At 65.8% G+C, this 54,814-nt stretch carries 51 protein-coding genes; 27 read left to right on the top strand and 24 right to left on the bottom strand.

The genetic code is table 11. The annotated features are described in order from the left end of the window. Positions 1 to 27 precede the first annotated feature (27 nt). The 4 genes from Q1W26_RS09735 to Q1W26_RS09720 all read right to left on the bottom strand — a co-directional run bounded on the left by Q1W26_RS09735 (position 28) and on the right by Q1W26_RS09720 (position 3,112). Positions 28 to 840: an FtsW/RodA/SpoVE family cell cycle protein gene (locus Q1W26_RS09735; RefSeq protein WP_300439124.1), complete on the bottom strand. Its 813-nt coding sequence runs from the start codon at positions 838 to 840 to the stop codon at positions 28 to 30. A 361-nt stretch (positions 841 to 1,201) separates the two neighbouring features. Further along, entirely contained in the window at positions 1,202 to 1,348 is a 147-nt protein-coding gene (locus Q1W26_RS09730) for a hypothetical protein (protein ID WP_300439121.1), read from the bottom strand. 276 nt (positions 1,349 to 1,624) lie between these two features. Continuing rightward, positions 1,625 to 2,482, bottom strand: a complete 858-nt coding sequence (locus Q1W26_RS09725; protein WP_300439118.1) for a pirin family protein — start codon at positions 2,480 to 2,482, stop codon at positions 1,625 to 1,627. Positions 2,483 to 2,509: 27 nt separating this feature from the next. Next, the gene (locus Q1W26_RS09720) at positions 2,510 to 3,112 is read right to left on the bottom strand and encodes an NAD(P)H-dependent oxidoreductase (protein WP_300439116.1); all 603 of its coding nucleotides are present in this window, start codon (positions 3,110 to 3,112) and stop codon (positions 2,510 to 2,512) included. Between the two features lie 97 nt (positions 3,113 to 3,209). On the opposite strand from Q1W26_RS09720, the gene Q1W26_RS09715 reads away from it, so the two are divergent. Beyond that, positions 3,210 to 4,115, top strand: a complete 906-nt coding sequence (locus tag Q1W26_RS09715) for a LysR family transcriptional regulator (protein ID WP_300439113.1) — start codon at positions 3,210 to 3,212, stop codon at positions 4,113 to 4,115. Positions 4,116 to 4,161: 46 nt separating this feature from the next. Further along, the gene (locus Q1W26_RS09710) at positions 4,162 to 4,557 is read left to right on the top strand and encodes a RidA family protein (protein WP_300439110.1); all 396 of its coding nucleotides are present in this window, start codon (positions 4,162 to 4,164) and stop codon (positions 4,555 to 4,557) included. Here the strand turns inward: Q1W26_RS09710 and Q1W26_RS09705 are convergent. From Q1W26_RS09705 to ompR, 11 genes are all read right to left on the bottom strand, one after another. Further along, positions 4,529 to 5,560 (bottom strand): amino acid ABC transporter permease, encoded by a 1,032-nt coding sequence (locus tag Q1W26_RS09705; RefSeq protein WP_300439107.1) that lies wholly within the window; start codon positions 5,558 to 5,560, stop codon positions 4,529 to 4,531. The two genes, Q1W26_RS09710 and Q1W26_RS09705, sit on opposite strands and share 29 nt — an antisense overlap. Then, on the bottom strand, positions 5,557 to 6,510 hold the full coding sequence (locus Q1W26_RS09700; RefSeq protein ID WP_300439104.1) for an ABC transporter permease subunit: 954 nt from the start codon (positions 6,508 to 6,510) through the stop codon (positions 5,557 to 5,559). Before Q1W26_RS09700 ends, Q1W26_RS09705 begins: the two co-directional genes overlap by 4 nt. Positions 6,511 to 6,515: 5 nt before the next feature. Then, positions 6,516 to 7,535: an amino acid ABC transporter substrate-binding protein gene (locus tag Q1W26_RS09695; protein WP_300439101.1), complete on the bottom strand. Its 1,020-nt coding sequence runs from the start codon at positions 7,533 to 7,535 to the stop codon at positions 6,516 to 6,518. A 147-nt stretch (positions 7,536 to 7,682) separates the two neighbouring features. Then, on the bottom strand, positions 7,683 to 8,462 hold the full coding sequence (locus tag Q1W26_RS09690; protein ID WP_300439098.1) for a peptidylprolyl isomerase: 780 nt from the start codon (positions 8,460 to 8,462) through the stop codon (positions 7,683 to 7,685). Between the two features lie 35 nt (positions 8,463 to 8,497). Next, positions 8,498 to 8,752, bottom strand: coding sequence for a BolA family protein (locus tag Q1W26_RS09685; protein WP_300439133.1), 255 nt, complete (start codon positions 8,750 to 8,752; stop codon positions 8,498 to 8,500). 5 nt (positions 8,753 to 8,757) lie between these two features. Then, positions 8,758 to 9,057 (bottom strand): YciI family protein, encoded by a 300-nt coding sequence (locus tag Q1W26_RS09680; protein ID WP_300439095.1) that lies wholly within the window; start codon positions 9,055 to 9,057, stop codon positions 8,758 to 8,760. Further along, positions 9,057 to 9,593 (bottom strand): septation protein A, encoded by a 537-nt coding sequence (locus Q1W26_RS09675; RefSeq protein ID WP_300439093.1) that lies wholly within the window; start codon positions 9,591 to 9,593, stop codon positions 9,057 to 9,059. Before Q1W26_RS09675 ends, Q1W26_RS09680 begins: the two co-directional genes overlap by 1 nt. Before the next feature lie 27 nt (positions 9,594 to 9,620). Continuing rightward, positions 9,621 to 10,019: a group II truncated hemoglobin gene (locus tag Q1W26_RS09670; RefSeq protein WP_300439091.1), complete on the bottom strand. Its 399-nt coding sequence runs from the start codon at positions 10,017 to 10,019 to the stop codon at positions 9,621 to 9,623. Beyond that, the gene (locus Q1W26_RS09665; protein ID WP_300439088.1) at positions 10,009 to 10,722 is read right to left on the bottom strand and encodes an MBL fold metallo-hydrolase; all 714 of its coding nucleotides are present in this window, start codon (positions 10,720 to 10,722) and stop codon (positions 10,009 to 10,011) included. The genes Q1W26_RS09670 and Q1W26_RS09665 overlap by 11 nt, the downstream gene beginning before the upstream one ends. A gap of 44 nt (positions 10,723 to 10,766) precedes the next feature. After that, the gene (locus Q1W26_RS09660; RefSeq protein WP_300439085.1) at positions 10,767 to 12,086 is read right to left on the bottom strand and encodes a sensor histidine kinase; all 1,320 of its coding nucleotides are present in this window, start codon (positions 12,084 to 12,086) and stop codon (positions 10,767 to 10,769) included. A gap of 42 nt (positions 12,087 to 12,128) precedes the next feature. Beyond that, on the bottom strand, positions 12,129 to 12,860 hold the full coding sequence (gene ompR / locus Q1W26_RS09655; protein WP_300439082.1) for a two-component system response regulator OmpR: 732 nt from the start codon (positions 12,858 to 12,860) through the stop codon (positions 12,129 to 12,131). 203 nt (positions 12,861 to 13,063) lie between these two features. Here ompR and Q1W26_RS09650 point away from each other — a divergent pair, with 203 nt between their 5' ends. The 7 genes from Q1W26_RS09650 to Q1W26_RS09620 all read left to right on the top strand — a co-directional run bounded on the left by Q1W26_RS09650 (position 13,064) and on the right by Q1W26_RS09620 (position 17,666). Then, a complete protein-coding gene (locus Q1W26_RS09650; RefSeq protein ID WP_300439079.1) occupies positions 13,064 to 13,381 on the top strand; it encodes a hypothetical protein in 318 nt (105 codons plus the stop codon). Positions 13,382 to 13,452: 71 nt separating this feature from the next. After that, on the top strand, positions 13,453 to 14,145 hold the full coding sequence (gene tsaB, locus Q1W26_RS09645) for a tRNA (adenosine(37)-N6)-threonylcarbamoyltransferase complex dimerization subunit type 1 TsaB (RefSeq protein WP_300439076.1): 693 nt from the start codon (positions 13,453 to 13,455) through the stop codon (positions 14,143 to 14,145). Further along, complete coding sequence (rimI, locus tag Q1W26_RS09640) at positions 14,142 to 14,612, top strand: ribosomal protein S18-alanine N-acetyltransferase (RefSeq protein WP_300439073.1); 471 nt, start codon at positions 14,142 to 14,144, stop codon at positions 14,610 to 14,612. The genes tsaB and rimI overlap by 4 nt, the downstream gene beginning before the upstream one ends. A gap of 70 nt (positions 14,613 to 14,682) precedes the next feature. Continuing rightward, a complete protein-coding gene (locus Q1W26_RS09635; RefSeq protein WP_300439070.1) occupies positions 14,683 to 15,531 on the top strand; it encodes a uracil-DNA glycosylase in 849 nt (282 codons plus the stop codon). 123 nt (positions 15,532 to 15,654) lie between these two features. Further along, positions 15,655 to 16,263, top strand: coding sequence for a LemA family protein (locus Q1W26_RS09630; RefSeq protein WP_300439067.1), 609 nt, complete (start codon positions 15,655 to 15,657; stop codon positions 16,261 to 16,263). Between the two features lie 45 nt (positions 16,264 to 16,308). Further along, on the top strand, positions 16,309 to 17,166 hold the full coding sequence (locus Q1W26_RS09625; RefSeq protein WP_300439064.1) for a TPM domain-containing protein: 858 nt from the start codon (positions 16,309 to 16,311) through the stop codon (positions 17,164 to 17,166). Continuing rightward, positions 17,166 to 17,666 carry a TPM domain-containing protein gene (locus tag Q1W26_RS09620; protein WP_300439061.1) on the top strand — a complete coding sequence of 167 codons (501 nt, stop codon included), beginning with the start codon at positions 17,166 to 17,168 and terminating at the stop codon, positions 17,664 to 17,666. Before Q1W26_RS09625 ends, Q1W26_RS09620 begins: the two co-directional genes overlap by 1 nt. A 66-nt stretch (positions 17,667 to 17,732) precedes the next feature. On the opposite strand, the gene Q1W26_RS09615 is transcribed toward Q1W26_RS09620, so the two are convergent. Continuing rightward, positions 17,733 to 20,690, bottom strand: coding sequence for a PAS domain S-box protein (locus Q1W26_RS09615; protein ID WP_300439058.1), 2,958 nt, complete (start codon positions 20,688 to 20,690; stop codon positions 17,733 to 17,735). A gap of 119 nt (positions 20,691 to 20,809) precedes the next feature. On the opposite strand from Q1W26_RS09615, the gene tadA reads away from it, so the two are divergent. Genes tadA through Q1W26_RS09600 form a run of 3 tightly spaced genes read left to right on the top strand, consistent with a single transcriptional unit; the run spans position 20,810 to position 22,208 of the window. Further along, on the top strand, positions 20,810 to 21,295 hold the full coding sequence (tadA, locus tag Q1W26_RS09610) for a tRNA adenosine(34) deaminase TadA (protein WP_300439130.1): 486 nt from the start codon (positions 20,810 to 20,812) through the stop codon (positions 21,293 to 21,295). Positions 21,296 to 21,300: 5 nt separating this feature from the next. Continuing rightward, a complete protein-coding gene (locus tag Q1W26_RS09605; RefSeq protein WP_300439055.1) occupies positions 21,301 to 21,780 on the top strand; it encodes a L,D-transpeptidase in 480 nt (159 codons plus the stop codon). Next, positions 21,777 to 22,208 carry a GNAT family N-acetyltransferase gene (locus tag Q1W26_RS09600; RefSeq protein ID WP_300439052.1) on the top strand — a complete coding sequence of 144 codons (432 nt, stop codon included), beginning with the start codon at positions 21,777 to 21,779 and terminating at the stop codon, positions 22,206 to 22,208. The genes Q1W26_RS09605 and Q1W26_RS09600 overlap by 4 nt, the downstream gene beginning before the upstream one ends. Here Q1W26_RS09600 and Q1W26_RS09595 read toward each other — a convergent pair whose 3' ends face one another. Genes Q1W26_RS09595 through Q1W26_RS09575 form a run of 5 tightly spaced genes read right to left on the bottom strand, consistent with a single transcriptional unit; the run spans position 22,209 to position 26,725 of the window. Continuing rightward, on the bottom strand, positions 22,209 to 22,907 hold the full coding sequence (locus tag Q1W26_RS09595; protein ID WP_300439050.1) for an alpha/beta hydrolase: 699 nt from the start codon (positions 22,905 to 22,907) through the stop codon (positions 22,209 to 22,211). A gap of 55 nt (positions 22,908 to 22,962) precedes the next feature. Next, positions 22,963 to 24,033, bottom strand: coding sequence for an AmmeMemoRadiSam system radical SAM enzyme (amrS, locus tag Q1W26_RS09590; RefSeq protein ID WP_300439048.1), 1,071 nt, complete (start codon positions 24,031 to 24,033; stop codon positions 22,963 to 22,965). Between the two features lie 5 nt (positions 24,034 to 24,038). Beyond that, complete coding sequence (gene amrA, locus Q1W26_RS09585; protein ID WP_300439045.1) at positions 24,039 to 24,605, bottom strand: AmmeMemoRadiSam system protein A; 567 nt, start codon at positions 24,603 to 24,605, stop codon at positions 24,039 to 24,041. After that, positions 24,592 to 25,410: an AmmeMemoRadiSam system protein B gene (gene amrB / locus Q1W26_RS09580; protein ID WP_300439042.1), complete on the bottom strand. Its 819-nt coding sequence runs from the start codon at positions 25,408 to 25,410 to the stop codon at positions 24,592 to 24,594. The genes amrA and amrB overlap by 14 nt, the downstream gene beginning before the upstream one ends. 43 nt (positions 25,411 to 25,453) lie before the next feature. After that, positions 25,454 to 26,725, bottom strand: a complete 1,272-nt coding sequence (locus Q1W26_RS09575) for an MgtC/SapB family protein (RefSeq protein WP_300439039.1) — start codon at positions 26,723 to 26,725, stop codon at positions 25,454 to 25,456. Between the two features lie 135 nt (positions 26,726 to 26,860). On the opposite strand from Q1W26_RS09575, the gene ispD reads away from it, so the two are divergent. From ispD to thpR, 3 genes are read left to right on the top strand one after another with little or no spacing between them, the layout of a single operon-like run. Continuing rightward, positions 26,861 to 27,568, top strand: a complete 708-nt coding sequence (ispD, locus tag Q1W26_RS09570; RefSeq protein WP_300439036.1) for a 2-C-methyl-D-erythritol 4-phosphate cytidylyltransferase — start codon at positions 26,861 to 26,863, stop codon at positions 27,566 to 27,568. Next, complete coding sequence (ispF, locus tag Q1W26_RS09565) at positions 27,565 to 28,056, top strand: 2-C-methyl-D-erythritol 2,4-cyclodiphosphate synthase (RefSeq protein WP_300439030.1); 492 nt, start codon at positions 27,565 to 27,567, stop codon at positions 28,054 to 28,056. The genes ispD and ispF overlap by 4 nt, the downstream gene beginning before the upstream one ends. Further along, complete coding sequence (gene thpR / locus Q1W26_RS09560) at positions 28,049 to 28,579, top strand: RNA 2',3'-cyclic phosphodiesterase (protein WP_300439025.1); 531 nt, start codon at positions 28,049 to 28,051, stop codon at positions 28,577 to 28,579. The genes ispF and thpR overlap by 8 nt, the downstream gene beginning before the upstream one ends. Positions 28,580 to 28,627: 48 nt before the next feature. On the opposite strand, the gene Q1W26_RS09555 is transcribed toward thpR, so the two are convergent. From Q1W26_RS09555 to Q1W26_RS09545, 3 genes are all read right to left on the bottom strand, one after another. After that, complete coding sequence (locus Q1W26_RS09555) at positions 28,628 to 29,446, bottom strand: PEP-CTERM sorting domain-containing protein (RefSeq protein WP_300439021.1); 819 nt, start codon at positions 29,444 to 29,446, stop codon at positions 28,628 to 28,630. A gap of 183 nt (positions 29,447 to 29,629) precedes the next feature. Continuing rightward, positions 29,630 to 30,070 carry a host attachment protein gene (locus Q1W26_RS09550; RefSeq protein WP_300439016.1) on the bottom strand — a complete coding sequence of 147 codons (441 nt, stop codon included), beginning with the start codon at positions 30,068 to 30,070 and terminating at the stop codon, positions 29,630 to 29,632. A 48-nt stretch (positions 30,071 to 30,118) separates the two neighbouring features. Next, complete coding sequence (locus Q1W26_RS09545) at positions 30,119 to 31,015, bottom strand: zinc-dependent peptidase (RefSeq protein ID WP_300439013.1); 897 nt, start codon at positions 31,013 to 31,015, stop codon at positions 30,119 to 30,121. Positions 31,016 to 31,117: 102 nt separating this feature from the next. Here Q1W26_RS09545 and Q1W26_RS09540 point away from each other — a divergent pair, with 102 nt between their 5' ends. The 12 genes from Q1W26_RS09540 to Q1W26_RS09485 all read left to right on the top strand — a co-directional run. Next, positions 31,118 to 33,328, top strand: coding sequence for a bifunctional (p)ppGpp synthetase/guanosine-3',5'-bis(diphosphate) 3'-pyrophosphohydrolase (locus tag Q1W26_RS09540; protein WP_300439010.1), 2,211 nt, complete (start codon positions 31,118 to 31,120; stop codon positions 33,326 to 33,328). Positions 33,329 to 33,340: 12 nt separating this feature from the next. After that, a complete protein-coding gene (locus Q1W26_RS09535) occupies positions 33,341 to 34,204 on the top strand; it encodes a cation diffusion facilitator family transporter (protein ID WP_300439127.1) in 864 nt (287 codons plus the stop codon). Positions 34,205 to 34,235: 31 nt separating this feature from the next. Further along, on the top strand, positions 34,236 to 35,021 hold the full coding sequence (gene yaaA, locus Q1W26_RS09530) for a peroxide stress protein YaaA (protein ID WP_300439007.1): 786 nt from the start codon (positions 34,236 to 34,238) through the stop codon (positions 35,019 to 35,021). 14 nt (positions 35,022 to 35,035) lie between these two features. Next, positions 35,036 to 36,304, top strand: a complete 1,269-nt coding sequence (locus Q1W26_RS09525; protein WP_300439003.1) for a DUF445 domain-containing protein — start codon at positions 35,036 to 35,038, stop codon at positions 36,302 to 36,304. A gap of 6 nt (positions 36,305 to 36,310) precedes the next feature. Beyond that, the gene (locus Q1W26_RS09520) at positions 36,311 to 37,453 is read left to right on the top strand and encodes a M14-type cytosolic carboxypeptidase (RefSeq protein ID WP_300439000.1); all 1,143 of its coding nucleotides are present in this window, start codon (positions 36,311 to 36,313) and stop codon (positions 37,451 to 37,453) included. 305 nt (positions 37,454 to 37,758) lie between these two features. After that, positions 37,759 to 39,270 carry a methyl-accepting chemotaxis protein gene (locus Q1W26_RS09515; RefSeq protein WP_300438997.1) on the top strand — a complete coding sequence of 504 codons (1,512 nt, stop codon included), beginning with the start codon at positions 37,759 to 37,761 and terminating at the stop codon, positions 39,268 to 39,270. A 119-nt stretch (positions 39,271 to 39,389) separates the two neighbouring features. After that, a complete protein-coding gene (locus Q1W26_RS09510; protein WP_300438994.1) occupies positions 39,390 to 39,674 on the top strand; it encodes a hypothetical protein in 285 nt (94 codons plus the stop codon). A gap of 249 nt (positions 39,675 to 39,923) precedes the next feature. Further along, complete coding sequence (locus tag Q1W26_RS09505; RefSeq protein WP_300438992.1) at positions 39,924 to 41,273, top strand: HlyD family efflux transporter periplasmic adaptor subunit; 1,350 nt, start codon at positions 39,924 to 39,926, stop codon at positions 41,271 to 41,273. A 1-nt stretch (position 41,274) separates the two neighbouring features. Continuing rightward, positions 41,275 to 43,434 carry a PqqD family peptide modification chaperone gene (locus Q1W26_RS09500; protein WP_300438990.1) on the top strand — a complete coding sequence of 720 codons (2,160 nt, stop codon included), beginning with the start codon at positions 41,275 to 41,277 and terminating at the stop codon, positions 43,432 to 43,434. After that, the gene (locus Q1W26_RS09495) at positions 43,431 to 45,392 is read left to right on the top strand and encodes a preprotein translocase subunit SecA (RefSeq protein WP_300438988.1); all 1,962 of its coding nucleotides are present in this window, start codon (positions 43,431 to 43,433) and stop codon (positions 45,390 to 45,392) included. The genes Q1W26_RS09500 and Q1W26_RS09495 overlap by 4 nt, the downstream gene beginning before the upstream one ends. A 5-nt stretch (positions 45,393 to 45,397) precedes the next feature. Next, positions 45,398 to 46,315: an efflux RND transporter periplasmic adaptor subunit gene (locus Q1W26_RS09490; RefSeq protein WP_300438986.1), complete on the top strand. Its 918-nt coding sequence runs from the start codon at positions 45,398 to 45,400 to the stop codon at positions 46,313 to 46,315. A 12-nt stretch (positions 46,316 to 46,327) separates the two neighbouring features. After that, on the top strand, positions 46,328 to 54,814 hold an 8,487-nt coding region (locus tag Q1W26_RS09485; RefSeq protein ID WP_300438984.1), incomplete at its 3' end, for a DUF4347 domain-containing protein.

Below are 54,814 nucleotides of genomic sequence, written 5' to 3'. Positions count from 1 at the left end.
CGTATGAAAATGCTCGGGATTCATCCGTTATGAGTTTCGAATGCGATGGCCCTGGGAGCCCAGCCCCCAACCCTTGCCCCAAAGGCCTCCCGAGCCAATCGCGATCATTGCCTGGATGATGTGAAAACCTTTGCCCAGCGGGTCCGAGGTGGGATTCAGCATCGTGCACACGCGGTGTTTTTGATAGTCGCGCAAGAGTGGCCATACCTGATCCCTTTGGCAGAGGGTGTCGCCAAAAACCAGCAGCACGCCAATGATGCCAATGGTGGCAATCACCAGCGGGGAAATCCATTTCCACGGTATTCCCGCCAGAAACAGCACGAAAAATCCGGACAGAAATACCAGGATGCCCGTCCCGAGGTCGGGCTGCTTGGCGATGAGCAGGACAGGGAGCATCAACAGGCATACGGCCACCAGGTGATCCCGGTGGCGCAGTCCTTCGTCCCGGTGAAAGTAAAACCACGCGAGCATCAATGGTGCGGCGATTTTAAGAATTTCGGAGGGTTGAATGCGCGTAAAGCCGATGTTCAGCCAGCGTTGTGCGCCTTTCGAGATATCTCCGAACAAGGCCACAGCCAGCAACAGAATGACTCCTGCGATGTAGATTGAAGGGGTCATGTTGCGCAGGCGTTGCGGGGTGATATGAGCAGCAACAAAGAGGCATGAGAGGCCGACAGCCAGATTGGCAAAGTGCGCGCTAATCCGCTGTGGCGAAGCGCTGCCAATAATAAAAGTAGCGTAAGCGAGCAAGGCGAAGGTAAGGACCATCAAGGGCCGGTCGATGGGCGCGTTAAGCTTTTGCCACACCGTTCTGGCCTTGAAAAGGATCGGGTTATTCATGCAAGAAGGGCGGCTTTCTACTTCGGGCGGGGGCGCTCGAATATACCCATCTGCCCTGCCTGAGATAATTCGGGAGTCGCTTACGCAATCAGCGTAGGGGCCTTCTGTATCGGCCGTTCGACACCCAGGCGTGCCGTTGTGTGCAGTGCCGATCACATCGGCGGCCGCGATCATGTCTGCCTCTCACACCGCCGGGTGATTGCGAGCGGTGCGCGAAGCCCGATTTCACCGTATCAGCGCAGCAAGAGCGTCGGCACCCTGGAGGCCTTCAGCAAGTCGGTGGTCTTGCTGCTCATGAACTGGCTTCTCAGGGGAGAATGGCTGTATGCCCCCAGGGCCACGAGGTCGAAACCCTGGGGGCTCAGTGCGCTGGCAATCGCATCTTGCCCAGCGGCAACCCCTTGAGCAGGGGGCTGTCGGCCAGCATCTCCACCCCTTTGCGGGTGACCCCGCTGCCGTCAAAGGCGAACAGCACCCGCGTAGGCTCACGGTAGGTTTCGGTGGTCACCAGGACCGGACGCTTGACCGCGCGGCCCCCCATTCCAGGAGTTTGCCCAGACCATTTTTTGCGGTGCCTGACTGCGCGCGCGTACGCCCCAAAACAATCAGCCGGCTTGAGGCTGGGACAAAGAATGGTCACGGATGATTTTCTTTAGGAGCGACTATTAACCCGGCGCTGGCTCCGCCTTTCTACACGGTTGGAGCTAGCGGGTAGAAGATATTCAAGGGCTGGGTTAATAGGGGGTTGGATGCCACGGATCGAACGCCATCGTGCGTGCGTGGTTCAGGCCAGCGTGCCGCTGCGGTAGTCGTCGAGTGCCTGCTCGATTTCCTCGCGGGTGTTCATCACGAAAGGGCCGTACTGGACGACCGGCTCGCCGAGGGGGCGGGCGGCCAGCAGCAGAAAGCTCGCGCCGTGCTGGCCGGCGGTGACTTCGATACGGGCGCCGGGTGACAGGACGCCCGCCTGGCGGGCGGCAAGGGGGCGGGCGGAGTCGTCAGCGCCGACCGTCAGTTCGCCGGCATGGGGGTAGAGGAAGGCCGTGTGGCCTTCCGGTACGGGGTGGCTGAAGCGCTGGCCGGCTTCGAGTCGCACGTCGAGAAACAGCGGCGCCGTGGACAAGCCCTGGATCGGGCCGGGGCGCACCTGGCCGTCGGCGGTTTCGAGTGTGCCGGCGATGATCCGCACTTCTCCGCCCGGAATGCCGATCGGCGGAATTTCTTCCGGCTGGATGTCCCGGTAGGCGGCGGGCTTCATCTTCTCGGCGGCCGGCAGGTTGATCCAGAACTGGAAGCCATGCAGACGGCCGCTCTGCTGCAGCGGCATTTCCGAATGGATGATGCCGCGCCCGGCGGTCATCCACTGGGCGCCGCCGCCGCGCAGATGGCCCTTGTTGCCGAGGTGGTCCTCATGCTGGAAGTCGCCCTCCAGCATGTAGGTCACCGTCTCGAAACCCCGGTGGGGGTGGGCCGGAAAGCCGGCGATGTAGTCGTCCGGATTGTCCGACGCGAACTCGTCGAGCATCAGGAAGGGGTCGAGGCGCAGCCACTGGCTCTGGCCCAGGCTGCGCCGCAGCTTGACACCGGCCCCGTCGGAAACGGGGATGGAGGGGATGATTTTCAGCAGGCTGCGTGTCGTCATGGTGCGCTCCGGGTTCGGGTTGCGAGCTTAGGCGGTGAGTTCGGCGACGGCCTTGTGGGCGTCGGCGAGGGCGGTGTTCTTGCTGTCGTCGCCCATGTTGAGGCCTTCCGCGTAAACAAATTCCACGTCGGTGATGCCGATGAAGCCGAGGAAGTCACGCACGTAGGTGGTCTGGCTGTCTTTCGGGGTGCCGGCGTAGCGGCCGCCGCGGGCGGCGAGGATGTAGGCCTTCTTGCCGGTGAGGAGACCCTTGGGGCCTTCGGCGTTGTACTGGAAGGTGACGCCGGCGCGGGCGATGTGGTCGAAGTAGGCCTTGAGCGTGGAGGGCACGCCGAAGTTGTACATGGGCAGGCCGATGACGACGGTGTCGGCCGCGCGTAGTTCGGCGATCAGGGCGTCGGAGAAGGCGACGACGGCTTGCTGCTCGGCGTTGCGCTCTTCGGGCTTGGCGAAGAAGGCGGTGACGCGGGCGCCATCCAGGTGGGGCACCGGATCGGCGGCGAGATCGCGACTGACGACGGCGGTGTCGGGGTGGCTGGCCTGCCAGGCCGCGACGAAGCGCTCGGTGAGCTGGCTGGACTGACCGTGGCTGGAGAACAGGCTGGCGTTGATCTTGAGAAGGGTGCTCATTTGAGTGACTCCGTGTCGGGTTGCGATGACTGTATTAAACGATTTACCGGAGAGATAAAAAAGTACAAGATTTCGTTTAAATCCATCGAATGGTTAGATGATGAAAGTGCTTCCCACCCCCCATATCGCGCTTGATCAGTGGCGTGCGCTGATTGCCGTGGTCGATTCCGGCGGCTATGCGCAGGCGGCGGATGCGCTGCACAAGAGCCAGTCTTCGGTGACTTACGCGGTGCAGAAGATCGAGTCGGTGCTGGGCGTGAGCGCCTTCGAGATCCAGGGCAGGAAGGCGGTGCTGACCTCAACCGGCCACATGCTTTACCGCCGCGCACTGGCGCTGGTGGGTGAGGCCGGTGACCTGGAGCTGGCGGCGCGCAAGCTGTCGGCGGGCTGGGAGGCGGAGATCGGCCTGGCGGTGGAGGTGCTCTATCCGCCCGATCGGCTCATCGCAGCGCTGGCCCGTTTTGGGGCCGAGGCGCCGCGCACGCGGGTCGAGGTGATCGAATCCGTGCTGGGTGGCACCGGCGAGGCGCTGCTGGGCGGGCAGGCGGAAATTGCCATCACGCCGCATATTCCGCCGGGCTTTCTGGGGGTGCCGCTGATCAACGTGCGGCTGGTGGCGGTGGCGGCACCGTCGCATCCGCTGCATCAGCTGGGGCGCGAGCTGGGCGAGAAGGATTTGCGGCCATGGCGGCATTTGCCGGTGCGGGCTACGGGCTCGACCCGCGACCGCCGCACCACGACCGTCGAGGTCGAGCAGCGCTGGACTTTCAGCAGCATGTCCATGTCGATTGCCGCGGCCTGCGCCGGGCATGGCTTTGCGTGGTATCCCGAAGCGCGCATCCAGGCCGAGCTGGCCGCAGGCTTGCTGAAGCCGCTGCCGCTGGGGGGCGCCGAGGCGCGCTTCATCGATCTTTACCTGGTGCAGGCTGACCCCGATTTCGCCGGGCCGGGTGTGCGCCGGCTGGCGGAAATTCTGGTTGCAGATTCGGCCCTGCGTTCGTAGTACGCTTTGCAGCCCCAAATGCAGCCCCAAGCACAGGAGAAACACCGTGACAGATCGCAAGGCCATCATCCCGAAGGGGATGGAAGCCGTTTACGAAAACATCCACTACGCGCCGGCCGTGCGCGTGGGCAAGACAATCTATGTGTCCGGGCAGATCGGGCGCGACGAGAACATGAAGCTGGTGGAAGGCCGTGAAGCGCAGATCGTGCAGGCCTTTGAGAACCTGAAGAAAGTGCTCGCCGCCGGCGGGGCGACGATGGACGATATCGTCGACCTGACCAGTTTTCACGACGACATGCGTGACCTGTCGCTGTTCATGCAGGTCAAGGACCGTTACCTGACCCGCGATTTTCCGGCCTGGACGGCCATTGGCGCTGCGCAGCTGTGCGGGGCGCCGGGCTACATCATCGAGATCAAGGCGGTAGCGGTTTTGCGCGACTGATGCGCGCCAGCACAACGCAGCCTGCCCAGTAGATCGCGGCGATGAAGATCCAGGCCTCGAGGTAGAAGGGCCGCCACTGGGCGTCGCCGGAAAGGGCGAGGCCCAGTGAGCCGGTGAGTTCGTAAAGGCTGACGATGGTGACGAGCGAGGTGTCCTTGAACAGCGCGATGGCGCTGTTGGCCAGCGACGGGGCGACCGCGCGCAGCACCTGGGGCAGCACGACCCAGCGCTGGGTCTGCCAGTCGCTGAAGCCCAGCGCTGCGGCCGCGTCGAGTTGCTCGGTGCGCAGGGCCTGCAAGCCGCCGCGGATGATCTCGGACAGATAGGCGGCGGCGAACAGCACGATGGCGATGAGCACGCGCCACAGCATGTCGAGGGCGACGCCGTCCGGAAAAAACAGCGGCAGCAAGAACGAAGCCACGAACAGCGCGGCGATCAGCGGAATGCCACGGGCGAGTTCCACGTAGGCGGTGAGCAGGCCGCGCAGCACCGGCAGTGACGAGCGCCGTCCGTAGGCCACGGCTATACCCAGGGGCAGCGAGCCGGCCATGCCGGCCGCGGTGAGCAGCAGGGTGAGCGGCAGGCCGCCCCAGAGTTCGGTGGGCACGCTTTCCAGTCCGCCAACGCCGCCGCCGAGGAGCGGAATGGCGACGAGCGGGGCAAGCGCGAGCGCCGGTATCACGAAGCGCCCGCGCAGCACGCCGGTCGCCACTCCCAGCCAGCTTCCGGCAATCAGCCCGGCGGCGAGTATCGACCGCCACGCGTCATTGGCCGGATAGCGGCCGAGGAGGATGAAACGGGCCTTTTCGGCGACCACGCCCCAGCAGGCGCCGCGATGGTCGAGCGCTTCGCAGGCGGCGATGTCGGGTGCGAAGCGTGCGTTGAGCAGCGCCCATCTGACCAGCGGCGGCAGCCACAGCACGAGGGCGGCCAGCACCAGCAGCGTGAGCCCGGTATTGACGATATCGCCGAAGAAGCGGCGGCGCAGTGCGTCCAGCCTCATGCGGGGCGCCCCTTCAGGTTGCGCTGTTCGAGGCGGTGGCTGATCGCCGCGGCGCCAAGCGACAGCAGCAGATAGACGGCAATCACGATGACCAGGCATTCGATGGCGCGGCCGGTCTGGTTGAGACTGGTGCCGGCCACCGAGACGAGATCGGGGTAGCCGATGGCGACCGCCAGCGAGGCATTCTTGAACAGGTTGAGGAGCTGGCTGGTGACCGGCGGCAGGGCTGCCCGCCAGGCCTGGGGCAGCAGCACGTCGATGAAGGCCCGGCGTGGCGTCATGCCCAGCGCCAGCGCGGCGAGGCGCTGGCCGGGGGGCAGTGCCAGAACGGCCGCGCGCAGGGTTTCGGCGATATAGGCCGCGGAGTAAAGCGCGAGGCCGATCAGCATGGTGAGGTATTCGGGCGTCAGGCGGGCGCCGCCGTCGATGCCGAAGCCGCCCGGCTCGGGAATCTCGAACCCGGTTTCGCCCCACCAGGGCACGCTCAGGCCCGACTTGCTGAGAAAAACGCCCGGCGCGAGGCGCATCGCCGCGTCGGCTGCGGGGAGCAGGTCGGTGAGGATGAAATACCAGGCGAGCAGCTGGAGCAGCAGCGGGATATTGCGAAAGGCGTTGACGTAGGCACTGGCGAGGCCGCGCACCAGCGGGTTGTCGGCGAGCCGCCCGAAGCCGGCGAGGATGCCGATACCCAGCGCCAGGGCAGCGCCGGGCAGGGCCGCGCGCAGGGTGTTGAGCAGCCCGGCGACAAAGGCGAGCAGGGTGGAATCTGCCGCGTCGACGGGCAGCACGCTTTCACCGAGGGTGAAGCCTGCCGGTTCGAGAAGGAAGTCGAAACCGCTGCGGATGCCGCGCTGCTCCAGGTGCCCGGCCGTGGTGACGGCGAGCAGCACGAACAGCCCGACGACGGCCGCGAGGATCAGCGCCTGCGCGACGCGGGAACTGGCACCCATGAGTTTCAGCGCAGCGGCAGGCTGTAGAGGATGCCGCCCTTGTTCCACTGGGCGTTGAGGCCGCGGGGCAGCTTGAGCGGGGAGTCGGCGCCGACGTTGCGGTTGAAGATTTCGCCATAGTTGCCAACGGCCTTCACCGCGCGGGCGGCCCATTCCCGGTCGAGGCCGAGGCTCTTGCCGAGATCTTCGCCAACACCGAGAAAACGCTGTACCGACGGATCGGCCGAGCCTTTCAATGCATCCACCTTGCCTTGGGTGATGCCGAGCTCTTCGGCTTCGATCAGCGCATTGATGGTCCATTTGACGATGGCGAACCACTCGTCGTCGCCACGGCGAACGGCCGGGCCGAGGGGTTCCTTGGAGATGATTTCCGGCAGCACGACGTAGTCGTCGGGATTGGGCGCTTCCTTGGCGCGGATGAAGGCCAGTGCCGAGGCGTCGGTGGTGTAGGCCTGGCAGCGGCCGCTGAAGAAGGCCTTGATGGAGGCTTCGAACTTGTCGAAGACCACGGGCTTGACCTTGATGCCCTGGGCGCGGAAGTAGTCCGAGAGGTTTTTCTCGGTGGTGGTGCCGGACTGGACGCAGATTTCGGCGTTCTTGAGCTGCTTTGCGCTCGTCACCCTGGTTTTTTTCGAGACCAGGAAGCCTTGGCCATCGTAGTAGGTTACCGCGGTGAAGTGCAGGCCGAGGGCGGCGTCGCGGGTCAGGCTCCAGGTGGTGTTGCGGGACAGGATGTCCACTTCGCCGGATTGCAGCGCGGTGAAGCGCTGCTGGGAGCTCAGGGGCACCCAGCGCACCTTGTTGGCGTCGCCAAGCACGGCGGCCGCGATGGCGCGGCAGACGTCCACGTCCAGACCGCGCCACTGGCCCTGGCTGTCGGCGGCGGAAAAACCGATCACGCCGGTGCTGACGCCGCAGGCGAGCTGGCCGCGCGACTTGATGCCGTCGAGGGTTTTGCCGGCGTGGGCGGGGGCTGTGAATGCGGCAAGGGCTGCGGCGATGGTCAGGACGTGGATTCGGGACATGGCAGTCGAAGCGGAAAAACCGGAGCCGCGTAGCTTAACGGGCTTCGGTGTGGTGTTGTAGCCCGGGCTGCGCCGGGGCTGCGGGGCTGGCCGAATGAAAAAAGCCGACGGAGCGTTCCGTCGGCTTTTGGATGCGGCACCTGAAGCTTACTTGACGGTGGCCTTGGTGCGCAGTTCGGCAACGTGGCGCTCGACGTGCTGCTGTTCGAGGCGCTGCTTGAGCTGGCCCTTCACTTCGTCGAAGGCCGGGGCCTTGAGGGCGCGGCTGTCTTCGAGCTTGATGACGTGATAGCCGAAATCGGTTTTTACCGGGGTGGCCGTGTATTTGCCTTTTTCGAGCTTGGTCAGGGCGTCGGCGAAGGGCTTCACGAAGCCGGCGGGGTTGGCCCAGCCGAGGTCGCCGCCCTTGTCCTTGGAGCCGGGATCCTTGGATTGCTTGGCGAGTTCGTCGAATTTTTCGCCCTTGTCCAGCTTGGCGATGATGGCCTTGGCGTCTTCTTCCTTCTCGACGAGGACGTGACGGGCCTTGTATTCCTTGTCGCCCAGTTGCGACTTGATCTTTTCGTATTCGGCCTTGACATCGGCGTCACTGACCGGATGGGACTTCATGTAGTCCTGGATGTAGGTGGTCGCGAGGACGGACTGGCGGGCCAGGTCGAGCTTGGTCTGGGTGGCGGCGCTTTTTTCGAGACCCTTCTTGCGGGCTTCCTGGGCGACGACTTCGAGGCCGATCAGGCGATCCTTGACGGCGGTGCGGAGCTGGTCGGAATCAGGAGCGCCCTGGGCCTTTTGCTCGGCGATCAGCAGGTCGGCACGGGCCTGGGGAATGGCGGTGCCATTGACGGTGGCGACGGTCTGGGCGACGGCGGGCAGCGCAATGAAGGCTGCAAAAAGGGACACAGCCAGACGGGTCGGGACGATTTTCATCAGTTTTCCTTGCTTGGTGGGGCGGGTTGGAGTTTTTACTGTTCTTCAGGCAAGTTTGCCTGAATGGCCAGGGCGTGGATCTCCCGGCGCATCATCTCGCCCAGCGCATCGTAAATCAACCGGTGGCGGGCGACAGTGTTTTTGCCGCTGAAGGCAGCGGAGGCAATGGTGAGGCGGTAATGGCCGCCACCGGAGCGGGCGCCGGCATGGCCGGCGTGGAGCGCGCTGTCGTCGATCAGTTCGAACCGGGTGGGCTCGAGGACGGCGAGGCGACGGCGGATTTCGTCCATGACGTTCACGGCAGGGTTTTCCGGAAAGGCTTGACCGTGCAGCGGGCGAAAACGCCGGTGGCGACGTAGGGGTCGGCTGCGGCCCAGGCTTCGGCTTCGGCCAGGGAGGGGAATTCGGCAATGATCACGCTGCCGGTAAAGCCGGCCGGGCCGGGGTCGGGCGAATCGATTGCCGGGCACGGGCCGGCGAGTATCAAGCGGCCATCTGCCTGCAGGGCCTGCAGGCGGGCGACGTGTTCGGGGCGGGCCGCGAGACGTTTGTCGAGGGTGCCGGGAACGTCTTCACCGATCAGAACGTAGAGCATCAGTTGGATTCCTCTTCAATGTAGCGGGACAGCAGCATTCCCTGGGCCAGCACAAATACGATCATCAGGCCCATGCCGCCGAAAAGCTTGAAGTTGACCCAGGTATCTTCGGAAAAGTTGTATGCAATGAACAGATTCAGTACGCCCATCAGGCCGAAAAAGCCGGCCCAGACCAGGTTGAGCGTGCCCCATATGGGTTCGGGCAGTTTCATCTGGGCTTCGAGCATCTTGCGGATCAGGTTTTTTTTGAGCACGACGGCGGAGAAAAGCAGCGCGCCGGCAAAAAACCAGTAGAGCACGGTGGGTTTCCACTTGATGAAGGTGGGGTTCTGGAAGAACAGGGTCGCGCCGCCGAAGACGGTGACGATGGCGAGGCTGACCCACAGCATGGTGTCGACCTTGCGGTGGCGGAACCACACCCAGCCGATCTGGCCGACGGTGGCGGCGATCGCCACGGCGGTTGCGGCGAAGATGCCGGCAAACTTGTAGGCGACGAAAAACAGGATGATCGGGAACAGGTCGAAGAGAAATTTCATTATCGGGGTGTGAGCTTGGGGCTGGGTTCAGGCGGGGTCGGCGCGGTTGCGCATGTGATCGGCAAGGCCGTCGATGGCGGTCCACAGCCGGGCGCGCAGCGGGCTTTCGGGGATGCATTCGTCGAAGGCGAGCTTCATGCACATGAGCCACTGGTCGCGCTCGCGGCTGGCGATGGTGAAGGGCAGGTGACGGGCCCTGAGGCGCGGATGGCCGTGAGCCTGCTCGTAGAGTGGCGGGCCGCCCAGCCAGCCGGTGAGGTACATGAAGAGTTTTTCTTCCGAGCCGGATAGGTCTTCAGGGTGCATCTGGCGCACATCCCAGGCTTCGGGCAGCGTATCCATCAATTCGTAGAAGCGATGGACGAGGCGGCGGATGCCGGCTTCGCCACCGAGTTCTGCATAGGGCGTGGCGGGTTCAGACACCATGAAGATCCTTCTGGGGCCGGCCGTTGCCACAGTTCATGTTGGCGGGCAGGGCTTCGTCCATCATTTCAGGGCGGGGCAGGTTGAGACTGCCCATCAAGTCGATGAAGGATTGACGGCTGCGGCCGGCGAAGCGCGGGTTGCGGTCTTTTTCCTGGCCGATGCAGGACACGCGGGCGCCGTGGTAGTCGTGGGCGGGATAGACCAGGGTTTCGTCGGGCAGGGTGAACAGGCGCTCGGTGACGCTGTCGTAGAGCTGGCCTGCGTCGCCGCCCTGGAAGTCGGTTCGTCCACAGCCGCTGATCAGGAGCGCGTCGCCGGTGAACAGGCGGTCGCGCCACTGGTAGGTGACGCAGCCGGGGGTGTGGCCGGGGGTGGGAATGACGCGGATCACGTGGTTGCCGAAGACGATGGTGTCGCCTTCGCCGAGCAGGCGGTCGGCGCATCCCGCGGCACCGTTGCGGCCCATGGCGCTGCGGGCGCCGGTGAGTTCGCGCAGGCCGGCCGCGCCAGTGATGTGATCGGCATGGATGTGGGTTTCGAGCACCCACGCCAGGCTCAGCTCCTGCTCTTGCAGAAAGCTGAGGTAGGCGCCCAGGTGCTCCTTGACCGAGTCGATGACAACGGCGTCGCCGCTGATGGGGTCGGCGAGCAGATAGGTCAGCGTGGAACTGGTCTGATCGTAGAACTGGTGGAAGAGGATCATGGTTGCGGCGCCATTAAGGAGTTCGGCCCAATTCTAGCTTTAACTCAGGTTTTTGGCGCGGCCGGGAGCAGGATGCAGGCGTCGAGTCCGCCGCCTTCGCGGGGGCTGAGGCGAAATTCGCCGTGCTGGCCGCGCACGATACGATCGACGATGGCAAGCCCGAGCCCCGAGCCCTTGGTGTTGCTGCGGGCGGATTCCAGGCGGGTAAAGGGGCGCTTCACCCTTTCGGTCTCGGATGCCGGGATGCCGGGCCCGCGGTCGAGCACACGGATGAAGGGCCGGCCGCCAGTGCTGCCGGTTTCGAGTTCGGGCGCAGCGCCGGTGTAGGTGATGGCGTTTTCGATCAGGTTGGTGATGGCCCGGCGCAGGGCTTGCGGGCGCGCCGTCACAAGGCTGGTGCCGCTGCTGCGCACCGTGAGCGGAAAGCCGCGGCGGGCGTAAAGGGCGGAAAGCTCGTCGGCGAGCGCGGCAAGATCGAGGGGGGCGAGGGTTTCGCCGCCATCCACCCGGGAGAACTCCAGGAACTGGCCAATGATGCGGTCCATGTCCTCGATGTCGGAGACCATCGCGTCCACGTCCGCGGGGTCGGCGCCGCACATTTCGACGCCCAGGCGCAGGCGGGCGAGGGGGGTGCGCAGGTCGTGGGAGACGCCGGCAAGAATCAGCGCCCGGTCGGCGTCGAGTTGCTGCAGGTCATGGGACATCTGGTTGAAGGCGTGGGCGAGGTCCGCCAGTTCTGTCGGCCCGCTCTCGGAGAGACGTGGCGGCATTTCACCGCGTCCGACGGTGCGGGCGGCGGCGGCCATGGCCTTGAGGGGGCGGTTGAGGCGGGACACGATCATGTAGGCGCCGAGCATGGCCAGGCACAGGGCGGCGGCGCCCCACCACATCCATTCGAGCGCATGGGGGCGCATGACCCGCTCGCTGGGCAGCATGACCCAGAACTCGGCGTTGTCGGCGGGGTCGTCGCCCTTGATGCGGAAGCTGACCCAGAAACCGGTCAGCCCTTCCCAGGAGGAGGCGAAGCGGGTGTCGGCACCGAGCTGGAGGCGTACGTCCTCGATAACCCGGCGCAGTACCGCGGTGTCGTCGAGGGGCGTGGTCTTGTCGTCATCCTCGGCCGGGTAGATGCGGATGCCTTCGAGGGTGGCCAGGTCGAGGAGCAGATCCTTGCGCAGTGCCGGGTCGGCGTTGAGCAGGGCCGTGCGGGTGAGGTTGATGATGCTGACTACGGTCTGGGCGGTTTGCCGGCCCCGGCTGGCCTGGTCGAAGTGGCTGAATATGGCCGACCATACTGCCACCGAGGCCAGCATGAGTACGGCCACCAGCAGGAAGATTCGCCACAGCAGGGTTCGGGGTGACAAGGGCAGGAGCGCTCGAAGGCGGGGGTGCGCCATGAAGCCGGGTCAAGGGGCCGCGTGTTTGTTGCCGTCGGGAACGAAGACGTAGCCGAAGCCCCAGACGGTCTGGATGTAGCGGGGCTTGCCGGGGTCTTCTTCGATGAGCTTCCTGAGGCGCGAAATCTGCACGTCGATGGAACGGTCGAAGACGTCGTATTCGCGCCCGCGCGCCAGTTCCATCAGGCGGTCGCGGGAGAGGGGCTGGCGGGGGTGCTGGAGCAGTACCTTGAGCAGCGCAAATTCGCCGGTGGTCAGCAGGGTTTCCTCGCCGCTGCGAACCAGGATGCGGGTGCCGAGCTGGACGACGATCTGGCCGAAGCTGACGTCCTCGTCGTCGGCGGCGGGTGCGCCAGGCGGCGTTTGCGGCTGGCGGCGCATCACGGCGTGGATGCGGGCAACCAGTTCGCGCGGGTTGAAGGGCTTGGGCAGGTAGTCGTCGGCGCCCATCTCGAGGCCGACGATACGGTCGACGTCGTCGCCCTTGGCGGTGAGCATCACGATGGGGATGGGGTTATTGGTGCCGCGCAGGCGCCGGCAGATCGACAGGCCGTCCTCGCCGGGCAGCATCAGATCGAGCACCATCAGGTCGAAATGTTCGCGCAGGAGCACGCGATCCATCTGGGCCGCGTCACTGACCGTCTTGACGTTGAAGCCCTGTTCGCCGAGATAGCGTTTGAGAAGATCCCGCAGGCGAAGGTCGTCGTCGACGACGAGAATGCGATAGCTTTCTTTTTCCATGGAGCGAATCCTAGCTTTTCGCCTGCCAGCCGGCTAGCCGGATAGCGAGGGTGCAGTAAGCAAAAGTAAGGGCTCGGGGCGGCCTAACATCCTCTTACAAAGGGGGATTTCAATCCGCGGCGGGGCTGCCAGAATCAAATCCAGCGGGGGCTGAATGTCCGAAATTCTGTCGCCGGGTTAGGATATGGGACATGGAAAGCGAGATGTCTGTGCATAACAAGTTGCTTCGTGGTGTGGGCTTCGTGGCGGCAGGCGTGCTGGCAGGGCAGTTGTGGTGTGCCGCTGCGTTTGCCAACGGGCCTGAGCGGGGGGGCGGCTGGCTGCGTTCCCATGCGGGTCCGGTCGATCGCCAGATGCGTGAGCCGCCGGCCTTCATGGCCGAGCCGGCGCGTCGTCCGGACATGGACGACAGCCGCAATCCGCGTCGCTGGTCGCCCGAGGAGCGGCGCCAGTTGCGGCGCGACGTCCATGACGCGGGGCGCGATGTTTACGGTAACCCACCGCCGCGCCGGCCTGATTGATGGGCTCTGGCGTGGCGTGCCCTTGTGCCGGCACGGCCGGCGGGCCCGCGGGGCGTTAGAATGCGCGGGCCATGAAGATCCTAGCCCTCGAAACCTCCTCCGAATCCGCCTCGGTCGCCCTTCTGGACGGCGAGCGGATGCACGAACGTTCCGTTGCCGGTAGCCCCGGCCATTCGGAAACCATCCTTCCTGAAATTGTCCAGCTCCTCAAGGATGCGGGCCTTGCACTTGGCGACGTGGATGCGATTGCCTTTGGTGCTGGCCCGGGCGCTTTCACCGGTCTGCGGCTTGCCTGCGGGGTTGCCCAGGGCCTGGCGATGGGCGCCGGCAAGCCGGTGATTCCCGTCGGTACCCTTGAAGCGCTGGCGAGCCTGTGCGGGCACGATGCGATTTTTGTCGCGGCCGATGCGCGCATGTCCGAGGTTTATTTTGCGGCCTACCGCCGCGTTGATGGCGCGCTGCAGGAATGCCTCGCGCCGGCCTGCGCAGTGCCAACGAGCGTGCAACTGCCGCCTGACGGCACGTGGTTCGGCTTCGGCTCCGCCTTCCGGGCTTACGAAAAAACCCTTGTTCCGGCGCTTGGCGATCGCTTGACCGGTTTTGACGCATCCACGCCGCAGCTGGCTGCGGCCGTTGCCCGGCTTGCCGCCGGGCGCTTCCTGCGCGGCGAAGCCATCGACCCGGCGCTCGCCGCACCGCTGTATGTGCGCGACAAGGTTGCGATGACCACTGCCGAGCGCCTCGCCCGCGGAGGCAAGGCATGAGCGTGGTGGTGCCTGCCCTCGATCCCGTTTTTGCGCCCATGAGCGAGCTCGACCTCGAATGGGTCGCTGCACAGGATCGACTGCTGTATCCGTTTCCGTGGTCGGCCATCAGTTTTGCCGATTCGATGAGTGCAGGTTACGGCTGCTGGATGATGTTCGACGGTGCCGAGCCGGTGGGCTACGCGGTCTTGATGATGGTGCTCGACGAGGCCCACATCCTCAACATCAGCGTGGTGTCGGCGCGTCAGAACTGCGGATTCGGCCGGCGTCTGCTCGATCACCTGGGCCGGGTTGCCCGTGAGGCCGGCGCGCGCCAGCTCTTTCTCGAAGTGCGGCCGTCCAACGTGCCGGCGCTGGCGCTCTATCAGCGGGCCGGCTTTGAAACGATAGGCCGGCGCAAGGGCTATTACCCGGCCGCCGAAGGGCGGGAAGACGCCCTGGTGATGAGGTTGCCGCTATGGCGATGAGGCCGCAGGGCCGCCTGAAGGGCGAATGTTTCCGCATGGCCGAAAGGCGCGCAGCGGCAAGGGTGTGCTCATGAATTCCCGGCGCGACGGCATTCTGCGTGAAATGGGGCTCGCCCCCCTGTGGCGGCTGCGCGGTGCGGAGGAGGTCGAGGAGGTTCCGGTCGTCGAATCCGCCCCGCCTGAGCCGGTTGTCCGGGCGCCCGAGATGCTTCCGTCTGGCGTGCAGGCTGTGGACGAGGCAACGGTCAAACCGCTGGCCCGCTTTGCGCCGCCGGTGGCGGGTCTGTCGTCCGGGCCCCCGATCGAAGCACCCGCAACGCACCGTGATGTGCCGGGCGATATCGCAAGCCTTGATTGGGACGAACTGGATGCCCGCATCCGTGCCTGCGATGCCTGCGAGCTGTGCCAGCGCCGCAAGCAGGCGGTGCCCGGTGTCGGCGATCGCCAGGCCGACTGGTTGTTTGTCGGCGAAGGGCCGGGCGCCGAGGAAGACGCGCGCGGTGAGCCCTTCGTCGGTCAGGCCGGACGCCTGCTCGACAACATGCTGGCGAGCATCGATCTCAAGCGGGGCGAGGACGTGTTCATCGGCAACGCGGTGAAATGCCGTCCGCCCAACAACCGCACGCCTGAAGTGTCCGAGCTGGCCGCCTGCTTCCCCTACCTGCAACGCCAGATCGGGCTGATTCAGCCGCGCCTGATTGTCGCCCTTGGCCGCCCGGCCGCCCAGGCGCTGCTGAACCAGGAGGTGAAGATTGGTGCCATGCGCGGCAAGCTGTTTGAGTACAACGGAATCCCTGTGATCATCACCTATCATCCGGCCTACCTGCTGCGTAACCAGGCCGACAAGGCCAAGGCCTGGGAAGACCTGTGCTTCGCCCGCGCCACCATGCGTCGCCTCAAGCAAGAGGTCGAGGCCTGACGGGGCGCCCGTAGAAGTGCAAGATTTGATCGCCAGACGAAGATGAACGGTGCCCGTCATCCCGCTTGGCTAGAATGTTTGTTTCGGTCGCCTCAAACGGCTGCTTTTTTTCGAGGACACACCATGCGTATCAAGCTATTCCTGTCGATGATCCTGTCCTTGCTGCTGCTCTCGGGCTGTGGCTACAACCAGATCCAGATCAACGACGAACAGATCAATGCCTCGTGGTCCGAGGTGCTCAACCAGTACAAACGCCGGGCCGACCTGATTCCCAACCTCGTGCAGGTGGTTCAGGGCTACGCGTCCCACGAGAAAGAGGTGCTGACCCGCGTGACCGAAGCCCGTGCCAACGTGGCCGGCATGAAGGTGACGCCCGAGCTCGTGAATGATCCGGACGCCATGGCCAAATTCCAGAAGGCTCAGGGCGAGCTTTCCGGCGCGCTTTCGCGCCTGCTGGTGGTCACCGAGAACTATCCCAATCTCAAGGCCGACGCCAACTTCCGCGATCTCCAGGCCCAGCTCGAAGGCACCGAGAACCGCATCACCGTGGCCCGCAACCGCTACATCAAGGCGGTGCAGGATTACAACGTGTCGGTGCGCACCTTCCCCAACAACCTTACCGCGATGGTGATCGGCGCCAAGGCCAAGGCCAACTTCACCGTCGAGAACGAAGCCACCATCAGCGAGCCGCCGAAGGTGAATTTCGGCAGCCCGGCTCCGGCAGGCCGCTAAGGCCGGCGCGGGGCTTTCGTCGTGGGGCGGGTTTTGGCGGTCTTCTTGCGGTTTCTGCTGCTGGTGCTCGGCATCGTCGGCGGGGGGGCGCATGGCCAGGAATTGCAGGCCATTCCGGCGTTGTCGGCGCATGTAACCGATACGCTTGGATTGCTGCCCGAGCCGCAGCGGCTGGCCCTTGAAAACCGCCTGATCCGGCTGGAGCAGGAAAAGGGCGCCCAGGTTGCGGTGCTGGTGGTGTCCACCACGCAGCCCGAGGCCATCGAGGCCTACGCCCTGCGCGCCGCCGAGGCTTGGCGCCTGGGGCGCAAGGGCGTGGACGACGGCGTGCTGTTTCTGGTGGCGCGCGAGGATCGCCGCATGCGCATCGAGGTGGGGCGCGGGCTGGAAGGCGCGATTCCCGACGCCATTGCCAAGCGCATCATCGCCGATGTGGTGACGCCGCATTTCAAGACCGGGGATTTTTCCGGTGGCATTGAGGCTGGCGTCGAGGCGATTGCCGCGCGGGTCAGCGGCGAGGCCTTGCCGGCGCCTGCAGAAGGTGGGGCCGGGCCCGGTGTGACTGTCGACTCGCTTTCGGATGTGCTCGTCTTTGGCTTGCTCGGGGTCGTCATCGTCGGCAGTGTGCTGCGGGTGATCCTCGGCCGGGTGCTGGGTGCGACCGTTCTTGGAGGGCTCGCCGGGGTGGGCGGATGGATGTTCTCCGGCGCCTTGCTGGTCGGCGTGGTGGCCGGCGTGGTGGCCTTCTTCTTCGCGCTTGCTCTCGGTTCAGGGGGCGGTGGCCGCGGCGGGCCGTGGGTGGGCGGCGGCGGCATGGCTGGCTTCGGGCGCGGCGGCGGTGGCGGAGGCTGGTCGGGCGGTGGTGGCGGTTTTGGCGGCGGCGGCGCGTCGGGGAGCTGGTGATGCAGATCGGACGTTTGCTTCGTCATGTCATTGCACCGTCTTGGGTGCTGGGGCGGGTGTTCACGCCACCCGTCATGAAGGCCATAGATGCCGCCGTGAAGGCTTCGGAAGCGCGCCATCGGGGCGAGATCCGTTTTGCTGTCGAGGCCGGGCTGGATGTGTCCGAATTGATGCGTGGCATCGATAGCCGCGAGCGCGCGGTAGAGGTCTTTTCGCGCTTGCGGGTGTGGGATACGGACGAGAACACCGGCGTGCTGATCTACGTCCAGTGGGTTGACCGCCGGGTCGAGATTGTTGCGGACCGGGGGATTGCCCGGCAGGTGCCGCAGGCCGAATGGGATCGCGTTTGCCGGCGGATGGAGTCTGCGTTTCGCGAAAAGCGTTTTGGCGACGGGGCGGTGGATGCCGTGCGCGCCGTGGGTGATCTGCTTGCCGGGCCTTTCCCGGCGCGGGGAAGCAACCCGAACGAATTGCCGGACCGGCCGGTTTTGCTGAAGTAGCGCAGTTGCGATCCAGACGTGATTCAAAAAAATGGGGCCGATATGTTGGCCCCGTTTTTTGGTCTGTCAGTTGCCGTTTTGCAGTGCGGCAGTTTGCCCGATGCTGAAGTAAAGCGAGGCGCCCTGGCCGACTTCGCCTTCGGCCCATACTTCGCCGCCATGCCGGCGGACGATGCGGGCGACGGTGGCGAGGCCGATGCCGGTGCCGGGAAACTCCCGGTCGGAGTGCAGGCGCTGGAAAGGGCGGAACAGGTTTTCCCGGTAGCGCATGTCGAAGCCGGCGCCGTTGTCGCGGATCACGAAGGCATCGACGCCTTCGTGGCGGGTGGCTTCGAAGCGGATTGCCGGGTGCTCGACGCGGCCGGTGAACTTCCAGGCGTTGCCGAGCAGGTTTTCCAGCACGGTGCGCATCAGGCTCGGGTCGCCCTCGACCTGCAGATGCGGGGCGATGTCCACCCGGACTTCCCGCTCCGGATCTTGCTGGCGGAGTTCTTCGCAAATCACCTGGGCGAGCAGGGTGAGATCCACCGGGCGGCGCTCCAGCTCCTTGCGGCTGACCCGTGAAAGCGTGAGCAGGTCATCGATGAGTTGCCCCATGCGGTGCACGGCAGCGCGAACCCGGCGCAGGAGCTCCTTGGCCTCGTCGTCGAGCTTGTCGCCGTAGTCCGAGCCGAGGATGGCGCTGTAGCCCTCGATGGCGCGCAGCGGTGCGCGCAGGTCATGGGATACCGAGTAGCTGAAGGATTCGAGTTCGTTGAGGGCGGCGCTGAGCTGGGAGGTGCGCTCGGCGACGCGGCGTTCGAGTTCGGTGTTGAGGCGCTTGATGGCGCGTTCTGCAAACTTGCGTTCGGTGAGATCGGTGCCCACGCCGACGATATGCGGCTTGCCGTCGAGAATGACGCGCCGGCCGACGACGAGAAAAGGCACGGGCTCCTTGTCGTTGCGGCGAAGCATGACTTCCGCCGACGCCTCGCCGGTGAGCAGGGCCGATTCGATGCGGTGGGCCATGACCGGTTCCTGCTCCGGGATCACCAGGCTTTCTGCTTCCGCGTTGAGGAGCTGCGCGTCGGGGAGGCCGGTGAGTTCGCTTACGAAGCGATTCCACAGCACCAGCCGGCCGCGCTGGTCGAACAGGAAGAAGGGCGCCGGCAGGCCTTCGATGAGGCCATGGGAAAAATCGCGCTCGGCCTTGAGCTGCTCTTCGGCGCGCTTCCTGGCGGTGATGTCGCCGATCGAGCCGACGATGCGGACGGCGCGCCCCTGCTGGTTACGGTGGGCCAGGCCGCGGGCCAGTACCCAGTGGAACTTGCCGTCCTTGTCGGCCACCCGGTATTCGGATTCGAAGTGATCGGTTTCGCCACGCAGGTGGGCGATGACATCTGCCCGGTAGTGGGCCCGGTCGTCCGGATGGATGAGCTTCAGCCACTCGTCGCCGGTGGTGCGCAGGGTGTCGCTGTCGAGGCCCAGCAGCGACAGGAGGCGCGACGACAGGTACAGGTAGCGGGTGGTCGGATCCCAGTCCCACAGGCCTTCGTTGGTGCCGCGCTGGGCCAGCACGTAGCGCTCCTTGCTGTCGCGCAGTTGGGCTTCGGCTTCGAGATAGGCGGTGCGGTCTTCGACGATGCCGATGCCGCCGCAGACCTTGCCGGCCGCGTCGTAGTCCGGGGCGACGCGGATCGAGAGTATGTGCACGTCATCCAGGCCCAGCGGCGAGACGAAGGGGCCGTCGTAGGCGCCACGCTGGCCGAGCAGGGCTTGCTGGAGAATCGACAGGATGGCCTCGTCGCCGAGGCTGTGGAGGTCCATGCCGGCCAGTTGTTCGGGCGTCGAGCGGATGATTTCGGCCAGCCGGCTATTGCAGTAGCTGATCAGCAGGTCGCTTGTGTAGTGGAAAATGCCCACTGGCGAGTTTTCCACGAGGGCGCGGTAGCGTGCCTGCTGGCTTGTGACGGCCTGGTGGTCGCGGCGCTCCTCGGTCTGGTCGCGGAAAACCATGACGGTGCCGAGGGGCTGTTCGTGGGGCGCCAGCATGATGGGCGCGCAGCTATGGGTAATCGGGCGGCGCATCCCGCCGCGATCAACCAGCAGTGTTGGCTTGCTGGCCGTGCCCTTGTGGCGCTCCCGCAGTGCCCTGGCGGCCGGGCATTCGAGCGCCTCGCCGGTTTCTTCGTCAATGATGTGGAAGTGCGCGCCGAGGTGCTGGCCGCGGGCTTCGTCCTCGTTCCAGCCGGTGAGCGCCTCTGCCACCGGGTTCATCAGCGTGATGCGGCTCTGCTCGTCGGTCGCGATGACCGCTTCGCCCATGCTGCGCAGGGTGACGCGAAGATTTTCGCGGGCGGTGCGCTCGGCAGTCTGGTCGAAGGCTGCGCCGACGACGGCCTTCAGGCTGCCGTCGGGCCGGCGCAGAAGAGTCGCTTGATCGCGAATCCAGATGGGGCCGGAGCAGTCCGAGTCGAGCTGGTATTCAAAGCTGATTTCCACCGGATCGCAGCCCGGGGTTTTGAGGGCTTCACCAATCCGGGCCCAGATACGGCCCAGTTCCTCGCTGCTGATGCGCTGGGAAAAGTGTTGCCAGCCGCCTGGGGCGCACAAGGTCTCGATGGAAGTGCCCAGCCATGCTTCGGCGCGGGGCGAGATGTAGTCGTAGCATTCGTGTTCGGGGTTGAACCGGTACTGCACGTGCTGCACCGTGTCGAGTACTTCGCGGAAGCGTGTTTCGCATTCGGCGCCGGAAACGTCACCATGGAGCGGAAGGCTGATTGCGGCAGGTGCCGGATGGGCTTTGGCGGGCTCACGGCGCAGCAGAACAAACAGGAACACGCTCGTGGCGCCAGCCAGCAGGGTGCTCAGGTGATGGCGTAGCGCTTCTGCCGCGGGCAGCAACTCTACGCCGGCGATCAGCGTGACGGCCAGCAGCGCATAGACGCAGGCGATGCGCGCGGCGCGGATCGCGGGCATCGGAAGGAGGGCTGGGCCGGCCTCGATCTGTTCCAGCGCGGGCTCGTGGTTCCGTGGGGGAGTCATCGAGCCCGCCCTGTCAGGGAGGGGGCTGTCACTGTTTGGGCCGGTGTTTGCACGATGCTGCTTTAAAATCCGTTTTTCAGGTTCCGAAACTTCATTTCAGTCATTTCTGTCATTCATCTATGACCCCTATCAGTCCCGAGCAGGACGCCGAATTCATGCGTGTCGCCATCGAACTGGCCGAGGAGGCCGGCCGCCGTGGCGAGGTGCCCGTCGGCGCGGTGATCGTCGGACCCGATGGCCGTGTCGTCGGCCGCGGCTTCAATCAGCCCATTTTGCGCCATGACCCCACTGCCCACGCCGAGGTGATGGCGCTGCGCAATGCGGCTGAAACGCTGGCCAATTACCGCATGCCCGGCTGCACGCTGTATGTGACGCTCGAACCCTGCGTGATGTGTGCCGGAGCAATTATGCATGCCCGGATTGGCCGGGTGGTGTTTGGTGCGCGTGATCCGAAAACAGGCGTCGCAGGTAGCGTAATCGATCTTTTTGCGGAGACACGCCTAAATCATCACGCCGAGGTGGAGGGAGGAGTCCTTGCCGACACATGTGGCGGAATTTTGTCCGGTTTTTTTGCCGCCCGGCGCAAACGGGGGGCCGGAGCGTGAATAGGATGCAGATTCGAATCGATATTTCCACTCAGACGCTGGCCCTGTTTGGTGACGATGGCGCCTGCATTCGTCGTTATAACGTTTCGACCGCGAGAAACGGGCCCGGCGAGGAGAGCGGGAGTCATTGCACGCCGCGCGGCCGGCATGTGATCCGGGCCAGGATTGGTGCCGGTGCGCCGCTCGGGGCGGCTTTTCGCGGGCGACGGCCGACGGGCGAGGTGTGGTCGCCGGAGCTGGCCGCCGAGCGGCCCGGGCGGGACTGGATCCTGACCCGGATCCTGTGGCTGTCGGGTAAGGAGCCGGGTTTCAACCGGCTCGGCACGGTGGATTCGATGCGTCGCTATATCTATATCCACGGCACGCCTGACACCGAGCCGATGGGCGTGCCGCTGTCCATCGGCTGCGTGCGCATGCGCAACCGCGACGTGGCCGAACTCTTCGATCTTGTTCCGGTTGGCACACCGGTGGATATCCAGGCATGAGCCGCGCAGCGGGCGTCAGCGTAAAGCTGGGGAGCTGGGCCGAGGTTTCAGCGCAGGCCGCGCCGATCCGCTTCCGGGTTTTTGTGGATGAACAGGGCGTACCGGCCGAGATGGAGCTGGACGAGTTCGATGGGCTGTCGTGTCACGCGCTGGCGTGGATGGGCGACGAGCCGGTGGGCACCGGGCGCCTGCTGCCGGACGGCCATATCGGGCGCATGGCCGTGCTGGCCGGCTGGCGCGGTCGTGGTGTCGGGGCGGCGTTGCTCGAGGCCTTGATGGCGGAGGCCGGGCGGCGCGGCATGTCGCGTCTGGCCCTCAGCGCGCAAAGCCATGCGCTGGGTTTTTACACCCGTTTTGGCTTTGTGCCGGAGGGGGATCAATACGACGAGGCGGGCCTGCCGCACCAGGCGATGGTGCGAATGCTTTGATCAGGTGGCCGGCTGGCTTGAGTCGCCGGCGGCCAGGGTGCGCTGGGCCGGCGTGAGGGCCAGATGGGCGTGGAACCACTCGGCGGCCAGCGTGGCAGCGTCGTCCAGGGCGCCGGGTTCGCGAAAGTAGTCGTCGGTTCCGGGGACATCCCGCCATGCCTTGGTGCAGCCGAGCAAATCGTAGGCCTGACGAATGTTGCCGAGGCCTTCGTCCCTGTCGCCGACGATCATCAGCGTGGGGCAGGAAACCTGGCGAAGCGGGCTGATTCCGGCCAGCCCCGGGCGGCCGCCGCGGCACACGAGGGCACTGACCAGCTCCGGATCCTTTGCCAGCGCACGCACCGCTGCCGCGCTGCCGGTGCTGCTGGCGAGCAGCCCGATCGGCATGCTGACCAGCGTCGGCTGGTGGCGCAGCCAGTCAAACAGCGTGTTGATGCGGTGGCCGAGCAGCGGCGTGTTGTAGCGGGTGTCCGGGTCGCGGGTTTCTTCGTAGCGGGTTTCCAGGTCGAACAGCAGCGTGGCGAAGCCGGCATTCTGGAGGCAGCGGGCGAAGTGGGCCTCGCGGGAGTTGCGGTGATTGCCGACGGAATTCTGGGCGATGAGGATCAGGCCGTCGGCGTCGGGCGAATGGGCTTGCAGCGCCTCCAGCCACACGGGGCCGGCGGCGATGCTGATCGGGGTGTGACGCAGTTTCATCATGGTTGCGACGATGGCACGCCCTGTTGTGGGTCGACAAGGTAATGCGTCACTGCGCTTACGTCCGGATGTGCACCGGAACACGGCGCGGGCCGAATGCACCGGAAAATTCGCCGAAGCGTCCGGCGATGGGGTGCCCGCAGCCCTGGCAGGCGCCGCGCGCATCGAGCCGGTAGGCGAGGATGGCGTACCAGTCGCGTTCGATGACGATCTGCCCGCAGGACGGGCAGCGGGTCGAGCCGCCTTCGGTGTCGTGCACGTTGCCGGTGTAAACATAGTGCAGGCCGGCGTCCATCGCGATCTTGCGGGCGCGGGTCAGGGTGGCCGGCGGGGTGGGGGGAAGCTGGTCGAGTTTGTAGTCGGGGTGAAAGGCAGTGAAGTGCAGCGGCACGTCGGGCCCGAGTTCGGTGGCGACCCATTTCGACAGTGCGGTGACTTCGGCTTCGGAGTCATTGAGGCCGGGAATCAGCAGGGTGGTGATTTCGACCCACACGTCGCTTTCGTGGTGCAGCCAGCTGAGGGTGTCGAGCACCGGGGCGAGGTGGGCGCCGCACTGGTGCACATAGAAATCATCGGTGAAAGCCTTGAGGTCGACGTTGGCGGCATCCATTACCGCGAAGAGGTCGCGGCGCGCCTCGGGGTGGATGTAACCGGCGGTGACCGCCACGTTGGCAATGCCGCGGGCGTGGCAGGCCTCGGCGGTGTCGATGGCGTACTCGGCGAAGATCACCGGGTCGTTGTAGGTGTAGGCGACACTCCGGCAGCCGTTTTTGGCGGCCACGTCGGCGATCTCGGCGGGGGAGGCTGTATCCATCAGCCGGTCCATGTCGCGGCTCTTGGAAATATCCCAGTTCTGGCAGAACTTGCAGGCGAGGTTGCAGCCGGCCGTGCCAAAGGAGAACACGCTGGAGCCGGGGTAAAAATGGTTGAGCGGCTTTTTCTCGATGGGGTCGATGCAGAAACCGGAGCTTCGCCCGTAGGTGGTGAGCAGCATTTTTCCGCCGACCATCTGGCGCACGAAACAGGCGCCGCGCTGGCCTTCGTGGAGTCGGCAATCCCGCGGGCAGAGGTCGCACTGGATGCGGCCGTCGTCGAGAGCGTGCCAGTAACGGCCCGGGTGCGCGTCCATGATGTTTACTCCTTGAAGTCTCCTTCTTTCCATTTGCGAACCTGGTAGCGCGCCAGCATGACGCCGGGGCCCCAGAAGTCGACCGGCAGCCGGGCCTTTTGCTTGAGGGCGGCCATGAACATGTGAGGCTCGGGAAGTTGCTCCCAGACTTGCGGAAGGAAGGTGGATTTCTGGCAGCCGTTGAAGAAGATCACCCCGTCACGGCCCGGCACGAGTTGGGCGAGGGCGTCGGCTTCGTCGCGGAATTCCATGAACTCGGGTTCGGTCAGGAGCGACACCTCGACCTGCACCTTGCCGAATTCGGCTGCCGAAAGCGGCGCAAAGCGCGGGTCGGAGAGGGCCGCTGAAACCGCGTTGCTGCGCACGTCGTCGCCGAGGGCGCGGTGGGCGTTGAGGCTGCCGATGCAGCCGCGCAACTCGCCGTCGATGGTGAGGGTGACGAAGCTGGCGCCCCGCTTGGCGAAGTCGGGGTGATCGAGGCCGGCGGTGGCGTCCAGGCCAAGGGCGTCGGCGATGGCCTTGCGGGCCTGGCTGAGGAGGCCCCGGCCGAGGAGGGCGTCAGTGGTGGGCATGGTTGTGTTCTTCGGAAAAGGCCAGGGCTGCGTAGCCGACAACCCGGTCGCGGTCGCCGGCGGTGTCGCCCGAGTTGCGCAGATCGAGCAGGTGGGGCGAAAGGTGGTGGCGCTGGGCGGCGAGCAGCAGGCCGTTGATGGCGCCGGCTCCGCAGGCCTGTTCGCCATCGAGCGTCGCGTCGAGCTGGGCGATCTTGCCGATGGTGGCCTTGTCGCGCCACTGGGCCTGGCGGTAGGGGTGGTAGTGGGAGAGGTCGGAGCTGATGACGATCAGGGTTTCCGGCCCGCCCCACAGGGCTTCGAGCAGCCCGGCGACGAGATGGGCATCCACCTGGCCGACGGCAACCGGAAGAATCTCGAAGTGGTCGAGGGTGGATTGCAGGAAAGGCAGCTGGACTTCGATGGCGTGCTCTTCGGCGTGGGGGCGGTCGTCGACGATCACGCCGGGCAGCGCCCGTGCGGCAAGCCAGGCCTGCCGGTCGATGGACACCGCACCGAGGGGCGTGAGGAAGCTTTGCGATGCCGGCACCGCCATGCCGCGCACGGCCACGCGGTGGGTCGGACAGAGGATCAGCACCCGGCGGATGATGTCGCGGCGCTGCACAAGCTCGGCGTAGGCGCTGGCGGCAACGGCGCCGGAGTAGATGTAGCCCGCGTGGGGCACGACCAGCGCCTTGGGCGCATGCACGACTTCGGTGGGTATCGCTCCGGCCAGAAAGCCCGAGATCTGGGCATGCAGACTGTGCGGGTCGGCCGGGTAAAAAAGCCCGGCTACGGCCGGAGGACGTTGTGATGCTTGAGCCATGATTTCCTCTTGCCTTGAACGCGGTGGGCAACCTCTCCTTTCATTATAGGGAGTTGTACAGCAACCATGCGATGCCTCCGCCGAGCCCCGCGCCAACGGCGAGCATGCCGCCGAGCACCCGCCGGCCGAGGTCTGCGCCGCCGAGCCCGAAGGCCAGGGAGGACTTGAAGGTCAGGTTGGCGATCATCGCCAGCAGGATGGCGATGGCCGTAGGCATGACCTCCAGCTTGCCCAGGTTGAGCAGGCGCAGCGTGGACAGCGCAATGGCGTCCACGTCGGTGAGCCCGGAAACAAAGGCCAGCAGATACAGCCCGCCACTGCCGGCAATGTCCGACAGCCAGGCGGCGCACAGCAGCACGCCGGCGTAGAGCAGGCCGAAGCCGATGGCGGCGCGCAGTTCGGTCGGGTTGCGGGTTTGCGGAATGGGCAACTCGCCCTGGCTGGCGAGTTTGTGCCAGTTGAGTGCGATGACCATGAAGCCGACCAGGATGGCCAGCAGGCAGCCGGTAACGAGCGGCTCCACCACGCTCGGCGCAAGGGCCCACGCGATGAAAAGGATGCGCACCACCATGATGAGGTTGGCCAGCAGGATGACCAGCGTGGCGGTGGGGGCCATGGCCGGATTTTCGCGGGCGTGGCGGGAGAACACCATCGTGGTGGCGGTGCTCGACACCACTCCGCCCAGCAGGCCGAGGAGCGGGGCGCCATAGCGGGCACCGACCAGGCGCAGGGCCGCGTAGCCAGCAAGGCTGACGCCGGAAATCAGCACCACCATCAGCCACACCTGGTGGGGGTTGATCGCCTCGTAGGGGCCGAAGCCCCGGTTGGGCAGAATCGGCAGCACGATGAGTGAAAGCACCGAAAACTGCAGGATCGAGCGCCAGTCCTGGCTGGTGAGTCGGGCGGCGACGCCGCGCAGTTCGGACTTGAAGTAGAGCAGCATCGTGGCCCCCACCGCAGCCATCACCGCCAGCCGGCCGTGGCCCAGCCAGACCATCGCGCCGAGGCTGTAGCACACCAGCAGCGCGACGACCGAAGTGGTGCCGGGGTCGTCGTCCGGTTCGGGGTGGCGGATGAAGGCGGCGATGATCATCACCGCCACCACCGCGAAGCCCATCGCGATGAAGGCCGGCGTCGCCAGCAGTTCAGCGAGCAGTGCCGCCAGCGCCCCGAGCAGCCCGGTGAGGCCGAAGGTGCGCACGCCGGCGCGGGCTGCCGGGCGGCGTTCCCGCTCAAGGCCCATCAAGAGCCCGATGGCGGTGGCAAGGGCAAGCGCTTCGAGCTGACGCGCTTCAAAGGGCAGGGAAAACAGCATGGTGGGCGTTCCCGGAGATGGATGCTGCATTCTGCGGCACAAAAGGACGCCAACTGAAGCGCCACCGCGGGATATGCCGCGGTACGCGGGGTTCGCAGGGGCGGCCGGGCGTTTCCTTGATAGTAGAATTGCGCGATGCGAATTTCGACCCGACGTTGTTACGCCATCGTGCCGGCCGCTGGTAGCGGCAGCCGGATGCGCAGCGAACAGCCCAAGCAGTATCTTCCGCTTCTCGGCCAGCCCCTGATCCGTCACACCCTGGCCGCGCTGTGCGCCTCGCCGGTGATCGACCGGGTTTATGTGGTGCTTTCGGTGGGTGACCAGGAATGGGACCGCCACGACTGGAGCCCCTTCGGCGAGCGCCTGGTGCCGCTTTTTTGCGGCGGCGCCTCGCGGGCCGACAGCGTGCTCAACGGGCTCCGGGCCATTGCCGACGAGGCCTCCGAATCCGACTGGGTGCTGGTGCACGACGCGGCGCGTCCGTGCCTCGCGCCCTGGCACATCGAAACCCTGGTGCGTGAGCTGTCCAGTGACGAGGTGGGCGGCATTCTCGCTGTGCCGGTGGCCGACACCCTCAAGCGCGAGGACAGCACCCACCGCATTGCCGACACGGTGCCCCGCGAGGGCCTGTGGCAGGCGCAGACGCCGCAGATGTTCCGCTACGTGATGTTGAAGCGCGCACTCGAGAGCGCCCGCAACGTGAACGACGAGGCCAGCGCCATCGAGGCGATGGGCCTGCGTCCGCGGCTGGTGCGTGGCGATCCGACCAACCTGAAAGTAACCTACCCGCTCGATCTGCACCTGGCCGAGTGGATTCTCCAGCATCGCGAGGGCGACGAATGAGTGTTCCGTTTCGCATCGGGCAGGGCTTTGATGTCCATGCCCTGGTTCCCGGCCGTCCGCTGATCATCGGCGGCGTGACGATTCCCTTTTCCCGTGGGCTGCTCGGCCATTCCGACGCGGATGTGCTGCTGCACACCATCACCGACGCAATCCTTGGTGCGGCGGGCCTGGGCGACATCGGCCGGCATTTCCCCGACACCGATCCCCGCTTCGAGGGCGCCGATTCACGCGTGCTGCTGCGCGAGGCGGCTGCGGCTGCGCGGGCGAGCGGCTGGCAAACAGTCAACGTGGATGCCACCGTGATCGCCCGCGCGCCGAAGATCTTGCCCTTTGTGCCGGCCATGATCGCCAACATTGCGGCCGATCTCGGCGTTGATGCGGCGGCCGTCAACGTGAAGGGCAAGACGACCGAGAAGCTCGGTTTCACCGGCCGCGGCGAGGGCATCGCGGCGCAGGCCGTGGCGCTGCTGTGCCGCGTGGATGGCTGAAGCCAGCCAGCGGGTCTTTCTGGCCCTGTGGCCGGGCCCCGAGGTGGCCGCGCGCCTGCATCAGATTTCGCTTGAAGCCGAAGAACGCTGCGGCGGCCGCTGCATGCGCCGCGACACCCTGCACATCACGCTGGCTTTTCTGGGTGAGGTGGCCGAATCCCGCCTGCCGCTGATTGGCGAGGCAATGGCCGCGCTGCAGGTCGGGCGTTTCCGGTTGCGCATCGACACGTCGGGCTACTGGGCGCACAACCGGATTGTCTGGGCGGGGGGCCGGGCCTGGCCGGAGCAACTTGATGCGCTGGTGGGCGACATGCGTCGCGCCTTGGCCGATGCCGGCTTGCCCGTTGCGGCTGAAAACGCGTTTTTTCCCCACGTCACGCTGCTGCGCAAGGCCCATGCGGTTGAGGCGCTACCGGACTTCGAGCCCATCGACTGGCCGGTGGACGAGTGGGTGCTGGTGGTGTCCTGCCCCTCGAGCGACGGGGTGGGCTACCGGCGCCTGGCGGGCTGGCCGCTGACGTAAAAGGGCCGGCTTGCGCCGGCCCGAATCGACAGCTTTACGGCTTTTTTCTTATTGTTTGCGGCGCCGGGCCAGGCCAAGCAGGCCGAGGCTGCTGAGCACAAGGGCCAGGCTCGCCGGTTCCGGAATTGCTGCGGCCGGCGGGTCGAGGATGACGATGTCGTTGGCGCACAACATCGTCCATTGGATGTCGAAGGTTTCGGACGGGCTGGCCCCTTGCCAGTGGGTGCCGAAGACGCTGACCGGGATTTCCATTTCGTAGAACCAGTGCGTGCCGCCGAGGGTGCCCATGTTCGTGAAGCCCGAGGAGATGGCGAGGGTGGCGTTGCCCACGTCGGTGCCGCTGGTGACCTTGGTGACGTCCTTGGAGTTGGCCGGGTCGTAAACGCCGGGTGTGCTCCACAGGCCGGTGCTCCAGTTTGCATTGGTCGTGGCCACCACGTCGCCCTGGCGCAGGGTGGTGGTGCGGTTGGCGGTCAGGATTCCGAAATCCCAGCTTCCGTCGCGTCCGAAATCGATTGCGAAGTCGCCGCGCCCGTAGCTGTTGCCAACGGTGGCGGTATCGGGGTTGTGGCCGGTGATGAGGCCGACGTTCAGGTAGGTCTGGCCGTCGGCCTTGGTCTGCCAGCTCAGGTAGAGGGCTTCGGCGTCATAAGCCTGGCCGCCCCAGCCGGGGTCGAGGTAGGCGCCGCTCTGGTCTTCGACGGTGAAGAGAACGCCGGCGTTCGGCGTCCAGCCGGCCGCGGTGCCGTTGTTCCTGATGCCCCAGTCGGCGAAGTTGCCATCAACGTTGATCGAGGCCGAGTGGGCCGTTATGGGCGCTGCCGCGGCACAGGCAAGGGCAAGGCCGGCAAGAATGTTTTTGTTCATGACGCACACCAATCTGGTTCGAGTGATGGCGAGAATAGGGCGGCGCGGGGCGCGGCCTGAGGCACTTCCGCACGAAATGCCGGTGGGTTGGAGGCAAAGAACAGGCGGATGCGACACGGGTCACAGCCGCCTGAAAGCGCAGCGTAGCCCTGGCCCATGACGCCAGGGCTACGCGGGGGAAGGTCAAACGATGATGCAGGTCTCGAGACGGCCGCAGAGATCGGGTTCGGACGATTTGGTGTAGTCCTTCTCCAGGCGGTCGGTCACCATCTGGGCGGTGGGGCGGTCGAGCGTGGCGTTGAGCATGCCCATGAACGCAGGCGGGGCGACGAGAATGGCGCGGCCGAAGGCGTTGCGGCTTCGACCCAGGTAGAGTTCCTTGGCGAGCATCTGGGCGAAATTCTTTGCGGCGTTGAGCTTGGGCGGAGTTTGCTGCTCCCGCGCGCCGTGGCCGCTGCCGTTGGACTGGATCTGTCCGGCGCGGTCGGAGGAAAGCTCTGAATTTTTCATTCGGCTTTCGGGATGAACAAGTTCCTTCACCAACTGGAGACCCTGTTTGGGGCCGAAGTTGGCGTACAGACGGGCGAGGCTTGCGTTGGCGACCAGAATCCAGGTTATAGCCATGAATCTCTCTCCACTTTCAGTAAGGAATGCCGGTGTGGCTTAGTTACTTTAGACAGCGTTTCGGCCACTAGCAAAAGAATGTTTCAGGGATGTGACTCCGGAGGCCGGCAGGGCTGCCTCGCGAGGGGCAGGGTCTTGCCGGTAGTAGAGGGAAAGTTGTTCGTAAACAGCGGGGTATTCCCCTTTGAGGAGGCCGGGCGTTTCGAAGAAGGCCTCGCTCATGACGGCAAAAAATTCGGCCGGATGCTCGGCGCCGTAGGGGTCGAGCCGGGTTTCGTCGCCACGGTCGACGCGTCCGCAAAAATCTTCGTAGGCGGGTCGAAAGGCGCTGGCCCAGGCGGCAGCGCTCATTTCGGCCGGTAGTCGCGGGTAGCCGTCCACTTCGCCGTTGCCCATGTCCAGTTTGTGGGCAAATTCGTGGATGACGACGTTGATGCCTTCCGCTGCGCCGGCCGCGACGTCATCGCCCTCGAACCACGAGAGCAGCACGGGGCCGCCTTCCCAGGCTTCGCCGAGCACCTCGTCCTCGTATTCATGGACGACGCCGTCCTCGTCGGCCACGCTGCGCGGAATCACGAAATCGCCCGGGTACACGATGATGCCGACCCAGTCGGCGTAGGCGTCGAGCCCGATGTTGAGCACCGGCAGGCAGGCCTGCAGGGCGATGGAGAGCAGCATGGCGTCGCTGGTGACGAGGCCGTCAGCGCCGTGCACCCTCTTGTCTGCAAGAAATTCCAGCGCCATCTGGCGCAGCCGGGGAAGATCGTCCGCCGGCAGGAAGGCGAGGAAGGGCAGGGTCTGTTCGACCTGTGTCCAGGTTTCGGGGGCAACCTGCATGCGGCTGGCGGCGCGTTTGCGACGCCATTTTCGAAAGGCGGAGAACATGAAGCGTGGGTCGGTGTCGAAGGGGCGGAATATTCCGGCGCCGGGCGTGTTGCCCGTCACCGCCGGAACGATGAAACATCTGTAGAAAATTGTCGTTCGGCAAATTGATTTACAGACTCGAAGTTCAGGCGCTGCGCTGGCAGCCTATAGGATAATGTTTGCATGGTAGCCGTCACTCATTCGATTTCCCCGTCCGCGTCCCCTTCCTCGGCACTCGAGCTGTTGTGCGCAGGCCTCATTCCCGAAGACGCCCGGAGGGTGGCCCTGGCCCATGAATGGGTGCAGACGCTTTACGCCGATCGCACTCTCGGTACCGGCGAGGCGGTGTTGCAGCACGCGCTGGGCACCGCGCTGATCGCGGCCTCGCTGCGCCTTGATGCCGACACGCGCCTGGCGGCGCTGTGCTTCGCGGTGGGCGACGCGCTGCCTCACCCGATCGAAGAAGTCGCATCCCGCTATGGCGAGGGGGTTGCGCAGCTGGTCGACGGGCTGCGCCGCCTCAACGGCCTGCGCGTCATCACCCGCACCACCACCACCGCCACGGCCCCCGAGATCCGCGCCCAGAGCGAGGTGCTGCGCAAGATGTTGCTGGCGATGGTCGAGGATATCCGCGTGGTGTTGCTGCGCGTGGCCTCGCGTACGCAAACGCTGCGTTACTTCACCGATCACCCCGGCAAGACCCGCGACGCCGTTGCCCGCGAAAGCCTCGACATCTATGCGCCGCTGGCCAACCGGCTTGGCATCTGGCAGCTCAAGTGGGAAGTCGAGGATCTGTCCTTCCGCTTTCTCGAGCCGGACACCTACAAACGCATCGCCCGCATGCTCGACGAGCGGCGGGTCGAGCGCGAGCAGTTCATCGTCGATGCGGTCGAGCGCCTCAAAAGCGAGGTGGCGGCGATCGGCGTCAAAGCCGACGTGTATGGCCGGCCCAAGCACATCTACAGCATCTACAACAAGATGCGCGCCAAGCGCCTGGATTTCTCGCAGATCTTCGACGTGCGGGCGCTGCGCGTGCTTGTCGATGAAGTGAAGGATTGCTACGCCGTGCTGGGGATCGTGCACCAGATCTGGACGCCGATTCCCAACGAGTTCGACGACTACATCTCGATGCCCAAGGGCAACAACTACCAGTCGCTGCACACCGCCGTGTATGCCGCGGACGGGCGCGCTCTCGAAGTTCAGATCCGTACCCACGGCATGCACAACCATGCCGAACTCGGCGTGGCTGCCCACTGGCGCTACAAGGAAGGCAGCGGCGGCGGGGTGGCCAGCGACTACGACGAGAAGATCGCCCTTTTGCGCAGCCTGCTGTCGTGGCGCGACGAGGTGACCGACTCGGCCCAGTGGCTGGAGCAGTTCAAGCGCGCCTCGCTGGACGACACGATCTACGTGCTGACGCCCCAGGGCCGCGTCATCGACATGCCCCGGGGCGCCACGCCCATCGATTTCGCCTACCGGGTGCACACCGATCTGGGCCACCGCTGCCGTGGCGCCAAGGTCAATGGCCAGCTGGTCACGCTCAACACGCCCCTTGAAAACGGCCAGACGGTGGAACTCATGTCCACCAAGGAAGGCGGCCCCTCCCGTGACTGGCTCAACCCGCAGCAGGGCTACCTTGGCACGCCGCGGGCGCGGCAGAAGATCAAGCAGTATTTCAGCGCCCTCGAGGAAGAGGAAATGCTGGCGCGCGGGCGCGGTGTGCTGGTCAAGGAAATCCAGCGCGAAGGACACGGCCAGGCCAACATCGACGAGCTGGCGGTGCGCCTGGGCTTCAAGAACGCCGAAGCGCTGTTCATTGCGGCCGGCCGTGGCGAAGTCGGGCCGCGCTCGATCCAGATCGCCCTGCGTGGCGCCGAATCCGAGGCCGCTGCGCCGGCTGCACCCGAAGTGCTCATCGGCCGCAGCCACACCGGGGACGCGGGCGACACCATCCTGATCGTCGGTGTCGGCAAGCTGATGACCTCCCTCGGCCGCTGCTGCAAGCCGGCGCCGCCCGATGCCATCCAGGGCTACGTCACCCGCGGCCGCGGGGTGTCGATCCACCGTGTCGAATGCCGGGATTTTCAGGCCCTCGTCAAACGCCACCCGGAGCGCCTCGTCAGCGCCGAGTGGGGTGGCGGGGCCGGTGCGCCGAAGGATGCCGTCTTCGCGGTCGACCTGCTGGTGCACGCGATGGACCGCCAGGGCCTGCTGCGTGACATCTCCGAAGTGCTGTCCCGCGAAAAACTCAACGTGATCGCGGTCAATACCCTGAGCCGCAAGGGCGCCGCGCGGATGCGCTTCACCCTCGAAGTGCAGGGCGTGCAGCAGATCCAGCGGGCGGTCGCCCTCGTGCATGAGGTAAAGGGCGTAACCGACGTGGAGCGGGGCTGAGCCTTGATCGACATGTCCCGCCTCGAGCGGCATCACTTTGCCTGGCTGTCCATCGCTGCGGCCTTGGCGACGATTGCCCTCAAGACCCTGGCCTGGTGGATCACCGGGTCGGTCGGGCTGCTCTCGGACGCGCTGGAATCCTTCGTCAACCTGGCGGGCGCGTCCTTTGCCCTGTGGATGATCCTCGTCACCCGCGAGCCGGCCGATCGCGGCCACCCCTTCGGGCATGGCAAGGCCGAGTATTTTTCCAGCGGCTTCGAGGGCATCCTCATCCTTGGCGCCGCATTCGCCATCATCTGGGCGGCGGCCGAACGGCTTGCCGCACCGCAGCCGATCGAATCGCCCGGCTGGGGCCTAGCGTGGTCGGCAGCGGCCACCGCCATCAACTTCGTTGTCGCGCGGGTGCTTGGTCAGGCCGGCGAGCGCTTCAACTCCATCGCCCTCACCGCCGATTCCCGCCACCTGATGACCGACGTCTGGACATCGTTCGGCGTCATCGCCGGCGTGGCGCTGGTTGCGCTGACCGGCTGGCTGCCCCTCGACCCGATCATCGCCATCGCCGTCGGCCTCAACATCACCCGCGAAGCCTGGCACCTGCTGCGCGAATCGGTGGATGGCCTGATGGACCGCAGCCTTGACGGCCAGCAGCAGATTCGCGCGCGCGCGGTGCTCGAATCCTTCCATGCCCGGGGCGTTGCCTTTACGGGTCTGCGTACCCGTCGCGCGGGTGCATCATCCTTTTTGCAGGTGGTCGTGCTGGTGCCCGGCGACTGGAGCGTAAGCGCCAGTCACGCGCTGCTCGACGAGATCGAGTCCGCCCTTGCCACTGCCTTGCCCGGTATCGAAGTCACGACCCATCTCGAACCGCTGCCCTGATTTTTCCCCTTCATCACATTTCGCTTGCCTCATGATTTTCGTGCTGTCACCCGCCAAGGCCCTCGATTACGAGACGCCGCTCGCCACTACCCGTTTCACCCAGCCCGAATACCTCGACGACGCAGCCGAACTCATCGCCGGCCTGCGCGATCTGTCGCACGCCGAAGTGGCCGGGCTGATGGATCTTTCCGACCCGCTCGCCGCCCTCAACGTGGCCCGCTACACCGAATGGTCGCGGCCCTTTTCGCCCGCTAACGCCCGGCCGGCGGTGCTGGCCTTCAATGGCGATGTTTACGACGGGCTCGACGCCAGGACCCTCACCGAAGCCCAGCTCGATTTTGCCCAGGCCCGCCTGCGCATCCTGTCGGGTCTGTACGGCCTGCTGCGCCCGCTGGACCTGATGCAGGCCTATCGTCTGGAGATGGGTACCCGCTTCAAAAACAGCCGGGGCAAGGATCTCTACGCTTTCTGGGGCATGACCCAGACCGATGCCCTCAACCGCCTGCTGCTGGCCGAGCAGGATGCCGGCCGCGAGGCCGTGCTGGTGAATCTCGCTTCCGAGGAATATTTCAAGTCGGTCAAGGCGGCCAGACTCAAGGGCCGGCTGCTCAATGTCGGTTTCGAGGACTGGAAGGCGGGCCGCTACAAGATCATCAGCTTCTACGCCAAGCGCGCCCGCGGCCTGATGGCCCGCTACGCCATCACCCGCGGCATTGAAGACATCGAGCAACTCAAGGGTTTCGACGCGGACGGCTACGCCTTCGCGCCGGAAGCCTCCGACGATGCGCGCTGGGTTTTCCGGCGCCGGCAGGATTAAAGGGGGCTGGAAAGATGGCAACACCTGAAAAAATGGCCGCACTGGCCCGCATGAAACTCATCGCCACGGTCTTGTTCGTGGCCGTGACCGTTCTCTTCGTCATTGCCCGGCGTGAAGGCTGGCCCTGGGTGGCGGCTTTTGCCGAGGCGGCGATGATCGGCGCCCTGGCCGACTGGTTTGCGGTGGTCGCGCTGTTCCGGCGCCCCCTCGGCCTGCCGATTCCGCACACGGCGATCCTGCCGCGCAACAAGGCACGGCTGGCCGACAACCTGGCGATCTTCATCCGTGACCGCTTTCTCGACACCCAGTCCCTCGTTGCCCGCCTGCGCGCGGCGCAGCCTGCCGACCGCATCGCGGCCTGGCTGCAGGACGAGAAAAACGCCCGCCTGCTGGCCGACCGGATCGCCGTGCTGCTGGCCGAATCCCTCGATTTCATGGATGACAAGCGGGTTCGGCGGCTCGTCCTTCACGCCCTCAGGCGGCGTGCCGGCACGCTCGATCTGGCCGCTGGCGTTGGCCGCATCATGGACGTGCTCACCGAGGATGGCCGTCACCAGGCGCTGCTGGACGAAGGCCTGCGCAAGCTCGCCGCGTGGCTTGACGACCCCGCCGTGAAGGAAGGCTTTGCCGGCATGATCGTGGACGTGGCGAGCAAGGAGTACCCCAAGGTCGTTTCCATGCTGGGCCTCGTCGGCATCAATCCGGCCGAGCTGGGCGAGAAGGTTTCGGTGGGCATCGTGGCCGGCGTCAATGGCCTTCTCGACGAGGTGGCCCGCGACCCGAAACACCCGCGCCGCGCCGCCTTCAACGAACTGGTTGCCGGCTACATCGAACGCCTCAAGCACGACGAGGCCTTCCGGCTGCGCATCGAGCAGGTCAAGCGCGATTTTCTCGCCCACCCCGGCGTTGCGGCTTATCTGCAGGAATTGTGGGACGAGCTGCGCGGCTGGCTTGCCCGCGACATCGGCCGGCCGGATTCCCGCGTGCGCAGCAAGATCGCGTCGGCCGCCGCGGCCATTGGCGCCAGCATGGCCGGCAACCCGGCCCTGCGCGATTCGGTCAATGAGCACATTGAGCACACCGTCGAAAGCCTTGCCCCCGAACTGCGCGACGGACTCTCGCGCCACATCGCCAGCACCATGCGCGCCTGGAACGACGAAGACCTCGTGCGCGAGATCGAGCACAGCGTTGGCCGCGACCTGCAATTCATCCGCTTGAACGGCACCGTCGTAGGCGGCCTTATCGGCGTGGCGCTCTACGCCGTGACTCACCTCATCACCTGATTTGCCATGACCCTCCGCATCAGCAGCAACTTCGACTCCGGCGCCATCGAGGTGCTCTCCATCGACAAGCCCGACGACATCCGCCTGCGCCTTCGGGCCGACCAGGGCGTGGGTGGCGACGCGGCCTTTCGCCAGTGGTTCCACTTCCGCCTTCACGGCGCGGCGGGGCAGGCCGTGCGGCTGGTCTTCGAGAACGCCGCCGAAGCCGCCTATCCGGACGGATGGCCGGGCTACCGCTGTGTGGCTTCGTATGATCGCCGCAACTGGTTCCGCATCGGCGAAACCCGCTTTGAAAACGGCCAGCTGATCGTCGAGCACACGCCTGAGCGCAACAGCATTTATTACGCTTACTTCGAGCCGTACTCCCACGAGCGCCACCTCGATCTGCTCGGCCGTGTGGAAATGTCGCCCTACGCCAGCGTCAGCAATCTCGGTGCCACCGTGGATGGGCGTGATCTTGATCTCGTCACCATCGGCCGCCCAATGCCCGGCAAGCTGCCGATCTGGATCATCGCCCGCCAGCATCCGGGCGAGAGCATGGCCGAATGGTTCGTCGAGGGGCTGCTGGAACGCCTGCTCGACGGCGCCGATCCCGTGGCCCGCCGCATCCGCGAAAAAGCCGTGCTCTACCTCGTGCCCAACATGAATCCGGACGGCGCCATCCGCGGCAATCTGCGTACCAACGCCGCAGGCGCCAACCTCAACCGCGAATGGCGCGAGCCCACGCTGGCCCGCAGCCCCGAAGTGCTGCTGGTGAGGCAGGCCATGGAGGCGAGCGGGGTTGATCTCTTTCTCGACATCCACGGCGACGAAGCACTGCCCTACGTGTTCTTTTCCACGGCCGAGGAAGTGCCCGGTTTTTCGGATGCGCAGCGCGCCCGCCAGGCCCGTTTCGTCGAAGTCTTCCAGGCCGCCAGCCCGGATTTCCAGACCGAGCATGGTTATCTCTCCGGCCGCTTCAAGGATGAACTCCTGACCCTCGCCTCCAAATGGGTGGCGCACCGCTTCGGCTGCGTTTCGATCACGCTGGAAATGCCCTTCAAGGACAACGCCAATCTGCCCGACGGCCTCACCGGCTGGAACGGCGAGCGCAGCAAGCGCCTTGGCGCCGCCATGCTCAACCCCATCCTGGCGCACCTCGCCGACTGAAGAGAGGGCTGCCGCGGAATCGGCTGCCGCAACGCGGCGCAAAATTGATTCCGCTCAAGATAGGTTCGCGACTTCCGATATTGGACATACGTTCAAAACAAGGAGTCGCTCATGGCTGATTCAGGAAAGGCCTTGCCGCCGGCAGGGCCGCATCGAGTGCAACGTGCATGGCCTTGGCTGCTGCTTGGAAGCTGGCTTGCAATAGCGGCCGGGCAGTTATGGTCGCTGCAGGTCGAGGCGGTGCAAAAGGGTGAGCTGTGCAGCACCGCCCCCAGCCAGCCGCTGTGGTCCGAGGGTTCGCAGCGATGACCGAGACCGCAGACAAGTCCATCGACGGCCTTACCGCCTTTCGCGCGCGGGCCGACACACTCCTCGTAGGCACCCTCGGCGCCCATCTGTTGCTGTGCCTGGTTGTCGCCGCAATGACCGATAGCTGGGGCCCGGCCCTGTCGGTGGGCATTCCGGCTTTTGCCGTGCCGCTGCTGCTCAGTCGCAGCGATCCGGGCGGGCTGGTGGCGCGCATTGCCGTGGCCTGTGCCACGATGGTTTTCGCGGCGCTGCTGATTCACCAGACCCACGGCACCATTGAAGCCCACTTCGGCATTTTCGCGCTGCTGGCCTTCATCGTGCTTTACTGCGACTGGCGTCCGCTGGTTGCGGCGGCCGGATTGATCGCCGTGCATCACCTCGGCTTTGCCTGGCTGCAGGCCACCGGCGCCGGGGTCTATGTGTTTCCCCAGATGGAGGGGAGCGTCGTCCGGGTGCTGGTTCACGCGGCCTACGTGGTCGTCGAAACCGGCGTGCTGTGCTACATCGCGGCCATGCTGAAGGGCATGGTGGAAGACGGTGTGGTCGTCTCCAGCTTCTCGGCCCGTGTGGCAGCCGGCTACCTGGATTTCCCCTTCGATCCGAAGCAGATTGCATCCCGGCCCCTGCTCGGCGCCGTGGCGCGCATGCAGACTGAACTGCGCGGCACCCTTGAAGAGGCCCGCAATACGGCCGACAGTCTGCAGGCGCTGTCCGTGCGGCTTACCGCCACATCGCGCTCGATTGCGGACAGCGTGGGTGAGCAGAACAATTCCACTGCGGCGATGGCGGCGGCGGTCGAGGAAATGACTGTTTCCATCAACCAGATTTCAGGCGATGCCACCGAGGCGCGGCGCCTGTCGTCGGATTCGAGCGAGGCGGCAGGGCAGGGCAGCAAGGTCGTCAAGGCCGCCGTGGGCGAAATGTCGGGCATTGCCGGCGTGATCGGCAGCGCCGTCGAACGGGTCGAAGCCCTGGGGCGCGAGTCGGAAAGGGCCGCCGAAGTGGTCACGATCATCAAGGGCATTGCAGACCAGACCAACCTGCTGGCTCTCAATGCCGCCATCGAGGCTGCGCGGGCCGGTGAGCTGGGGCGTGGTTTTGCGGTGGTCGCCGACGAGGTGCGCAAGCTCGCCGAACGCACCACCACGGCAACCAACGAGATCGGCCACATGATGCAGGACATGCGCAGTGCCAAGGAGTCGGTGCTGGGGTGTATCGAAAGTGCCGTGACACTCGTCAATACGGGCGTGGGGCATGCCGGGGAGGCGGGCGATTCTATCGATCTGATCACCGGCCGGGTCTGCGGCGTTGGCGACATTGTCAGCAGCATCTCGGATGCACTGTCCGAGCAGACGACTGCCGCTCATGAAATTGCCCGCCACGTGGAGCGCATTTCCCAGATGTCGGACCGTTCGGCTGCGGCAACGGAGGAAATCGCCCTGGAGGCGCAAACCCTGACAGGCAACGCCGACAGCCTGCGCAGCGCGCTCGCCCGCTTCCATCTTTGAGCGTTTTTCGGCGATTCGAAAAAAATCCCGAAATTTTTGAAATTCGTGTCATCCACCGGGCGAAGCCCTGCGTTAAGGCTGTACAGGTGAGCGATCACCGGTTTTCACAGGAGAAGTCGATGGGCAGTTATTACAACGAGTCCTACGCAGAGTTTCTGGATTCCCTCAAAGCCGCAGGCGTAGTGATCCGCAACGAGAGCGAAGTGCGTGAGCGGCTGGCCGAATCCCAGCGCTGGAGAACGGCCTTCATGACCCTGGCCGCCAACGGTCGTACGCTCGGTATCGAGTTTTCGGTGGCAGGCAAGAGCAGCGATCCGCGTGCCGTGCAGCGTGTGCTTGCCGAACATGCCTTCCCCGCCGAAAAGGAAGCGGCTTTCATCGCCCAGCTTACGGCTGATCGCTGATCGCTGATCGGTCACGGGCGGCGACCCGGCCGGGCCAGACCCGGCAAGTCAAACAAAAACCCTACTTCCCGCACTGCGGTCGGTGGGGTTTTTTTTCGCTCCGGGCCATGTCGAATGGCACGGAAGTCCATCTGTTCCGCTTAAAGTTTGTGGCTGTCGCGTCGTCAATACGAGGACGATATTCTTTTTGGAACAGCCATCCTGAACTCCCGGCTCCAGACTTTTTCCGCTGAGGTTTCTGCCCTTGACGTGATTGCCTTGCAGGCCGCGGTGGTGTCCCATGAGCGGCTCGGCCCGGCTGCCACGGCGTTTGCAACCGAGCTGGCGACCCGGCTGGGCTGTGAGCGGGTTGCCGTCGGCTTTGTCGAGGACCGGTTTTCCCGCGTGGTCGCCATTTCCCACGGGGCGCTCGGCGGTGGCAACACCGAAGCCCTGCGGGCGATCGGTGCAGCCATGGACGAAGCCATCGAGCAGGCGGTGAGCGTCATCGCGCCCGCTCGCCCCGATCTGCCGCCGCGCATCATCCTGGCCCACGAAGAGTTGCTGCGTCGTGAAGGCGGGTTGGTGTGCTCCATTCCCATCGTCGTCAGGCATGAACTCGTGGGTGCGGTGCTGTTCCAGTTCCGCCAGGGGGTGGCGCTGGATGCCGGACGCGTTGCCGAGTGGGAAGACGCCATTGCGCTGGTCGGGCCGGTGCTGCATTTCATGGGGCAGCTCGAGCGTCCCTGGAACAAACGATTGCAGAAGCGCCTGCGGCAAAGTTGGGCAGGTCTGCGTGCGCCAGGCAGCGGGCGCTTGCGCCTTGCTCTGGGCGCCGTGTTTCTGGCCATGGCGGTGCTGCTGCTGGTGCCTTTTGAATACCGCGTGGGCGGGAATGCCCGCGTCGAAGGTGCGATCCAGCGGGTGCTGGTGGCGCCGGTGGATGGTTTTCTCAAGTCGAGCGAGGTTCGCCCGGGCGACCTGGTGAAAGCCGGCCAGGTGCTGGCTGAACTTGCCGAGCAGGATCTGCAGCTCGAACGGAGCAAATGGACCAGCGAACTGGCCCAGCACGAAAACGCCTACGCGGCGGCCATGGCGCGGGCGGATCGCGCACAACTGGTGATCAGCCAGTCCAGGGCCGACGAGGCCCGCGCCCAGCTGGCGCTGGTGGATGAGCAGCTTGGCCGCATCCGTATCGAGGCGCCCTTCGACGGGGTGGTGATTCGTGGCGATCTGAGCCAGTCCCTCGGGGCGCCGGTGCAGCGGGGTGATGCACTGCTGACGGTGGCGCCCCGAGAGCGCTTTCGCGTGATCGTCGAGGTCGATGAGCGGGATATCGCGCGCATCCGGCTTGGCCAGGCGGGCAGCCTGGCCCTGTCGGCGCTGCCCTGGGACACCCTGCCGTTGTCGGTGATCCGCATCACGCCCATGGCCAGTGCGGTGGAAGGGCATAACGTGTTCGAGGTGGAGGCAACGCTGGCCAGCCAGCCGGACAGCCTGCGCCCGGGCCTGCGCGGCGTGGCCAGGATTGCCGTTGGCCGCGAACCGCTGCTGTGGGCATGGACCCATCGCCTCACCGACTGGGTCCGCATCGGCTTGTGGGGCTGGTGGGGACGTTGAATTGAGTTCCAGTCAAACCAGCAGCGCCTTCAGCAGCCAGTGGTACCGGGTGGCAAAACTCCATCCGAGCCTGCGGGCGCAGGTGCGGGTTACGCGGCAGATCTACCGGGACGAGGCGTGGTACGTGCTGGCCGATCCGGTGAGCGGGCGCTTTCACCGCATGAACGCCGCGGCCTACGCGTTTGTGGGGCGCTGCGACGGCACACGCAGCGTCGATGCGCTGGCCGAGGCCTTGCTCGCCGATGACCCGGACACGGCGCTGACCCAGGATGAAATCGTGCGCCTGCTGGTACAGCTCAATCAGCGCGGCCTGATCCAGTGCGAAGTCACGCCGGACGTGGAGGCGATCTTCAAGCGACACGACAGCGAACAGCGCCAGGTGCGCCGTGCGGGCGTGAACCCGCTGGCCTTCAAGCTGCGCCTGGGCGACCCGAGCAGCCTTCTGGCCCGTTTCGATCCCTGGTTGCGCACCCTTGTTTCGATCCCTGCCTTGCTGGTGTGGCTGGCGGTGGTGGTGGCCGGCGTGGTGATTGCGGCGATGTACGCCGAGGCGCTGACTTCTGCCGCGCGCACCTGGATGTCGACGCCGCGCTTCCTGCTGATCGCCTGGCTGCTCTATCCGCCGATCAAGGCGATCCACGAACTGGCCCACGGGCTGGCGATTCGCCGTTTTGGCGGCGAAGTGCACGAGATGGGCATCAGTCTGCTGCTGCTCACGCCGGCACCTTATGTCGATGCTTCGGCCGCGTCGGCCTTGCGTAATGCCGGCAAGCGGCTGGTCGTGAGCGCGGCCGGCATCATTGCCGAACTCTTTCTGGCGGCCCTTGCGCTGATCGTCTGGGTGCTGGTCGAGCCCGGCCTGGTGCGTGACGTGGCGCTGGTGGTGGCGGTCATCGGCGGGGTGTCGACGGTGCTGTTCAACGGCAACCCGCTGTTGCGTTTCGACGGCTACTACGTGCTGTGCGACGCGTTCGACCTGCCGAATCTGGCAACCCGCAGCCAGGCCTTCTGGCGTCACCTGTTGCTCGGCAAATTGCTGCACCTTGCCGATGTGCCCTCGCCCGAGCCGGGGCGGGGCGAGCGGCCCTGGCTGTTTTTCTACGCGCCGGCGTCGTGGGTATGCCGGGTGCTGCTGTCGATTGCCATCGTCGGCTGGGTCGGAAGCTGGTCGATGGTTCTGGGCACGCTGGCCGGCGTCGGGCTGGTGATTGCGCTGTTTCTCAAGCCCGTATTCATCTTCTGGCGCAACCTGTTGCGCATGGCCCTGCCCGTGCAGCAGCGCCGGCGGGCGCTGCGTGCTGCCGGTGTGCTGAGCCTGGCGGTGTTTGTCCTCGTCGGCCTGGTGCCGTTTCCGTTTGCGACGACGGCTCTGGGGGTCGTGTGGGTTCCCGAGCAGGCCCAGGTGCGGGCGGGCACCGACGGGTTCATCCTGGCGCTGGAGGCCGGTAACGGCGAACACGTTGCGGCGGGCCAGGTGCTGGCACGGCTCGAGGACGCGCGGCTGGTGGCCGAGGCCGGCAAGCTGCGCAGTCAGCTCGAAGGCCTCGATGCCGATCTTTTTCAGGCCATGCAGCGCGATCCGGTCAAGGTCCGCGACGTCGAAGCCGAGATCGAGCGGATCAAGGCGCGGCTTGGGCGTGTCGAGGAGTTGCAGGGCTACCTGGTGTTGCGGGCCGGTGTGAGCGGCCAGCTGGCCATGCCTCGGCAGGCCGACGTGGAAGGGGCTTTCGTGCCCCGCGGTGCGCTGCTCGGGCACATCCTTACCGGCGAAGCTGCCACCGTTCGGGTGGCCGTGGAGCAGAACGTGGCCGCCCTTGTGCGCAGTGGTACGCGCGGTTTTTCGGTGCGGCTTGCCGAGGCGCCGGAACACGCGCTGCCGGCCCGCCTGCTGCGAGCGGTGCCGGCTGCCACCGAAAAGCTGCCCAGTGCTGCGCTGGGCGAATACGCCGGCGGGGCGCTGCCGGTTGACCCGGCCGACAAGGATCACCAGCGCACGCCAGCACCGGTTTTCGTCTTCGACCTCGTTCTCGACGGCCAGGTGCTCGACCGGGCCGGTGGCCGGGCCTGGGTGCGCTTCGACCATGGCTGGGCGCCGCTTGCCGTGCAGTGGGGGCGTCAGCTGAAGCAGTTGTTCCTGCGCCACTTCAACCCGGGCACATGAATTTGCCGCGCCATCTCGAACTTCGCGCCCCCTTGCCGGGGCTGGTGTGGGGAGCCTACCCGGAGCGTCGGGAGGCGCCGCGGACCCGCTGGCCGTGGCAGCGGGCCCCTTACCGGAAGCGCCTGGCAGCGGTGCGGGCCGCCGTGGTGATGTGGCGGGCGCTCGACGAGGCCGCCTTTGCGGCGCGCCTGAGGCTTGAGCAGGGGCGGCTCGGTCGCGACGGACTGACCGGCGAGCGCGTCGTCGAGGCGCTTGCTGCAGCCGTCGATGCCGCCCGCCGCAGCCTGGGTGTGGACGCCTACGACACCCAGATCCACGCTGCGCTGGTGATGCTCGACAACCGCCTCGCCGAGATGGCGACGGGGGAGGGCAAGACCCTTGCCGCTGCGCTGGCCGCGGCCGTGGGGGCGCTGGCGGGCATGCCGGTGCATGTCTTGACCTCCAATGATTATCTGGTGGAGCGTGACGCCACCCAGCTCGCGCCCTTCTTCGGCAGCCTGGGGCTGCGGGTGGACTACGTGACCGGGCCGATGGACGAGGCCCGGCGTCGTATCGCCTACGCGGCGTCGGTGAGCTACGTCACCGCCCGTGAGCTGGTTTTCGATTATTTGCGTGATGGCCAGCGCCGGGGCTTTGCGCGCAGTGATCTGCAGCGCCGGGCCGCCACCCTGAGCGGTACCGAAGCGGGCCGGCCGCTGCTGCGCGGTTTGTGCATGGCCGTGGTCGATGAAGCCGACAGCCTGCTGATCGACGAGGCGATGATGCCGCTGATCCTTTCGCGCCAGGTGCAGGACAGTGCGGCGCGGGCCTTCTTCTGGCAGGCCTGGTCACTGGCGGGCGAGCTGGAATCGGGCCGCGACTTTCATCCGGATGCCGTCGCCATGCGGGTTCAGCTTACCGGGGCCGGGCGCGCGCGCCTGCTTGAGCGCGCGCTGCCGCTGGGGGGGCGCTGGCGCTCGGCCCGCCTGCGCGACGAGGTGGTGGGCATGGCGCTGGCCGCTCGGCACCTGTATCGGCGCGATGTGCATTACCTGGTGCGCGACGGAAAGATCGAGATCGTCGACGAGATCACCGGTCGGGCCGCACCCGGCCGGGTGTGGTCGCGGGGGTTGCACGGCCTGGTCGAGCTGAAGGAGGGTTGCCGCCCTTCGCCCGGCGCCGAAACCCTGGCGCAGATCACCTTTCAGCGGTTTTTCCCCCGGTATCACCGTCTTGGTGGCATGAGCGGCACGCTTCGCGAAGCGCGTGCAGAGCTGCGCGAGGTGTATGGACTGGATGTAGTGTGCATTTCGCCACGTATGCCAAGCTCAAGAAAATCGGCGCCGGGCCGTTTATACGGGGCAGGAAACGCTTTGTGGGATGCTGTCACCCGAAGGGTGGCGGAGCTCTCCGGGCAGGGTCGGCCGGTGCTGGTGGGAACCGCCTCGGTTGCCGAGTCTGAAGCCTTGTCGGCGCGCTTGACGGCGGCCGGAGTGTGGCACGCGGTGCTCAATGCCCGCTTTGATGCCGAGGAGGCCGCAATTGTGGCGCGGGCCGGTGAGCCCGGCCAGGTTACGGTGGCGACGAACATGGCCGGGCGTGGGACGGATATTCCGCTGGCTGCCGGTGTGGCGGCGGCGGGGGGGCTGCATGTGATGTGTTGTCAGTTCAATGCGTCGCGGCGGATCGACCGGCAGCTGGAGGGGCGTTGTGCCCGCCAGGGTGATCCGGGAAGCGTCGAGACGTGGATCAGCATTGCCACGCCGCGGGTGGCCGAAGTGTCGCTGCTCGGTGCGCTGGCAAAGCGGGCCAAGCAGGATGAGGACGGTCGGGTCGTGCTGGGCCCGCGTCTGTTGCGCTGGGTGCTGGCCGGTTACCAGTGGGGGCAGGCGCAAAGGGAAAGACGTGCGCGGCGCAGTTTGCTGGCGGCGGATCGCGAGTGGGATAAGGGATTGTCCTTTTGCGGTCCCGGGGAATGATGACAATGTCGAAATGGATTGTGTGCTGTGTCTGCTGGAGCTTGTCCTGGGTGGCTGCCGCTGCTGCCCCGGCCGCCGCGCCGTCGACGCTCGGCTGCCTGATCGAGCCCGACAGGGTGGCTGATCTTGGGAGTTCCGTCATTGGCGTGCTGGAAAGCCTTCGGGTCGAACGCGGCGACGTGGTGAAGAAGGGACAGGTGCTGGCTGCGCTGCGCAGTGATGTGGAGCGGGCCACCGCCGAAGTGGCGCGCTCCCGCGCGACAACCGAGGCCGACTTGCGCGCCGCTGAGGCCAACCGGGATCTGGCCCGCCAGAAAATGCGCCGGGCAGAAGAATTGGTAGCGAAAAACTTCATCGCCCAGCAGGCGCTGGACCAGGCCCGCACCGATTTTCAGGTGGCCGAGCACAAGATGCTGCAGTCCCGCGAGCAATTGCGGGTGTGGGGCCGCGAACTCGGGGTGGCCCAGGCCCAGGTGGGCTTGCGCGTGATTCGCAGTCCTTTTGACGGCGTAGTGGTCGAGCGCTACCTGTCGCAGGGTGAGCGGGTTGAGGAAAAGCCGGTTTTCAGGGTGGCGAAGATCGATCCGCTGCGGATCGAGGTGATCGTGCCGGCCGCCCGCTTCGGCACCATCCGTGCCGGCGACGTGGCCAGCGTGAAGCCCGAGCTGCCGGGCGCGGGGCCGGTGGAGGCCACTGTCGCTCTGGTCGACAAGGTGGTCGATGCGGCCAGCAACACCTTCCGGGTTCGCCTTGCACTGCCCAATGCCGACCAGCGCCTGCCAGCCGGTCTGCGCTGCCGGATCACCTTCAGCGAGCCGGCGCCGCTTGCGGCAGCGCCCGTTGCAGGCACCGGGGCTAGGCTTGTGGGTGGCATGCACATGGACTCCAGCCTTTCTTCGTTCAAGGAAAAACCCCGGCGCTGAGGGGATGACCGAATGAACATTCGCCGGCACCCCAAGGCCCTGATCGAAACCTTCGAGTCGCGCATTCTGTATTCGGCCGATCCCGGCCCTGCAGGCCTGGCCGCGGCCGTGCTGGGTGGTTTCGAGCAGCCGGGGAACGGCACCGGCGGCGCGGTGCAGCAGGGCGGCAGCGAACTGGTTTTTGTCGACTCGCGGGTGCCGGATATCCAGCAACTGCTCGACGATCTGGCTGCCCAGCAGCGTGCCGGGCGCACCGTCGAAGTCTTCGTGGTAGGCAGCGACGACGATGGGCTTGCGCTGATCGGCGCAAGCCTTGCCGGGCGTCACGACATTGCGGCCGTGCATGTGCTTGGGCACGGCAGCGCAGGCGTGGCCGAAGTGGGCGCCACCCGCCTCGACGCGGAATCCGTGTTCCTGCGGGCCGGCGAGATCGCCGCGTGGGGCGATGCGCTGAGCGTCGATGCCGATCTGCTGCTTTATGGATGTGACGTGGCCGCCGACGCGGGTGGCCGTTCGCTCGTATCGGCCCTGGCCCAGCTGACCGGCGCCGACGTGGCGGCCAGTGACGACCTCACCGGTGCCGCGGCGCTGGGGGGCGACTGGAACCTGGAATACACCACCGGCAGCATCGAAACGGCCGTTGCGCCCAGCGTGTTTGAGCAACAGGCGTGGTCCGGCATTCTCGCGATCAGCGCCAACGGCACGGCGACGTCCACCAACACCACCAACACCAGCACGACGCCCCTGAGCTGGTCGCACACGGTTGCGGCCGGAAGCAATCGCGTGATGTTCGTGGAGCTGTCCATCAGTACGAGCGGAACATATGCCACAGGGGTGACCTATGGCGGCGTGGGGATGACGCTTGTCGGTCGTTCCAGCAGCGGCGTTGTTCCGGTCGAGATCTGGAAACTGGTCAACCCGACGGTGGGTACGGCCAGCGTCGTGGCCAGTTTTTCGGCGACGACCGCGGCGGCCGGCGGGGCGACGACCTACAACGGGGTCGATCAGACGACGCCGGTGCGTGGCAGTTTCGTGAGCGCGTTTGGCAACAGCACGACGGTTTCGGTCACGGTGGCCAGTGCGCCTGGCGATCTGGTCATCGATGCCCAGTCGTGGCAGGGCCTGCCGAGTGGCGGGGCGCCCGGTCCGGGGCAGACCATCACGTGGTCGCAGCAGAACGCGAGCATCACCGGCGGCTCGACCTCGGAAGCCGGCGCGGCGTCGGTCGAGATGAGCAGCAGTTTTGGTTCATCCACCAACTGGGTGATCGGGGCCGTGTCGCTCAAGGCGGCGGCTGGCATCACGGTTACGCCGATCAGCGGGCTGACGGTGACCGAAGGCGGTGGCACCGCGCAGTTCAGCGTTGTGCTCGATAGCGCCCCGACGGCCAACGTCACGGTCGGCCTCACCAGTTCCAACACCCGGGAAGGCACGCTGTCGGCCTCCAGCCTGACCTTCACCACCGCCAACTGGAACGTGGCCCAGACGGTGACGGTGACGGGCGTGGACGACACCTACATCGACGGCAACACCGCGTTTTCGGTGCTCACCGCGGCGGCCACCAGCACCGACCCGGCCTACAGCGGACTGAATCCCGCCGACGTGTCGCTCATCAATACCGACAACGATACGGTGAATACCCTTGTTGTCGATACGACCAGCGACACCAGCGGCGCCAACGACGGCACGACCACCAGCATCGCCGCGCTGATGGCCAACAAGGGCACGGACGGCAAGATCAGCCTGCGCGAGGCGATCACCGCGGCCAACGCCACGGCCAATGGTTCCGGTGGCGCCGACCGCATTCATTTTGCGATCAGCGGCACCGGCATCCACACCATCACGCTGGGCTCGCTGCTGCCCGACATCGTCGACGCGCTCAGCATCGACGCCACCACCGATGACAGCTTCACCGCGGCGGGCAGTCGCCCGGCCATCGTGCTGGACGGTGGCAATATCGTGCAGGACGGCCTTCGGCTTTACCCCGGCTCGGGCGGCAGCACCATTCGCGGTTTGATCATCCAGAGCTTCACGCAGGACGGCATCGACATCGGCTCGTCCAGCGGCAACACCGTCGCCGGAAACTGGATCGGCCTCAACTCCGCCGGCACGGGGGCGGCCGGCAACCAGCAGGGCGTGAATATCTGGAACGCCAACAACAACATCATCGGCGGCATTACCGCCGCCGATCGCAACGTGCTGTCGGGCAACACGGGAGAAGGCGTTTATATCGGCACCGACAACGCCACCAGCACGGGCAACCAAATTCGCGGCAACTACATCGGCCTGAACGCCGCCGGCACGGCTGCCGTCGGCAACTTGAACTTGGGGGTGTTGATCGAATCCGGTGCGTCCAACACGGTGGGGGGCAGCAGCACCGCATACGGCAACGTGATCGCCGGTACGCTGAACTTCGAAGGCATTCGGCTGGGCGCGACTGCCTCGTCCACCACCGTGTCCGCCAACGTCATCGGCCTGGCCGCCGACGGCAGTACGGTGCTGGGCAATGCCGCGGGCGGTGTGGCGATCTACTCGGCCAACAACACCATTGGCGGAACGACGGCAGGCGCCCGCAACATCATCTCGGGTAACGCCAGCGGCGTTATCGTCAGCGGCGCGTCGGCCACCGGCAACCTGATCGTCGGCAACTACATCGGCACCGACAGCACCGGCTTGCTCGATCGCGGCAACACCGCGGACGGTGTGCTTATTGAAGCCGGGGCAAGCAGCAACACCTTGGGGGGCAGCACCGCCGGACACCGCAACATCATCAGCGGCAACAACCAGGATGGCGTCCAGGTTGACGGCGAAACCTCCGACAACAACACCGTGCGGGGCAACTGGATCGGCATCAATGCCGCCGGCACGGCCACGCTGGGCAACAGCGGTGATGGTGTTTACATCAGTTCCGGCGCCGACGGCACCAATGTGGGCGGCTCGACGGCTGCCGAGGGCAACTGGATCGCCGCCGGGTTGGAGGGGGTGGAGGTCGATGGCCCCACCGCCGGCACGAACATTCGCAACAACCGCATCGGCACCGATGTGGCGGGCACAGCCAACTGGGGCATGCAGGCAAATGGCATCCTGATCGAAAACTCCCTTGGCGGTGCCGGGCCCACCAATATTTACATCTCCAGCAACACGGTGGCTTTCAGCGGGCAGAGCAGTGCCTACGATGCGGGCATCGCAGTGCTCGGCACGGGAGGCGCCAACATCAGCATCAGCGCCAACTCGATCTACTCCAACGTGGGGATGGGCATCGACCTGGGCGTTGCCGGCGTTACCGCCAACGACGCGGGCGATGCCGACACCGGCCCCAACCAGCTGCAGAACTTCCCGGTGCTGACCCTGGCCAAGACCAACGGCAGCGACACGCTGACCGTGGGCGGCACCTTGAACAGCACCGCCAGTACCAGCTTCAAGATCGAGGTTTTCTCCAACCCGACGCTGGATGCTGGCGGCTATGGCGAAGGAAGGACGAGCCTGGGCACTTTTGTCGTCACCACCAATGCCAGCGGCGATGTCACGTTCTCTAACCCGTTCTCGGTTGCCGTGGCCGTGGGCCAGTACATTACCGCCACGGCATCGCGCTACAGCGGCGGCTTTACCTTCGAGACCTCCGAGTTTTCACGCGGTGTCGCCGCGATTTCGAGCACCCAGGCAAGCATCACCGTCGATACCGTCAGCGACACCAGCGCCGCTAACGATGGTGACACCACCAGCCTCAGCACGCTGCTGGCCAACAAGGGCAGCGATGGTTTCGTCAGCCTGCGCGAGGCGATCATCGCGGCCAACAACACCGCCAACGGCACGGGTGGCGCAGACCGGATTGAGTTCAGCATCGCCGGCCCGGGGCCCCATTCGATCGCCCTCACCGCGGCCCTGCCCACCGTCACGCAGGCCGTGATCATCGACGGCACCGTTGAGCCCGACTTCGCCGGCACGCCGGTGATTGAGCTCAACGGTGCCGGCGCCGGTGCTTCTTCCAGTGGCATCTTGCTGGGCAGCGGCAGTTCGGGCAGCACGGTCAAGGGCTTGGTCATCAACCGCTTTTCCCTGAGCGGCATTCGTATCGAAGGTGGCTCGGGCGGCAACCTGATCACCGGCAACTACATCGGTACCGACACCACCGGCCTGCTTGATCGCGGCAATACCAAGTGGGGCTTAGACCTGGAAGTCTCGGGCGGCAACAACGTCATCGGGGGCAGCAGCGCGGCCTTGCGCAACGTAATCTCCGGCAACGACCTGGGCGGGGTTTCCTTCAACGGTGCCCCCGTTACCGGCAACCTGCTGCAAGGCAACTATATCGGTGCGGGCAGCGACGGCACGACAGCGGTGGGCAACGGCGGCTATGGCGGCGTTCTGGTACTCAACGGCGCGAGTGCCACGATTGGCGGCGTCGGTGCCGGCCTGGGCAACCTCATTGCGTACAACACCGGCCGTGGTCTGGACGTGAGGCTTGGCACTGCCACAATTCTTGGCAACGCCATCGTCGGCAACAGCACTCTGGGCATCGACCTGGGCGACAACGGGAGCGTGGAGGTCAATGACACCGGCGACGGAGATACCGGCGCCAACACCCTCCAGAACTACCCCGTCCTGACATCGGCGACTTATGGGGGTGACCGGGTGCTGATTGTCGGCACGCTGAACTCCACTGCGTCCACCACCTTCCGCCTCGAGTTTTTCAGTTCAGTGTCGGGCGACGCCAGTGCCCATGGCGAGGGTCAGGTGTTCCTGGGGGCCGCCAGCGTCACCACCGACTCCAGCGGTAACGCCAGCTTCAGCGTGCGCCTGACCGGCACAGGCATGACAAGCAGCCGTGTCGTGAGCGCGACGGCCACGGTGGATCTGGGGGGCGGCACCTACGGCGGTACCTCGGAATTCAGCGCCAACATCAATTCCGTTGCGGCGGGGCCAACGGTCTCCGTGCCCCCGACGCAGACCGTGGCCGAGGATGGCTCGCTGGTCTTTTCGTCCGTCAACGGCAACGCGATCACCGTGGGCGACGGCATGGCCGGCGACGGACGACTGCAGGTGGCGCTGGCATCGCCGAACGGCACGCTGACGCTCGGCGGCACGGCTGGTCTCACGATCATGGGCGGCGCCAACGGCAGCGCTGGCATGGTGCTGTGGGGCACCAAGAGCGCGCTCAATGCCGCGCTGAACGGGCTGGTGTTCACGCCTGCCGGCAATTTCAACGGCAGCGCGTCGATCAGCGTCACCTCTGCGCTGGCCGCAGACCTGGCGGGCTACTACCCGTTCTCCGGCGGCAGCGCGGCTGACCAGGCCGCCGGAACCATGCAGAACGGCACCCTTCTGGGCAACGCCACCGTTGTGACTGACCCTGCCCGGGGCGAGGTGCTGAATCTCGACGGCAATGGGGATGCGCTTCAGATCGACAGCCTGTTCGGGCAAGCACCGAACGTCACGGTCGGTGGCTGGGTGAACCTGTCTGCGCTCTCGTCCGGCAGGGCCGAGTTCATTTCGCTCAACGACCGGGTGCATCTTGCGCTGGACGATGCAGGCGGTGTGAAGGGCTCGGTTCAGGTCTCGGCCGGGGCCTGGACCGACCTGAACTCGAACCGCTTTCTTGCCGGCACCGGCTGGCACCACGTGATGTATGTGTTCGACGATGCCAATGATGTGCATTCGCTGTATATCGACGGCAGCCTCATCGTTTCGGCGGCCAACACCAACACCATCTATTACACGGGCGCGACCACCACCTACATCGGCCGTCACCCCACCACCACGCCGGGCTTCGATTTTGAGGGCCAGCTGGACGACGTGCGCATCTATGACCGCGCGCTGACGGCCACCGAGGTGGGGGCATTGGCCATCGACTTCGATCGCGCGACGAGCGCCATTGCCGTTACGGTTACCGCGGGCAATGACGCTCCCACATTCGATGCGGCGGATTTCGTTGCGGCCACGTCCATCGGCGCCGGCAACGACCGGGCCTACGCCACGGTCGTCCAGCCTGACGGCAAGATCGTCGTTGCCGGCTATACCCACAACGGCAGCAACCTCGATTTTGTGCTGGTGCGCTACAACGCAGACGGCACGCTCGACACCGGCTTCGGCGGGGGCGACGGCATCGTTACCCAGGCCATCGGTACCGGCGACGACGAGGCGTACGCGGTGGCGCTCCAGGCCGACGGAAAGATCCTGGTTGCCGGTCGCACGGTGAACGGCACGTTCTTTGACTTCGCCGTGCTTCGCTACACGGCCGACGGCCTGCTCGACACCACCTTTGGCGGCGGCGACGGCATTGTCATCACCGATTTCGGCGCCAGTAGCAACGACACGGTGTCGGCCGTGCTGGTGCAGAGTGACGGAAAGATCGTGGTGGGCGGAACCTCGGCAAACGACTTTGCCGTAGCCCGTTACCTGTCCGACGGCACGCTCGACACCTCGTTCAGCGGGGACGGCAAGCAAACCCTGGATATCGCCATCGCGAACGACGAAGGCCGCGGCCTGGCGCTCCAGACCGACGGCAAGATCGTTCAGGCCGGTACGGGCTTTGTTGGAGGTGTGCAGAATTTTGCCCTTGTCCGCTACAACGCCGATGGCTCCGTCGACACCGGCTTTGGCGGGGGCGACGGCATCGTCACCACTGCCATCAGCACCGACTGGAATATCGCCCAGGCCGTCGAGGTGCAATCCGACGGAAAGATCGTGGTCGGGGGCTATTCGCGCGGTTTAAGCGACAACGATTTCACCATCGTCCGCTACACGAGCACCGGCACACTCGACACCAGTTTTGGCGGCGGCGACGGCATTGTCACCACCAACTGGGGGAGCGGCGACTCGGTTTGGGGCATGAGCCTGCAGAGCGATGACAAGATCGTAGTGGCCGGCGGAACCGGGAGTTACGACCTTGCGGTGGCCCGCTACCTGTCCGACGGCTCGCTGGACACCAGCTTCAGCGGAGACGGCAAGCAGACGATCAATCTGAAATTCCTGGAAATCCTGTATGCCGTTGATGTGGCCCCGGATGGACGCATCGTTGCGGCGGGCTATACCAGCGATGGCGGTAGCCAGGATTTTGTCCTGACCCGCCTGACGAGCAGCGGCGAACTCGATACCCGTGCCAATTCGGGCACCACCTCGCTTGGCGGCACCGTCAGCTACACGGAAAACGGTTCGGCCGTCGTTCTCGACAGCAATGTCCGCATCTACGACACCGAACTCAGCGCCGCCAACAACTTCAATGGCGCCACGCTCACGCTGGTGCGCAGCGGCGGGGCCAGCGCCCAGGACGTGTTCTCGGCGACCGGCAATCTCGCCGCGCTGACCCAGGGCGGCAACCTCGTCCTGAGCGGCATCACGGTTGGCACCGTAACCACCCACTCGGCCGGAACGCTGCTGCTCACCTTCAACTCCAGCGCCACGCAGGCACGAATCAACGAGGTGATGAACTCGATCGCCTACGCCAACAGCTCCGACACCCCGCCGGCCAGCGTCGTGATCAACTGGACGTTCAACGACGGCAACACCGGCGCCCAGGGCACGGGCGGCGCGCTCACCGCCACCGGCAGCACCACCGTGAGCATCACCGCGGTGAACGATGCTCCGGTTGTCACCACTACTGGAACGGCACTGGCCTACACCGAGAACGCTGCTGCGACGGCGGTGGACAGCGGCCTGACGGTGTCCGACGTGGATACCGCCACCCTCGCCAGCGCCACGGTCAGCCTCACCGCCGGCTTCGTCAGTGGCCAGGACGTGCTGGCCTTCACCAACCAGAACGGCATCACCGGCAGCTGGAACGCCGGCACCGGCGTGCTGACGCTCAGCGGCAGCGCCACGCTGGCGAACTATCAGAGCGCGCTGCGGAGCGTCACCTACCTGAACAGCTCGGACGCCCCCAGCACGGCCACCCGCACGGTTGCCTTCGTCACCAGTGACGGCAGCGCCAGCAGCGCCGCCGTCACGCGCGACATCGCCGTCACCGCGGTGAACGACGCCCCGGTTGTCACCACTACCGGCACGGTACTGGCCTACACCGAGAACGACGCCGCCACCGTGGTGGACAGCAGCCTGACCGTCTCCGACGTGGACACCGCCACCCTGGCCAGCGCCACGGTCAGCATCACCGCCGGCTTTGTCACTGGCCAGGACACCCTGGCCTTCACCAACCAGAACGGCATCACCGGCAGCTGGAGCGCCGGCACCGGCGTGCTGACACTCAGCGGCAGTGCCACGCTGGCGAACTACCAGACGGCGCTGCGCAGCGTTACTTACATCAACACCTCGGATAATCCGAGCGCGGCCACCCGCACGGTTTCCTTCGTCACCAGTGACGGCAGCGCCAGCAGCAGCGCTGCCACGCGCGACATCACCATCACCGCGGTGAACGACGCCCCGGTTGTCACCACCAGCGGCAGCGCGCTGGCCTACACCGAGAACGACAGCGCCACCGCGGTGGACACCGGCCTGACCGTCTCCGACGTGGACACCGCCACCCTGGCCAGCGCCACGGTCAGCATCACC

It is taken from the genome of Zoogloea sp., from assembly GCF_030157465.1.
Classification (GTDB): Bacteria; Pseudomonadota; Gammaproteobacteria; order Burkholderiales; family Rhodocyclaceae; genus Zoogloea.
Note: the sequence above shows the minus strand (reverse complement) of the source record. Positions and strands in the feature narration are given on the sequence as shown.

What these genes read in the sequence shown, in the direction of transcription:
- Q1W26_RS09735 (WP_300439124.1), bottom strand. Translation starts at nt 840, where the DNA reads ATGAATAACCCGATCCTTTTCAAGGCCAGAACGGTGTGGCAAAAGCTT.
- Q1W26_RS09725 (WP_300439118.1), bottom strand. Translation starts at nt 2,482, where the DNA reads ATGACGACACGCAGCCTGCTGAAAATCATCCCCTCCATCCCCGTTTCC.
- Q1W26_RS09720 (WP_300439116.1), bottom strand. Translation starts at nt 3,112, where the DNA reads ATGAGCACCCTTCTCAAGATCAACGCCAGCCTGTTCTCCAGCCACGGT.
- Q1W26_RS09715 (WP_300439113.1), top strand. Translation starts at nt 3,210, where the DNA reads ATGATGAAAGTGCTTCCCACCCCCCATATCGCGCTTGATCAGTGGCGT.
- Q1W26_RS09705 (WP_300439107.1), bottom strand. Translation starts at nt 5,560, where the DNA reads ATGAGGCTGGACGCACTGCGCCGCCGCTTCTTCGGCGATATCGTCAAT.
- Q1W26_RS09700 (WP_300439104.1), bottom strand. Translation starts at nt 6,510, where the DNA reads ATGGGTGCCAGTTCCCGCGTCGCGCAGGCGCTGATCCTCGCGGCCGTC.
- Q1W26_RS09695 (WP_300439101.1), bottom strand. Translation starts at nt 7,535, where the DNA reads ATGTCCCGAATCCACGTCCTGACCATCGCCGCAGCCCTTGCCGCATTC.
- Q1W26_RS09690 (WP_300439098.1), bottom strand. Translation starts at nt 8,462, where the DNA reads ATGAAAATCGTCCCGACCCGTCTGGCTGTGTCCCTTTTTGCAGCCTTC.
- Q1W26_RS09685 (WP_300439133.1), bottom strand. Translation starts at nt 8,752, where the DNA reads ATGGACGAAATCCGCCGTCGCCTCGCCGTCCTCGAGCCCACCCGGTTC.
- Q1W26_RS09680 (WP_300439095.1), bottom strand. Translation starts at nt 9,057, where the DNA reads ATGCTCTACGTTCTGATCGGTGAAGACGTTCCCGGCACCCTCGACAAA.
- Q1W26_RS09675 (WP_300439093.1), bottom strand. Translation starts at nt 9,593, where the DNA reads ATGAAATTTCTCTTCGACCTGTTCCCGATCATCCTGTTTTTCGTCGCC.
- Q1W26_RS09670 (WP_300439091.1), bottom strand. Translation starts at nt 10,019, where the DNA reads ATGGTGTCTGAACCCGCCACGCCCTATGCAGAACTCGGTGGCGAAGCC.
- Q1W26_RS09665 (WP_300439088.1), bottom strand. Translation starts at nt 10,722, where the DNA reads ATGATCCTCTTCCACCAGTTCTACGATCAGACCAGTTCCACGCTGACC.
- ompR (WP_300439082.1), bottom strand. Translation starts at nt 12,860, where the DNA reads ATGGAAAAAGAAAGCTATCGCATTCTCGTCGTCGACGACGACCTTCGC.
- Q1W26_RS09650 (WP_300439079.1), top strand. Translation starts at nt 13,064, where the DNA reads ATGTCTGTGCATAACAAGTTGCTTCGTGGTGTGGGCTTCGTGGCGGCA.
- tsaB (WP_300439076.1), top strand. Translation starts at nt 13,453, where the DNA reads ATGAAGATCCTAGCCCTCGAAACCTCCTCCGAATCCGCCTCGGTCGCC.
- rimI (WP_300439073.1), top strand. Translation starts at nt 14,142, where the DNA reads ATGAGCGTGGTGGTGCCTGCCCTCGATCCCGTTTTTGCGCCCATGAGC.
- Q1W26_RS09635 (WP_300439070.1), top strand. Translation starts at nt 14,683, where the DNA reads ATGAATTCCCGGCGCGACGGCATTCTGCGTGAAATGGGGCTCGCCCCC.
- Q1W26_RS09630 (WP_300439067.1), top strand. Translation starts at nt 15,655, where the DNA reads ATGCGTATCAAGCTATTCCTGTCGATGATCCTGTCCTTGCTGCTGCTC.
- Q1W26_RS09620 (WP_300439061.1), top strand. Translation starts at nt 17,166, where the DNA reads ATGCAGATCGGACGTTTGCTTCGTCATGTCATTGCACCGTCTTGGGTG.
- Q1W26_RS09615 (WP_300439058.1), bottom strand. Translation starts at nt 20,690, where the DNA reads ATGACTCCCCCACGGAACCACGAGCCCGCGCTGGAACAGATCGAGGCC.
- tadA (WP_300439130.1), top strand. Translation starts at nt 20,810, where the DNA reads ATGACCCCTATCAGTCCCGAGCAGGACGCCGAATTCATGCGTGTCGCC.
- Q1W26_RS09605 (WP_300439055.1), top strand. Translation starts at nt 21,301, where the DNA reads ATGCAGATTCGAATCGATATTTCCACTCAGACGCTGGCCCTGTTTGGT.
- Q1W26_RS09600 (WP_300439052.1), top strand. Translation starts at nt 21,777, where the DNA reads ATGAGCCGCGCAGCGGGCGTCAGCGTAAAGCTGGGGAGCTGGGCCGAG.
- Q1W26_RS09595 (WP_300439050.1), bottom strand. Translation starts at nt 22,907, where the DNA reads ATGATGAAACTGCGTCACACCCCGATCAGCATCGCCGCCGGCCCCGTG.
- amrS (WP_300439048.1), bottom strand. Translation starts at nt 24,033, where the DNA reads ATGGACGCGCACCCGGGCCGTTACTGGCACGCTCTCGACGACGGCCGC.
- amrA (WP_300439045.1), bottom strand. Translation starts at nt 24,605, where the DNA reads ATGCCCACCACTGACGCCCTCCTCGGCCGGGGCCTCCTCAGCCAGGCC.
- amrB (WP_300439042.1), bottom strand. Translation starts at nt 25,410, where the DNA reads ATGGCTCAAGCATCACAACGTCCTCCGGCCGTAGCCGGGCTTTTTTAC.
- Q1W26_RS09575 (WP_300439039.1), bottom strand. Translation starts at nt 26,725, where the DNA reads ATGCTGTTTTCCCTGCCCTTTGAAGCGCGTCAGCTCGAAGCGCTTGCC.
- ispD (WP_300439036.1), top strand. Translation starts at nt 26,861, where the DNA reads ATGCGAATTTCGACCCGACGTTGTTACGCCATCGTGCCGGCCGCTGGT.
- ispF (WP_300439030.1), top strand. Translation starts at nt 27,565, where the DNA reads ATGAGTGTTCCGTTTCGCATCGGGCAGGGCTTTGATGTCCATGCCCTG.
- thpR (WP_300439025.1), top strand. Translation starts at nt 28,049, where the DNA reads ATGGCTGAAGCCAGCCAGCGGGTCTTTCTGGCCCTGTGGCCGGGCCCC.
- Q1W26_RS09555 (WP_300439021.1), bottom strand. Translation starts at nt 29,446, where the DNA reads ATGAACAAAAACATTCTTGCCGGCCTTGCCCTTGCCTGTGCCGCGGCA.
- Q1W26_RS09550 (WP_300439016.1), bottom strand. Translation starts at nt 30,070, where the DNA reads ATGGCTATAACCTGGATTCTGGTCGCCAACGCAAGCCTCGCCCGTCTG.
- Q1W26_RS09540 (WP_300439010.1), top strand. Translation starts at nt 31,118, where the DNA reads ATGGTAGCCGTCACTCATTCGATTTCCCCGTCCGCGTCCCCTTCCTCG.
- Q1W26_RS09535 (WP_300439127.1), top strand. Translation starts at nt 33,341, where the DNA reads ATGTCCCGCCTCGAGCGGCATCACTTTGCCTGGCTGTCCATCGCTGCG.
- yaaA (WP_300439007.1), top strand. Translation starts at nt 34,236, where the DNA reads ATGATTTTCGTGCTGTCACCCGCCAAGGCCCTCGATTACGAGACGCCG.
- Q1W26_RS09525 (WP_300439003.1), top strand. Translation starts at nt 35,036, where the DNA reads ATGGCAACACCTGAAAAAATGGCCGCACTGGCCCGCATGAAACTCATC.
- Q1W26_RS09520 (WP_300439000.1), top strand. Translation starts at nt 36,311, where the DNA reads ATGACCCTCCGCATCAGCAGCAACTTCGACTCCGGCGCCATCGAGGTG.
- Q1W26_RS09515 (WP_300438997.1), top strand. Translation starts at nt 37,759, where the DNA reads ATGACCGAGACCGCAGACAAGTCCATCGACGGCCTTACCGCCTTTCGC.
- Q1W26_RS09510 (WP_300438994.1), top strand. Translation starts at nt 39,390, where the DNA reads ATGGGCAGTTATTACAACGAGTCCTACGCAGAGTTTCTGGATTCCCTC.
- Q1W26_RS09495 (WP_300438988.1), top strand. Translation starts at nt 43,431, where the DNA reads ATGAATTTGCCGCGCCATCTCGAACTTCGCGCCCCCTTGCCGGGGCTG.
- Q1W26_RS09490 (WP_300438986.1), top strand. Translation starts at nt 45,398, where the DNA reads ATGTCGAAATGGATTGTGTGCTGTGTCTGCTGGAGCTTGTCCTGGGTG.